69 protein-coding genes (2 of these 69 cut by a window edge) are annotated in these 57,143 nt (G+C 31.0%); 44 read left to right on the forward strand and 25 right to left on the reverse strand.

Annotated features, from left to right (window positions below):
• The 3 genes from ABD715_RS02985 to ABD715_RS02995 all read right to left on the reverse strand — a co-directional run.
• On the reverse strand, nt 1–868 hold the 5' end (the start) of the coding sequence (locus ABD715_RS02985; RefSeq protein ID WP_344786584.1) for a TonB-dependent siderophore receptor. It extends 1,631 nt beyond the left edge of the window; the window shows 868 of its 2,499 coding nt (coding positions 1–868); it begins with the start codon at nt 866–868; its stop codon lies off the left edge, out of view.
• Nucleotide 869: 1 nt separating this feature from the next.
• On the reverse strand, nt 870–1,559 hold the full coding sequence (locus ABD715_RS02990; RefSeq protein WP_344786585.1) for an ABC transporter ATP-binding protein: 690 nt from the start codon (nt 1,557–1,559) through the stop codon (nt 870–872).
• A gap of 230 nt (nt 1,560–1,789) precedes the next feature.
• Nucleotides 1,790–2,092 carry a hypothetical protein gene (locus ABD715_RS02995; RefSeq protein ID WP_344786586.1) on the reverse strand — a complete coding sequence of 101 codons (303 nt, stop codon included), beginning with the start codon at nt 2,090–2,092 and terminating at the stop codon, nt 1,790–1,792.
• 447 nt (nt 2,093–2,539) lie between these two features.
• Between ABD715_RS02995 and ABD715_RS03000 the strand changes: the two genes are divergently transcribed.
• Nucleotides 2,540–3,664 (forward strand): serine hydrolase domain-containing protein, encoded by a 1,125-nt coding sequence (locus tag ABD715_RS03000; RefSeq protein WP_344786587.1) that lies wholly within the window; start codon nt 2,540–2,542, stop codon nt 3,662–3,664.
• Nucleotides 3,665–3,692: 28 nt separating this feature from the next.
• Nucleotides 3,693–4,163 carry a hypothetical protein gene (locus ABD715_RS03005; protein ID WP_344786588.1) on the forward strand — a complete coding sequence of 157 codons (471 nt, stop codon included), beginning with the start codon at nt 3,693–3,695 and terminating at the stop codon, nt 4,161–4,163.
• A gap of 109 nt (nt 4,164–4,272) precedes the next feature.
• Here ABD715_RS03005 and ABD715_RS03010 read toward each other — a convergent pair whose 3' ends face one another.
• Nucleotides 4,273–4,653: a Fur family transcriptional regulator gene (locus ABD715_RS03010; RefSeq protein WP_344786589.1), complete on the reverse strand. Its 381-nt coding sequence runs from the start codon at nt 4,651–4,653 to the stop codon at nt 4,273–4,275.
• A 79-nt stretch (nt 4,654–4,732) separates the two neighbouring features.
• Between ABD715_RS03010 and ABD715_RS03015 the strand changes: the two genes are divergently transcribed.
• From ABD715_RS03015 to ABD715_RS03175, 33 genes are all read left to right on the forward strand, one after another.
• Nucleotides 4,733–5,137 carry a MerC domain-containing protein gene (locus tag ABD715_RS03015; RefSeq protein ID WP_344786590.1) on the forward strand — a complete coding sequence of 135 codons (405 nt, stop codon included), beginning with the start codon at nt 4,733–4,735 and terminating at the stop codon, nt 5,135–5,137.
• Nucleotides 5,127–5,345 (forward strand): hypothetical protein, encoded by a 219-nt coding sequence (locus ABD715_RS03020; protein WP_344786591.1) that lies wholly within the window; start codon nt 5,127–5,129, stop codon nt 5,343–5,345. Before ABD715_RS03015 ends, ABD715_RS03020 begins: the two co-directional genes overlap by 11 nt.
• A gap of 305 nt (nt 5,346–5,650) precedes the next feature.
• Nucleotides 5,651–7,300, forward strand: coding sequence for a PhoX family protein (locus tag ABD715_RS03025; protein WP_344786592.1), 1,650 nt, complete (start codon nt 5,651–5,653; stop codon nt 7,298–7,300).
• 28 nt (nt 7,301–7,328) lie between these two features.
• Complete coding sequence (mog, locus tag ABD715_RS03030; protein ID WP_344786593.1) at nt 7,329–7,862, forward strand: molybdopterin adenylyltransferase; 534 nt, start codon at nt 7,329–7,331, stop codon at nt 7,860–7,862.
• A gap of 31 nt (nt 7,863–7,893) precedes the next feature.
• Nucleotides 7,894–8,793, forward strand: a complete 900-nt coding sequence (locus ABD715_RS03035; RefSeq protein ID WP_344786594.1) for a GTP-binding protein — start codon at nt 7,894–7,896, stop codon at nt 8,791–8,793.
• A 169-nt stretch (nt 8,794–8,962) separates the two neighbouring features.
• Nucleotides 8,963–9,439, forward strand: a complete 477-nt coding sequence (locus tag ABD715_RS03040; protein ID WP_344786595.1) for a hypothetical protein — start codon at nt 8,963–8,965, stop codon at nt 9,437–9,439.
• Nucleotides 9,440–10,231: 792 nt separating this feature from the next.
• Nucleotides 10,232–10,603 (forward strand): transposase, encoded by a 372-nt coding sequence (locus ABD715_RS03045; RefSeq protein ID WP_344786596.1) that lies wholly within the window; start codon nt 10,232–10,234, stop codon nt 10,601–10,603.
• A gap of 176 nt (nt 10,604–10,779) precedes the next feature.
• Nucleotides 10,780–11,223: a DDE-type integrase/transposase/recombinase gene (locus ABD715_RS03050; RefSeq protein WP_344786597.1), complete on the forward strand. Its 444-nt coding sequence runs from the start codon at nt 10,780–10,782 to the stop codon at nt 11,221–11,223.
• A 15-nt stretch (nt 11,224–11,238) separates the two neighbouring features.
• A complete protein-coding gene (locus tag ABD715_RS03055) occupies nt 11,239–11,454 on the forward strand; it encodes an integrase core domain-containing protein (protein WP_344786752.1) in 216 nt (71 codons plus the stop codon).
• A gap of 405 nt (nt 11,455–11,859) precedes the next feature.
• Nucleotides 11,860–12,330 (forward strand): DUF6169 family protein, encoded by a 471-nt coding sequence (locus ABD715_RS03060; protein ID WP_344786598.1) that lies wholly within the window; start codon nt 11,860–11,862, stop codon nt 12,328–12,330.
• Nucleotides 12,331–12,443: 113 nt separating this feature from the next.
• Nucleotides 12,444–13,007, forward strand: a complete 564-nt coding sequence (locus ABD715_RS03065; protein WP_344786599.1) for a Crp/Fnr family transcriptional regulator — start codon at nt 12,444–12,446, stop codon at nt 13,005–13,007.
• A gap of 67 nt (nt 13,008–13,074) precedes the next feature.
• Nucleotides 13,075–13,683 (forward strand): short chain dehydrogenase, encoded by a 609-nt coding sequence (locus ABD715_RS03070; RefSeq protein WP_344786600.1) that lies wholly within the window; start codon nt 13,075–13,077, stop codon nt 13,681–13,683.
• A 173-nt stretch (nt 13,684–13,856) separates the two neighbouring features.
• A complete protein-coding gene (locus tag ABD715_RS03075) occupies nt 13,857–14,915 on the forward strand; it encodes a helix-turn-helix domain-containing protein (RefSeq protein ID WP_109353596.1) in 1,059 nt (352 codons plus the stop codon).
• A 69-nt stretch (nt 14,916–14,984) separates the two neighbouring features.
• Complete coding sequence (locus tag ABD715_RS03080; RefSeq protein WP_164678678.1) at nt 14,985–15,338, forward strand: hypothetical protein; 354 nt, start codon at nt 14,985–14,987, stop codon at nt 15,336–15,338.
• A gap of 32 nt (nt 15,339–15,370) precedes the next feature.
• Entirely contained in the window at nt 15,371–15,844 is a 474-nt protein-coding gene (locus ABD715_RS03085; protein ID WP_164678679.1) for a YHS domain-containing (seleno)protein, read from the forward strand.
• A gap of 11 nt (nt 15,845–15,855) precedes the next feature.
• Nucleotides 15,856–16,209 carry an SPW repeat domain-containing protein gene (locus ABD715_RS03090; RefSeq protein ID WP_344786601.1) on the forward strand — a complete coding sequence of 118 codons (354 nt, stop codon included), beginning with the start codon at nt 15,856–15,858 and terminating at the stop codon, nt 16,207–16,209.
• Nucleotides 16,210–16,407: 198 nt separating this feature from the next.
• Complete coding sequence (locus ABD715_RS03095; RefSeq protein ID WP_344786602.1) at nt 16,408–16,773, forward strand: transposase; 366 nt, start codon at nt 16,408–16,410, stop codon at nt 16,771–16,773.
• Between the two features lie 50 nt (nt 16,774–16,823).
• On the forward strand, nt 16,824–17,630 hold the full coding sequence (locus ABD715_RS03100; protein ID WP_344786753.1) for an IS3 family transposase: 807 nt from the start codon (nt 16,824–16,826) through the stop codon (nt 17,628–17,630).
• Between the two features lie 59 nt (nt 17,631–17,689).
• A complete protein-coding gene (locus tag ABD715_RS03105; protein WP_344786603.1) occupies nt 17,690–18,181 on the forward strand; it encodes a hypothetical protein in 492 nt (163 codons plus the stop codon).
• Between the two features lie 167 nt (nt 18,182–18,348).
• Nucleotides 18,349–18,759: a hypothetical protein gene (locus ABD715_RS03110; RefSeq protein WP_344786604.1), complete on the forward strand. Its 411-nt coding sequence runs from the start codon at nt 18,349–18,351 to the stop codon at nt 18,757–18,759.
• A 160-nt stretch (nt 18,760–18,919) separates the two neighbouring features.
• Nucleotides 18,920–19,591 carry a TIGR00266 family protein gene (locus tag ABD715_RS03115; protein ID WP_344786605.1) on the forward strand — a complete coding sequence of 224 codons (672 nt, stop codon included), beginning with the start codon at nt 18,920–18,922 and terminating at the stop codon, nt 19,589–19,591.
• A 211-nt stretch (nt 19,592–19,802) separates the two neighbouring features.
• Nucleotides 19,803–20,366 carry a TetR/AcrR family transcriptional regulator gene (locus ABD715_RS03120; protein ID WP_344786606.1) on the forward strand — a complete coding sequence of 188 codons (564 nt, stop codon included), beginning with the start codon at nt 19,803–19,805 and terminating at the stop codon, nt 20,364–20,366.
• A gap of 50 nt (nt 20,367–20,416) precedes the next feature.
• Nucleotides 20,417–20,536, forward strand: a complete 120-nt coding sequence (locus ABD715_RS03125; RefSeq protein ID WP_344786607.1) for a DUF1348 family protein — start codon at nt 20,417–20,419, stop codon at nt 20,534–20,536.
• 49 nt (nt 20,537–20,585) lie between these two features.
• The gene (locus ABD715_RS03130; RefSeq protein ID WP_344786608.1) at nt 20,586–21,563 is read left to right on the forward strand and encodes an alpha/beta fold hydrolase; all 978 of its coding nucleotides are present in this window, start codon (nt 20,586–20,588) and stop codon (nt 21,561–21,563) included.
• A 143-nt stretch (nt 21,564–21,706) separates the two neighbouring features.
• On the forward strand, nt 21,707–22,399 hold the full coding sequence (locus ABD715_RS03135) for a GNAT family N-acetyltransferase (protein WP_344786609.1): 693 nt from the start codon (nt 21,707–21,709) through the stop codon (nt 22,397–22,399).
• A gap of 242 nt (nt 22,400–22,641) precedes the next feature.
• Nucleotides 22,642–22,950, forward strand: a complete 309-nt coding sequence (locus ABD715_RS03140; RefSeq protein ID WP_344786610.1) for a hypothetical protein — start codon at nt 22,642–22,644, stop codon at nt 22,948–22,950.
• Between the two features lie 167 nt (nt 22,951–23,117).
• Nucleotides 23,118–25,487, forward strand: a complete 2,370-nt coding sequence (locus ABD715_RS03145) for a TonB-dependent receptor (protein ID WP_344786611.1) — start codon at nt 23,118–23,120, stop codon at nt 25,485–25,487.
• 37 nt (nt 25,488–25,524) lie between these two features.
• Nucleotides 25,525–26,298, forward strand: a complete 774-nt coding sequence (locus ABD715_RS03150) for a DUF4625 domain-containing protein (RefSeq protein WP_344786612.1) — start codon at nt 25,525–25,527, stop codon at nt 26,296–26,298.
• Nucleotides 26,299–26,359: 61 nt separating this feature from the next.
• On the forward strand, nt 26,360–26,839 hold the full coding sequence (locus ABD715_RS03155) for a DUF4625 domain-containing protein (RefSeq protein WP_344786613.1): 480 nt from the start codon (nt 26,360–26,362) through the stop codon (nt 26,837–26,839).
• A complete protein-coding gene (locus tag ABD715_RS03160; protein WP_344786614.1) occupies nt 26,840–28,039 on the forward strand; it encodes a GTP-binding protein in 1,200 nt (399 codons plus the stop codon). It begins immediately after the preceding gene.
• Nucleotides 28,040–28,071: 32 nt separating this feature from the next.
• Nucleotides 28,072–28,701: an ABC transporter ATP-binding protein gene (locus ABD715_RS03165; RefSeq protein ID WP_344786615.1), complete on the forward strand. Its 630-nt coding sequence runs from the start codon at nt 28,072–28,074 to the stop codon at nt 28,699–28,701.
• Complete coding sequence (locus ABD715_RS03170; protein ID WP_344786616.1) at nt 28,698–29,921, forward strand: ABC transporter permease; 1,224 nt, start codon at nt 28,698–28,700, stop codon at nt 29,919–29,921. The genes ABD715_RS03165 and ABD715_RS03170 overlap by 4 nt, the downstream gene beginning before the upstream one ends.
• Entirely contained in the window at nt 29,911–30,348 is a 438-nt protein-coding gene (locus tag ABD715_RS03175) for a hypothetical protein (protein WP_344786617.1), read from the forward strand. The genes ABD715_RS03170 and ABD715_RS03175 overlap by 11 nt, the downstream gene beginning before the upstream one ends.
• Nucleotides 30,349–30,494: 146 nt before the next feature.
• Here the strand turns inward: ABD715_RS03175 and ABD715_RS03180 are convergent, their stop codons facing one another.
• Nucleotides 30,495–31,808: a C2 family cysteine protease gene (locus ABD715_RS03180; RefSeq protein WP_344786618.1), complete on the reverse strand. Its 1,314-nt coding sequence runs from the start codon at nt 31,806–31,808 to the stop codon at nt 30,495–30,497.
• Between the two features lie 216 nt (nt 31,809–32,024).
• Here ABD715_RS03180 and ABD715_RS03185 point away from each other — a divergent pair, with 216 nt between their 5' ends.
• The 7 genes from ABD715_RS03185 (at nt 32,025) to ABD715_RS03215 (ending at nt 37,864) form a co-directional block, all read left to right on the forward strand.
• On the forward strand, nt 32,025–32,624 hold the full coding sequence (locus ABD715_RS03185; RefSeq protein WP_344786619.1) for a DUF6642 family protein: 600 nt from the start codon (nt 32,025–32,027) through the stop codon (nt 32,622–32,624).
• A 473-nt stretch (nt 32,625–33,097) separates the two neighbouring features.
• Nucleotides 33,098–33,715, forward strand: coding sequence for a YqaA family protein (locus ABD715_RS03190; RefSeq protein WP_344786620.1), 618 nt, complete (start codon nt 33,098–33,100; stop codon nt 33,713–33,715).
• Between the two features lie 114 nt (nt 33,716–33,829).
• Nucleotides 33,830–34,117, forward strand: a complete 288-nt coding sequence (locus ABD715_RS03195) for a DUF3817 domain-containing protein (protein ID WP_344786621.1) — start codon at nt 33,830–33,832, stop codon at nt 34,115–34,117.
• Between the two features lie 6 nt (nt 34,118–34,123).
• Nucleotides 34,124–35,389 carry a mechanosensitive ion channel family protein gene (locus ABD715_RS03200; RefSeq protein WP_344786622.1) on the forward strand — a complete coding sequence of 422 codons (1,266 nt, stop codon included), beginning with the start codon at nt 34,124–34,126 and terminating at the stop codon, nt 35,387–35,389.
• Nucleotides 35,390–35,479: 90 nt separating this feature from the next.
• Nucleotides 35,480–36,391, forward strand: a complete 912-nt coding sequence (locus ABD715_RS03205; protein ID WP_344786623.1) for a peptidoglycan DD-metalloendopeptidase family protein — start codon at nt 35,480–35,482, stop codon at nt 36,389–36,391.
• A gap of 364 nt (nt 36,392–36,755) precedes the next feature.
• Nucleotides 36,756–37,001 (forward strand): hypothetical protein, encoded by a 246-nt coding sequence (locus tag ABD715_RS03210; protein ID WP_344786624.1) that lies wholly within the window; start codon nt 36,756–36,758, stop codon nt 36,999–37,001.
• Nucleotides 37,002–37,189: 188 nt separating this feature from the next.
• Nucleotides 37,190–37,864, forward strand: a complete 675-nt coding sequence (locus ABD715_RS03215; protein WP_344786625.1) for a T9SS type A sorting domain-containing protein — start codon at nt 37,190–37,192, stop codon at nt 37,862–37,864.
• A gap of 145 nt (nt 37,865–38,009) precedes the next feature.
• Here ABD715_RS03215 and leuB read toward each other — a convergent pair whose 3' ends face one another.
• From leuB to ABD715_RS03245, 6 genes are all read right to left on the reverse strand, one after another.
• Entirely contained in the window at nt 38,010–39,065 is a 1,056-nt protein-coding gene (gene leuB, locus ABD715_RS03220; protein WP_344786626.1) for a 3-isopropylmalate dehydrogenase, read from the reverse strand.
• A 135-nt stretch (nt 39,066–39,200) separates the two neighbouring features.
• Nucleotides 39,201–40,721 (reverse strand): alpha-isopropylmalate synthase regulatory domain-containing protein, encoded by a 1,521-nt coding sequence (locus tag ABD715_RS03225; protein WP_344786627.1) that lies wholly within the window; start codon nt 40,719–40,721, stop codon nt 39,201–39,203.
• Between the two features lie 3 nt (nt 40,722–40,724).
• Nucleotides 40,725–41,321 (reverse strand): 3-isopropylmalate dehydratase small subunit, encoded by a 597-nt coding sequence (gene leuD / locus ABD715_RS03230; protein ID WP_344786628.1) that lies wholly within the window; start codon nt 41,319–41,321, stop codon nt 40,725–40,727.
• Between the two features lie 88 nt (nt 41,322–41,409).
• Nucleotides 41,410–42,804 (reverse strand): 3-isopropylmalate dehydratase large subunit, encoded by a 1,395-nt coding sequence (gene leuC / locus ABD715_RS03235; RefSeq protein WP_344786629.1) that lies wholly within the window; start codon nt 42,802–42,804, stop codon nt 41,410–41,412.
• Nucleotides 42,805–43,111: 307 nt separating this feature from the next.
• Nucleotides 43,112–43,495 (reverse strand): acyl-CoA thioesterase, encoded by a 384-nt coding sequence (locus ABD715_RS03240; protein WP_344786630.1) that lies wholly within the window; start codon nt 43,493–43,495, stop codon nt 43,112–43,114.
• 119 nt (nt 43,496–43,614) lie between these two features.
• Nucleotides 43,615–44,505 carry a DUF72 domain-containing protein gene (locus ABD715_RS03245; protein ID WP_344786631.1) on the reverse strand — a complete coding sequence of 297 codons (891 nt, stop codon included), beginning with the start codon at nt 44,503–44,505 and terminating at the stop codon, nt 43,615–43,617.
• 115 nt (nt 44,506–44,620) lie between these two features.
• Here ABD715_RS03245 and ABD715_RS03250 point away from each other — a divergent pair, with 115 nt between their 5' ends.
• Nucleotides 44,621–45,037 carry a glyoxalase gene (locus tag ABD715_RS03250; protein WP_344786632.1) on the forward strand — a complete coding sequence of 139 codons (417 nt, stop codon included), beginning with the start codon at nt 44,621–44,623 and terminating at the stop codon, nt 45,035–45,037.
• A gap of 63 nt (nt 45,038–45,100) precedes the next feature.
• Here ABD715_RS03250 and ABD715_RS03255 read toward each other — a convergent pair whose 3' ends face one another.
• The 6 genes from ABD715_RS03255 to ABD715_RS03280 form a co-directional block, all read right to left on the reverse strand.
• Nucleotides 45,101–45,784, reverse strand: a complete 684-nt coding sequence (locus ABD715_RS03255) for a DUF2461 domain-containing protein (RefSeq protein WP_344786633.1) — start codon at nt 45,782–45,784, stop codon at nt 45,101–45,103.
• A gap of 85 nt (nt 45,785–45,869) precedes the next feature.
• Nucleotides 45,870–46,430: a hypothetical protein gene (locus ABD715_RS03260; protein WP_344786634.1), complete on the reverse strand. Its 561-nt coding sequence runs from the start codon at nt 46,428–46,430 to the stop codon at nt 45,870–45,872.
• Nucleotides 46,431–46,479: 49 nt separating this feature from the next.
• Nucleotides 46,480–46,650 (reverse strand): hypothetical protein, encoded by a 171-nt coding sequence (locus ABD715_RS03265; protein WP_344786635.1) that lies wholly within the window; start codon nt 46,648–46,650, stop codon nt 46,480–46,482.
• Between the two features lie 472 nt (nt 46,651–47,122).
• Entirely contained in the window at nt 47,123–47,629 is a 507-nt protein-coding gene (locus ABD715_RS03270) for a Dps family protein (RefSeq protein WP_344786636.1), read from the reverse strand.
• Between the two features lie 158 nt (nt 47,630–47,787).
• The gene (locus tag ABD715_RS03275; protein ID WP_425567946.1) at nt 47,788–48,567 is read right to left on the reverse strand and encodes a tRNA pseudouridine synthase A; all 780 of its coding nucleotides are present in this window, start codon (nt 48,565–48,567) and stop codon (nt 47,788–47,790) included.
• Between the two features lie 9 nt (nt 48,568–48,576).
• Nucleotides 48,577–50,784 carry a T9SS type B sorting domain-containing protein gene (locus ABD715_RS03280; RefSeq protein ID WP_344786637.1) on the reverse strand — a complete coding sequence of 736 codons (2,208 nt, stop codon included), beginning with the start codon at nt 50,782–50,784 and terminating at the stop codon, nt 48,577–48,579.
• Nucleotides 50,785–50,886: 102 nt separating this feature from the next.
• On the opposite strand from ABD715_RS03280, the gene ABD715_RS03285 reads away from it, so the two are divergent.
• Nucleotides 50,887–51,306, forward strand: coding sequence for a hypothetical protein (locus tag ABD715_RS03285; RefSeq protein ID WP_344786638.1), 420 nt, complete (start codon nt 50,887–50,889; stop codon nt 51,304–51,306).
• 23 nt (nt 51,307–51,329) lie between these two features.
• Here ABD715_RS03285 and ABD715_RS03290 read toward each other — a convergent pair whose 3' ends face one another.
• From ABD715_RS03290 to hisD, 8 genes are all read right to left on the reverse strand, one after another.
• Nucleotides 51,330–51,644 (reverse strand): hypothetical protein, encoded by a 315-nt coding sequence (locus ABD715_RS03290; protein ID WP_344786639.1) that lies wholly within the window; start codon nt 51,642–51,644, stop codon nt 51,330–51,332.
• 58 nt (nt 51,645–51,702) lie between these two features.
• Nucleotides 51,703–52,296, reverse strand: coding sequence for a bifunctional phosphoribosyl-AMP cyclohydrolase/phosphoribosyl-ATP diphosphatase HisIE (gene hisIE, locus ABD715_RS03295; RefSeq protein ID WP_344786640.1), 594 nt, complete (start codon nt 52,294–52,296; stop codon nt 51,703–51,705).
• A gap of 104 nt (nt 52,297–52,400) precedes the next feature.
• The gene (gene hisF / locus ABD715_RS03300; RefSeq protein ID WP_344786641.1) at nt 52,401–53,156 is read right to left on the reverse strand and encodes an imidazole glycerol phosphate synthase subunit HisF; all 756 of its coding nucleotides are present in this window, start codon (nt 53,154–53,156) and stop codon (nt 52,401–52,403) included.
• Nucleotides 53,146–53,874 carry a 1-(5-phosphoribosyl)-5-[(5-phosphoribosylamino)methylideneamino]imidazole-4-carboxamide isomerase gene (gene hisA / locus ABD715_RS03305; protein ID WP_344786642.1) on the reverse strand — a complete coding sequence of 243 codons (729 nt, stop codon included), beginning with the start codon at nt 53,872–53,874 and terminating at the stop codon, nt 53,146–53,148. Before hisA ends, hisF begins: the two co-directional genes overlap by 11 nt.
• 184 nt (nt 53,875–54,058) lie before the next feature.
• Nucleotides 54,059–54,640: an imidazole glycerol phosphate synthase subunit HisH gene (gene hisH / locus ABD715_RS03310; RefSeq protein ID WP_344786643.1), complete on the reverse strand. Its 582-nt coding sequence runs from the start codon at nt 54,638–54,640 to the stop codon at nt 54,059–54,061.
• A 52-nt stretch (nt 54,641–54,692) separates the two neighbouring features.
• Nucleotides 54,693–55,829 carry a bifunctional histidinol-phosphatase/imidazoleglycerol-phosphate dehydratase HisB gene (gene hisB / locus ABD715_RS03315; protein WP_344786644.1) on the reverse strand — a complete coding sequence of 379 codons (1,137 nt, stop codon included), beginning with the start codon at nt 55,827–55,829 and terminating at the stop codon, nt 54,693–54,695.
• Entirely contained in the window at nt 55,829–56,854 is a 1,026-nt protein-coding gene (gene hisC / locus ABD715_RS03320) for a histidinol-phosphate transaminase (RefSeq protein ID WP_344786645.1), read from the reverse strand. The genes hisB and hisC overlap by 1 nt, the downstream gene beginning before the upstream one ends.
• Nucleotides 56,847–57,143: the 3' portion of a histidinol dehydrogenase gene (gene hisD / locus ABD715_RS03325; protein ID WP_344786646.1), read on the reverse strand. 993 nt of this gene lie beyond the right edge of the window; the window shows 297 of its 1,290 coding nt (coding positions 994–1,290); its start codon lies beyond the right edge, outside the window; the stop codon is at nt 56,847–56,849. The genes hisC and hisD overlap by 8 nt, the downstream gene beginning before the upstream one ends.

The raw sequence follows: 57,143 nt of genomic DNA on the forward strand, positions 1-57,143 counted from the left end.
TAAAAGAATCTGCTTCTTGAAAGGCTGCGTTAAAACGATATAATAAAGTTTTAGAATCGTTTAAAGGGCCTGTAAAATCTCCTGTAGCTCTTAATGTTCCGTAACTTCCTGTAGATAACGACACTTCGTTACGCTTTTCTAATAATGGTTTTTTGGTTACCATGTTAACCGTTCCTCCAGGATCTGCACTAGAAAATGTTACAGAAGATGGTCCTTTTATTACTTCCACACGCTCTAAATGTGAGGTGATAGGTTGTAAGAAATAATATTGACGTGTACGCATTCCGTTTATTACCTGTCCATCGTCACCTTGAGTAATACCTCGAATATTATAATGGTTATATAAGCCAGTAGCAGCTACATTACTAACTGTTTTTACTGCATCTGGTAATTGAAATGCCAGACGGTCTGCAATAAGTTCTTTTGTAACTGTGGCAACTGCCTGCGGTAACTCTTTGTTTTTAATCGCTATTTTAGTTGCCGAAAATGAGTAATCACTATTGTAATCTTTTCGTGCTCTACCAATAACTTCAACAGATTGTAATTGTTCTGAATTTTCATCTAAAATAAAAGATCCTAAGTTGTAGGTTTTATTTTCGTTGAATGTTTTTTCAAGATTTAAGGTGGTCATTCCTACATAGCTCACTCTAATTTTATAACTTCCTGTAGTGCTTAAATTAAAATTGAAATCGCCATTGTCTTGGGTAATTGTTCCGCTTTTTTGCTGTGAAGTTGTACTGTAATATGAAACTGTTGCTCCAAAAATAGGTTCACCTTGTTTATCGGTAATTTTACCTGTAATTTTAATTTGCGCAAATGATGCTTGATAAGCAAAAACCATTAGCATTAATAGTATATATTTTTTCATTTTAAATGGTTTCTAAATAAAGTTGATTTAATTCGTTAGCGTTAATTTCGCTAGCTTTTAGTTGTTGTGCCAATACACCTTCTTTCATAATACCTATGGTTGTTCCCAATTCTACAGCATTAAAAATATCGTGTGTTGCCATAAAAATGACTTTACCCATTTTAGCTAATTCTTTACATATTTTAGTGAACTCTGCAGTAGCTTTAGGGTCTAAACCAGAAGTAGGTTCGTCCATAAAAATTACTTCGGCATTTTTGGCTAATGCCACAGCAATACCAACTTTTTGACGCATTCCTTTAGAATACGTAGAGAGTCTTTTGTGTTGTGCATCGGCTTGTAATCCTGTTTTAGCTAAAAAACCTTCAAGCTCTGATGTTGAATAACTAAAACCAGCTAAACGACTAAAGAAATTAAGGTTTTCAATGCCTGATAAATTACCATAAAGTTGAACCGTTTCGGGTATATAGGCAGTTAATTGGTTGGTGTTATCTTTACCAATTTCTTTATCGCCAATAAAAGCTTGCCCACCATCTTTTTGAATAAACCCTAAAAAGATGTTTATCGTGGTGGTTTTTCCTGCTCCGTTTTGACCAAGAAGACAAAAAATTTCGCCTTTAGAAACCTCGAGAGAGACGTCTTTTAACGCAACTTTTCCGTTATAAGACTTTGTAATGTTTAATGCTTTAAGCATATGTGTTGTTAATTAAATTAAGTATAATGTTTAGCGCCTAATCACTTTACATTAAAAGCGCTAAGTTTTGTAGAATAATCACTCAAAATAGGAGAGAAGAAGTCCAAATTATACATGCTGATTAAGGCCTAATTTGATTTTTTTTCAAAATAGAACCGCTTATTTACTCAAAAAAATCAAGCAAATAAAAATACTATCCCTGTAGAGGATAATGATGCATAAATTATGGACTATTGCAATTGCGGAGGAGGTCTAGCAAAGAGATAACTATCTAAGTATCTATTGCTAAATCCAGTTTTAACAGCAGGCTTTGTAAATGCTTTTTCGCAAAAAAAGAATTGTACTTTAGGAACATTTAAAGCTTCTGTTTCTAAATGAGGTGTAAAATTAACAGCGGTAACAATATCACAAACCTCACAGTGTTGCGCTTCATGTTCGTCTGCATGATGCGAAAGCGCATGTAAGCCTGCTACTTTGAATAAAAGAATCAAAGTAATAAAAAAAGTGGCTGTTATTTGCTTTACGTTTTTCATTTAAAAGCGCGAAATTAATCAATTTTATTTATAAATAATGCGTTTTTATAATGGAATTAACTATTAACAATATTGTTTTATAACTTGATTTAAAAAAAATAAACAACATCAGTTCTGTTAACTTATCTTGTAAAATATCACCTTTAAAATCTTCTGTTAGCCTTTATTAGCATTTAAGTTATAAGTTTTGTTTATAAAACTATTTTTTTAATGTTTTAAAGTTTGTTTGGTCTCGCAATTTCAAACCATTTTAAAACCAGTTTGTGAGAAGTAACATCAAGTAAAAAATAATCTAAAGCATTGTAAGACCTAAAGAAGGACTTCACTTTAAAACGAACTAAAAAAAAGTAAGGTGATTCCGGACGTTCTACATTATAATATCGGACGATTAGCTTTTTATAAACCTGCAAATTTGCACTATAAAAATATCAATAAAAATAAATAATTATGAGCGTTTTAAAACAACAATTTAGAAGCATTAAAATAAATAAAAGGTATGTAAAATTTAACAATGTCATGTTGCTTTTACTAGCAGTAGTATTATTTGCGTCTTGCTCAAATGATGATGATACTAATTTACCAACCAACGATTCTGTTACAATAAAAGATCTATTAACAGATGTTGGTTTTAATGGTTTTGCCATTGTAACTAAAAATGGAGAAGATTTGGTTAGGCAAGGGTTTGGATTGGCAAATGTAAATACAGAAATGCCTCAAGATTATAATCTTGCTTACCGAATAGCATCGGTAAGTAAAACACTAACAGCTGCAGCTATTGTGCAATTAAAACGCGATGGTTTAATAACCAATTTTAACCAAACTTTGAGTGAGTTTGATGATGATTTTCCGAAAGGAAATCAAATTACCATTGCTCATTTATTATCGCATCAATCTGGTATTCCCGATTATTTTTTCTTGGCAAAGGAAGCTAACGAGCAAGGAGAGACTTTAAATTTAGAAGCTATTTACGATTTAATCACAGATTTAATTTCTGAAAACAACCTCGATTTTACTCCAGGAGCATCAAAAGCCTATAGCAATTCCAACTATTTTTTAGCAGGTTTGTTAATACAGGAATTATCTGGAATGAGTTATCATAATTACATTAAACAGAAAATTTTAAATCCGTTAGAAATGAATAATACCTTTAGAGGTTTAGATAATATAGATACAGATACACACGCACAAGGGTATAAAAATGAGATGCCAAATAGTAATTACTCAATGGTTAACGCTTTTGGAGCTGGCGATTATAGTAGTTCGCCAGAAAACATGGAAATTTGGGTTAATGCTGTAAAAAATAATTGGTTTACAGAAGCAGAAAAATCAAAAATATTTGCACAAGATGTGCCAAGCGGTTATGTTGATTTTGGCTTAGGTTGGTTTACATCTCAAGAAGGCAATAGCACTATGTTTTGGCATGGGGGAGATATAAATGGTTATTGGTCTATAATTGGTTTTATTCCCGAAAATAATACAACTGTGGTGTTGTTAAGTAACCAAGAGTCTGATAACGAAGCTACGCAGCGCAGTGCTGTTATTCAGTATTTATTAACGAATTCACAGTATTAAAATTCAATTATTTAAAGACTAATACATCATGAAAAATTTAACATTATCAATTTTAGTATTTACAGTATTAACAACAAATGTTTATGCTCAAGAAGCAACAACGCAAGACTACCAAATTAAAGTTATAACAAGTGTAGAGTCTATTATTTCTAGTGGCTTAGGTAGATCGCGTTTAATTTCATCAAACAACGAAAGAAATTATAAAACATTTACATCGAGCCAAACAGAAAATGATAATAGCAGAAACAAAGCTAAAAGAAAAGACATTAGAGTTAAGGAGTTTGAAGAAACTAAATTATTAAACTTTTTTAATTTAGGCGGAATACGTTTTCAAAATATAGCTGCAAACGATACTGTTATTTCTTCAAAATTAACAGCAATGCTAGCAGAAGGTTGGGATTTGCTGTTTGTAACAAGCGCTGTAGAAAGCGATGCGGGAAAAAGTGATGGTAATGGTATTTTTATTACTCGTTATATTTTTAAAAGAAAATTAAATTAAAACAAATTTAAGAGTATTAATGTCTTTTACTTTATAAATCTAGTAAACATTAATTAAAAAATGTTTTACAGATAGGAGAGGAGTGAGTATTAAGTTATACTATTAGGGTTTAAGCGAGACATGCTTCGCAACGCCCTTGTATTAATAACTGAGATATTTCGATAGTTCTGTTTGGTATTTTAGGTAACGTAACACTAACGGTTAGACAGTCTACTTTACCACAGCTTAGGCATTGAAAGTGAGGGTGCAAATCTTTGTGTTCTGTTGCCGAGCAACCAGTGCACTTAGCATACCATTTTAAACCATCTTTACCTAGAAAAGAGTGTAAAACGCCATCGTCTTCTAATTTGTCTAAAACACGATATATGGTCGTTTTGTTAAACATAGTGCCTAACTGCTCAATTAGTTTTTTTGCAGAAATAGCTTCGTCACTACTATTAAAGGTATTAATTAAAACTTCTACAGCTTTTGTTTTTCTAATAACTCCCATAATACAAATGTAACACAACCTAGTTGCATTAACAAATATTATTTCTACATTTGCAACTCAGTTGTATTAAAAATTAGTAATGATATTAACAAATCAAAAATCAGACAATTTAGGAGCTATTGCAAGTAGTTTGTGTCTTTTACATTGTATTGCCACTCCCTTTATTTTTATAGTACAAAGTTGCTCTTTAACATGCTGCAGTAATACACCAACTTGGTGGGTATTTATAGATTATTTTTTCTTAACAATTTCTTTTTTTGCTATTTACCGCTCTACACAAACAACTACTAGTAAATGGATAAAACCTGCTCTTTGGATAAGTTGGATATTACTGTTTTTTATAATAGTAAACGAAAAAATGGCATGGTTATCTTTACATGAAAATTTAGTATACTTTCCAGCGTTAACTTTAATTGCGTTACATTTATACAATAAAAAATATTGCCAGTGTAATACAAATACATGTTGTGCAAATGAAGGGTAAAGAAAAAATAGAAGGAATACGCAACAATCATTTTTTGACAAATATTAATATGACTTTATGTGCAGATTTTTTTGTAAAAACTAATGATGAAAAAATAGAAAACATCCAGCATCATTTTGCTAAAATGTATGTAAGAGAATTGTTTTATGAATTGAATCTAACTCATAAAACAAAACTTTCGGTTTTTTTGAAAACAAATAATTTTTAAAGAGAAATTAAAAAAAGAAAAGAGCATTTTACAAAACATTTAAAAGCCCAAATGTACTATTACAATATGTTCTTATTTGTTTTAATAAAAATATAAAAGAGCTAAAATTACTACTAACAAATTTACCAAACCAAGCTATTAAAAACAACTAGTAAAATTTATAATAGAGGTTATAAAACGTTTACAAATATATATTCAGATTTAATATGTTAAAAATATCATTTAAATTAAAAACTCTAAATATTTAAAAGTTAGTAATTCTATAAATTATCATGGATTATAATAGAAGAAAATTTATCTCCTTTATGGGGAAAGCGAGTGTAGGAAGTGTTATTATGCCTCAATTTTTAATAAGTTGTGGTAATACAACAACGCCTACAAAAGATATTAATAATATATCTACAAAAAGATTAAACGAGCTAAAAGCCTTTGTTTTAAAAGGTTTAATGTCTTCGGATAAAGATGATTTATTACTAGCAAATGGCTTAAATTATCATACCGTTGTAAAATGGGGCGATAAAATTAGCGAAACAGATACTTTTGGTTTTAATAACGATTTTACTTGTTTTATTCCTTTTGATGAAAACAACCCTAAAGACGGTTTGTTATGGGTAAATCACGAATATGTAAACCAACTCTTTGTTTCTGGTTTTGATAAAAGCAAATACGAAAACCCGTTAGAGCACAGAACTATCGAGCAGGTAGATAAAGAAATGTACCATGTTGGAGGTAGTATTGTTAGAATTAAAGAAAAAAATGGTGTGTGGTCTGTGGTTAAAAACGATTCGCATAACAGGCGTATTACAGCAAAAACACCAATTAAGTTAAATTGGGATAGCCCTATTAAAGGTAAAACCACGGTAATAGGAACAAATAGTAATTGTTCTGGAGGTATTACTCCATGGAAAACCTTTATTACTTGCGAAGAAAACTATAACGACTGCTTTGGAGAAACGGTTTACGATGCCAATAACAAGGCAAGCCATAAACCAAGTCGTTACGGTTGGGAGCACTTTTACAATTATCCGCCAGAACATTTTGGTTGGGTTGTAGAGGTAAATCCAAAAGATGGAACAGCACAAAAACATATTGCTTTGGGTAGATTTGCACACGAATGTTGCACTTTATACGAGCTAGAAGATAAGCGCGTTGTTGCTTACTCTGGAGACGATAAAAATAACGAGCATTTATATAAGTTTGTATCTTCTAAACCAGGTTCTTTAAAAGAAGGTACGCTTTACGTTGCAGATACCATTAATGGTAAATGGTTAGCTTTAGATTGGGAAAATCAGTCTGTTTTAAAAAATAAGTTTAAAGACCAAACCGAGGTGTTAGTTAGAGCTCGAGAAGCAGCAAAACTACTAGGAGCAACTGCTTTAAATAGACCCGAGGATATAGAAATAGATCCTATTACAGGACATATATTTATTACACTAACAAATAATAAGCCTAAAGGCGATGTTCACGGTTCTATTTTAAAAATTGAAGAAACACATGGCAATTTTGATGCCTTAACCTTTAAAGCATCAACATACATGGCTGGAGGCGAAGAAAATGGTTTTTCTTGTCCAGACAATCTAGCTTTCGATATGTCTGGAAACCTTTGGATTACTACAGATATGTCTGGAAATGCCATGAATAGAACCGATAAACCATATCTGCCTTTTAAAAACAACAGCTTATTTGTAATTCCAAGATTAGGTAAAGATGCTGGTAAAGTTATTCGGGTAGCATCGGCGCCACGAGATGCAGAACTTACTGGCCCGTGGTTTTCTCCAGATGGTAAAACTTTGTTTTTAAGCGTACAACATCCTGGCGAGCAAACTAAAAATTTAAATAACCCAACGAGCACATGGCCTTTTGATAAGGATAATATTCCTAAACCAGCAGTGGTTGCTATTCAAGGCGATTTAATCGAAAAAATGAATAAACTTAATCAAATAGAATCTGTTTAAAATAAATTTAAAAGGGTAGAAGGTAAATATGTTAAAAATAAAAATAGGAATTATAACTGTAAGCGATAGAGCAAGCGCTGGGATTTATGAAGACCTTAGCGGAAAAGCGATAATAGATACCTTAAATTCATATTTAATTTCTACTTGGCAAAAAGTATATAAAGTTATCCCAGACGAACAGACGCTTATTGAAGATACTATTATAGATTTTGTAGATAATCAAAATTGCTGTTTAGTTATTACAACAGGAGGTACAGGCCCTGCTAAAAGAGATGTAACACCCGATGCTACAGAAGCTGTATGCGACAAACTAATGCCAGGCTTTGGTGAGCTTATGAGAGCAGAATCGTTAAAATTTGTGCCAACAGCAATTCTTTCGAGACAAACTGCGGGACTTAGAAAAAAGAGTTTAATTTTAAATTTACCCGGAAAACCAAAATCTATAAAAGAATGTTTAGACGCTGTTTTTCCAGCTATTCCTTATTGCATAGACCTAATAGAAGGACCTTATTTAGAGTGTAACAAAGCTGTAATAAAACCGTTTAGGCCTAAAATTAAATAATAGAAAATAAAGTTAAGAATTTATATAAATTATGGAGCCTATTATTACAGTTGTGGGGTTTTTAGGCGCAGGTAAAACAACATTACTGCGTTATTTAATAGAAAAATTTACCAACTATGGTTGGCAACCTTTTGTAATTCTTAACGACTACGAAAATGCCAATATGGATGCCCAACAGTTTAGACAACAAGTAAAATTAAATAGTATTAAAGCACTTAGTGGTAGCTGTATATGTTGTAGTGGTATAGTAGAGCTTAGACATACTGTAAATAGAATTCAAGAAAGAAAAAAAGGTGTTACATTAATTGAAGCTAACGGAACTTCTGACGCTTGTACATTAATGGAGTTTCTTGGCGTAGGTTTAAATAATAGGTTTTTACCACCCATTCAAATATCTGTTGTAGATGTTAAAAATTGGCAAAAAAGAGGAGAGCATAACGAATTGGAACGTAATCAAATTCAAGTTTCTTCGCTTATTGTTTTAACACATTTAGAACACATTGCAGCAAAAAGAAAAGAAATAGTTATTGCAGATATTAAAGCGAGCAATACGTTGGCAAAAATTATAACCATGGATAATTTGGATGTATCGCTTCTTCCAGAATTATTACCGTTAAAAAACAAGGCGCAAAAAATAGATCATCAAAAGGCACATTGGGCGTCTTGTTCTTCAAATTTACCAGAGTTACCAGATGTAAGCTGTATTTATAGTATTTGCAAGGCTTTGCCTAAAAGTATTTTAAGAGTAAAAGGTTGTACTAAAATTGATGGAGAAAACAATTACACTTACTTTGAAAGAAACCCAGACGGAGAAGTGTTTATAAGACCATTTAATGGTATTCCTGTTACAGGCACTAAGCTTTTAACCATTGGCTTAGGTAGCGAGCCTCATGTTTTAAAAAAAGCTATAGATTCGGCTCTAAATCAATAATTACATCAATTAATTTTTATATTTGAATATAATAAAATGAAAAGACTAATTGCTAACATTATGTAAATGTTCGTTTTATGCTGTGGGATAAATTGAGGTTATATGGATGTTGTGGTTAATATCAAATAACGAAAAACTTTATCCTCATCTTTCTGAAAGTTATTACTTTATGAATTTCGGAGAATTAAATTTAGGAGGAGGAGCATCTTTCTTAGTCCATAATATAAAATCATTTATAGGCTCAGGTATAAAAAATAAAATCATTGCTCTTTTTGATAATGATACTGCTGGGTTGAAAGAAATGAAACAATTAGACAATTTAAAAATTCCTGACAACATAAAAATTTCACGTTATCCAGATATTAAACTGGCTAAAAGCTATCCAACTATAACATCCGATGGTAAAAAAAATATTAATGGTATAGCATGTAGTATTGAAATGTATTTAGGAATAGATGTTTTAAAAAATCAGCCAATAAAACTAAAAGGGTATGAAAATAGTATTGGTAAATTTCAAGGAGAAATTTTAGAAAAAAAACTAATTCAAAAAAGGTTTGAAAAAAAAGTAAAAAATAAAGAAATAATTTCAAGTGAATGGATAGAAATGAAAGAACTACTTGATTTAATTATTCGAGCGTGGCAATAATACTAACCACAACAATGGCTAAAATTAATACGGGTTTTGGTGCTTAATCCAAAGTTTAGTGTATTTTTATGAAGTCCGCCAAATCTTTTGATTTGGCTTTAGAATAGAAAAGATAAAACAAAATAAAAAGTTTTGGATAATCGCTTAATCCGAAATTAAATGCTAATTTAATCCCGTACTAACCTTAGCCGAGACCGTTGTGCACAATATTACCCCGTCCTGAATAAAGGCTACATAATTTTAAACATTATGTACAAAAATGACAATTATTATATTATTTGTAACATTTTCGTTTATTCTCTTACTAATATGTGTAACCTTAAATTATATGTCTATTATGAAAATAATGCCTATTATAGTCTGTTTAATTGTTTTGTTTATAGTTATCCTACCTTATTACTATAAGAACAAGAAGAAAAATCAGTGATATATTATAAAAATTTTCTCAATCAAAAATTTGACAGAATCACAAACTAATTATTAAATGGTTTTTTAGCTCGTTTACATAATTAAAAAAGTTTGCAGACTAAAATCGCTGACCGAATTCACTCAAACGCTGGAAAAACAGAAAACTTAATTAAGCCGAGTAATTAGAAATCTAAAAAAACAACAAAATGCAACACCTTGTATGTTTAATTACTTGATTATTTACTACTTACGAAAATCCTCGCAGATTTTCTATTCTGTTTTTATTTGCTAAATTAGGTGTTAAACCACGCAACAAACCAAATACAAACACGTTGTAAGTAATTTTACATCGTCCTGAATAAAGGCTACATAATTTTAAACATTATGTACAAAAATGACAAAGTAATTAGACGTTACAGTGAACCTTTCAAATTAAAAATTTTAGACGAACTTAGCATTGGAAAACATACAAAGAGTGAACTTTGTAAACTCTACTCTATTGCACCAACAACTGTCAATGAGTGGATTAAAAAGTATAATCGTAAAGACTTAATGAACACAAGAGTAAAAGTGGAAACTAAAGACGAAATATCTAGAATTAAAGCTCTTCAAAAAGAAATTGAACAGCTAAAAAAACTACTACTTAAAAAGGATCTAGATGCTATGGTATTAGATTCCTATCTAAAAGTAGCTGCTGAAGATCTTGGCTATAAATCTGTCGCTGAACTAAAAAAAAAGTTAAGTATAAAGCCTTAATAAAAGCTAAAGAAAAATCTAAGAGATTTGCGTCTTTAAAGACTATAACCCATTGTTTTGGGCTTAAACGTGATGCGTATTACAAATACAAATCAAGAGCTGATAAGCGTTTAAAACTTGAACAACAGATTATAAATATTGTTAGAAAAAGACGCAAATCTCTTCCTAGAGAAGGTGTGCGTAAGCTTACTAAATCTTTAAATGTAGATTTTAATAAAGTAAATATTAAAGTTGGTAGAGATACTTTATTTAATGTCCTTAGAAAACACCAAATGCTAACACTTAGAAGGAAAACTAGCGCCAGAACAACAAACTCATACCATCGATTTTATAAGTGTAATAATATTATAAAAGATTTAGAAATTACAAAACCTAACCAAGTTTGGGTAAGTGATATAACTTACATCAGAACAATTAAAGGCTTTTGTTACTTGGCTTTAATAACAGATATGTACTCTCGAAAAATTGTTGGTTACGACCTGAGTGATAGCCTGGAGTTAAAAGGATGTGTGAGAGCGTTAAATAAGGCGATTTATAAAGCGAAAAACATTAATGGGCTTATTCATCATTCAGACAGAGGAATACAATATTGTAGCAATGTATATACTCAAATATTATAAAGAAAGAAAATAGACATCAGTATGACTGAAGAAAATCATTGTTACGAAAACGCAATGGCTGAGCGTGTAAATGGCATATTAAAAGATGAATTCTATCTCGACCAGACCTTTGATAACGTGGCGCACGCGAAAAGAGCTACAAAAAATGCAATTAATTTATACAACGAAATAAGATTACATTTATCTTTAGACTATAAAACACCGAATATGGTATATAAATTATCAGCGTAAATTCAATTTTAACCTGTAGCCATATTTCAGGACAAGACATATAAACGCAATCTTACGCATTTAAAAGACTTACTGAATTATCTCTTAGTTATTAGCTTCTTTTATAATTTAGTTAATGATATTTAAAAGTTAAAAACAATTAAAAATTAATTTATCATAGTTAAAAACTATAGTTAGTAAACACATTATAAATACAAAGTATACTCAGTATATGCTTAATTTGGAATAGTTATTGTAATTTTGTATGTAATTAATATACCAGTATAACGCAATGATACGCTCAACAACAATAAAAGCTAATCACAATACAATTAAAGTATTGGAAAGGATGGCTCTTGATAAAAAAGAGCATAGAAATAAAATCATAGCTAAAATAAAAGAAAAAGCTAAGGATAACAACTAGTTATGTATAAATATAATAAAGAACAAGGGGCTGATGGCCCCTATTTTTATTTTTACACAGAACTCAATCTTACATATTACGTTGCGTTTAGGAATATGTCTCAAGAAACCTTCCCTTTAAATAACGTATACTCTCTAGACTTTGGGGAAATTAATGAAAAAAAAGGCAGAAAGGATACTAAAATATCTTCAACAATATTAAATATTATAATTGAATTTTTAGAAACAGACCAATCTTTAGTAATTCACTTTTTATGTGATAGTACAGATTCTAGACAATTAAATAGAAAAAGGTTATTTAGTCGTTGGTTTTCAATTTGCGGGATGGAACAATGGGTAAAATATGATTATGACTTTGATTCAGCAGATTATAATATTTCATTTTTGTATTGTTCAGATATCTATGATACAGCACTTATGGAAACTGAAATACTTTTGACTTTAGACGTTTATGAAAGAGCTAAAAATGGATGATTTCAGAATATCTATGATTGCTCTATTCAATAACTTAACGCAACAAATCTATAATTTTAGATTTGTTATAATGGAAGTAAAAAAGCATAGGCGACTTACCCTAAAAGAAAGAAATGAACGAATATTTAAAATCATTTAATTTATTTACCGACATAGAAATTAATGATTTCTTGAAGTTATCTCAAACTACTTTATTAAAAAAAGGCGATTTATACATTAATAATAATAAAATTTGCGACTCTATAGCTTTTGTTAAAAGTGGAATTTTTCGTTCCTATTATTTTTCAAATAATGACGATGAAATTACATATTGTTTCACTTTTCCTAATAAACTATTAATGGCTTATTCGTCATTTATTTCGCAAAAAAAATCTGAAGAAAATATTCAAGCTCTAACAGATGCTGAAATAATTTCAATACCAAAAGCTGCGTTAGAAGATTTAGCAAAATCAAATAGTAATTGGTTGCGTTTTTTGAAAGTTATAGCCGAAAAAGAATATGTAGAATTAGAAAAATGGATATTTAATCATCAAAAACATAAAGCTCAACAACGCTATTTAGATTTAATTACAACACAACCCGAATATATCAAAGAGATTCCTCTGCATTATATAGCTTCCTACCTAGGCGTTACGCAACGTCACCTTAGTCGAATAAGAGCTAATATTACGTATTAGACAAATGTCCTCTTCTTAAACCTTTAGTGCTTCATAAATTTGCATATAATTTAAAAACAAATATTATATGAAAACAATAATTTTAATTGGAGCAAACGGAAAAATGGGACAAGCTGCTCTTACAGGTCTAGGAAAACACAAAGTTATAACTGCTGGACGTTCTGCTGATAGCTGTGACTATCAAGTTGACATTACTAGCGAAGAATCCTTAAGAAAACTTTTCAAGGACGTAGGACATTTTGATGCTGTAGTAAATACTGTTGGTGTATGTGAATATGCCAATTTCACAGAAATGACAGAAAAACAATGGATGAGTACCATTTTAAGTAAAATGATGGGACAAATTAATATTGTTCGTATAGGACAAGAATACATTGCAGATAACGGTTCTTTCACATTAATTACGGGAATTCTAAATGTTAAACCAATTCCATTTGCTATTGCAGACTCAACTACAAGTGGAGCAATTGATACATTTGTTAAATGTGTTGCATTTGAAATGCCAAGAGGAATTCGAGTAAACTCAATAAACCCAACTGTTTTAGAAGAGGCTTGGGATGTTTATGGTGAAATGATGCCAGGTTTTCAGCCCGTTCCTGGAAAGTTAGTAGGTAAAGCTTTTGAACGTTCGGTTGATGGATTTATAACGGGTCAAGTAATTTTTGTAGATGCATAAATAAAAACTACCACTAACAAAGTACTGTGGTAAAAAACAAGTAAAAACTAATTAATTTTTATATTTGGATATAATAAAATTAAAAGACTAATTGCTAACATTATGTAAATGTTCGTTTTATCCTGTGGGATAAACTGAGGTTATATGGATGTTAGCAAACATTACCCAACTGAATGCAAAAAGTTGAAAAATTTTCACCAGAAATTAATAAAGTTTACTTTATAGAAAGTCATACTCTTATTCATATTCTTTCCGGAAAAGGAAGCATTCAAGTTGATTTCAAGAACTATTTTGATTGGCAAGAAAAAGCAATTTTTCTAGAAAAAGGACAATACATTAAATTTTTATCAGATGACTTTACAGTTAGACGAATAGAATTCTCAAATGAAAGTAAATTTTATGATAATGATGTAAGAGTATTATTCAAACACCTAATATCTTTAGGTTATATTGACTTATTAGAATGTGAGGAATGTAAATCATTCCTATCTGAAACAGCCTTAACTAATAATTCTGCTGATATAATTGATGTGTCTTCTAAACAATGGTTTTGGCAAAATCCCTTCAAAGCTAATAAAGAAGAGTACCAAGTAATTTTTGATGCTAAAGACATTATTGACAAAGAATATTCAAATAAATTAACAAGTATTGATTTAGTCAATTTAATTAACGACAGAGGATATAATGCTCAAGCACTAATTAAAAATAAAATAGGTTTATCTGTCAAAAACTTAATGACATCAAAAAGGCTGCAAGAAAGCCTTAAAGAAGTAGCATTCACTAATAAAAACATTCAAGAAATCTCTTATGATTTAGGATATAAAGATGACGCCTATTTCAATAGAGTTTTTAAAAAATCAATTGGACAAACGCCAAAACAGTTTAGACAAAATTTCGATTTTGAAAATAGAGATTTATTCTCACAAGATATTTTAGAACTTCTAAAAAAATATCACACACAAGAAAGGTCTCTTGAGTTTTACGCTAATGAAATGAACCTTTCTATAAAGGCATTATCTAATAAAGTTCGAGCTAAAATGAACACTTCTTTAGGTCAATTAATACGATTAGAATTAATCAACTCTGCTAAATTAATGATACTCGAAGGACAATCTGTTGTCTCTATTTCTAGACAACTAGGATTTGAAGAACCAAATCATTTTTCGAGATTCTTTAAACATTATTCTAAAGTTACACCTTCCGAATTCAAATTAAAAAAGTACAATTCTTAGTCTTTTTTTTGTAGCAAGTATACTTTAATCTCATCTCATCTTTGCAGTGTAATTTTAAAACACAAAAGGATGAATATTAAAGAACAAGTACAAAAAATGGATGCGATAGTTTCACAAGGAGCAATCGTTGATGCCGTAAAAGAATTCTTTGCAGACAATGCTAATACTTCAGATTACGGAAATGGAGGAACCAAAGGTAAAACAGAAATGATAGCAAAAATGGAAGGCTTTGCTGGTGCAATTGCAAAAGTAAATGGTATTACACATCATCATTCTATTGTAGATGGAAATGTATCAGCATCAGAATTCACATTCGATTTCGATATGAAAGATAGTAGTAAGATTTACTGGCATGAAATCATTCGCAGAATCTGGAATGATGAAGGAAAAGTAATTCAAGAAGAATACTTCAACGCAGAATAATTAGAATAAATAACAATTCAAAATATAAGAAAATGAAAAATTTAATTAAAACAACAATTTTAGGGTTAGCTCTAATAATGAGTTCAGTAGTATTAGCTCAAGATAAAATGGCGAATAACATTGACAATAGTAATATAGCATTACAAGGTTACAGTCCTGTTTCATACTTAGATTTGGGATTAGCTCAAAAAGGAAACAAAACATATAAATCTGAACATAACAAAGTAGTATACTATTTCACATCAGCAGAACAAAAAACTACGTTTGACAAAAACCCTGGAAAATACCTTCCTCAATATGGCGGATTTTGTGCGTTTGGTTGTTATGCAGGAGCAAAATTTAGAGTTGACCCAAATAAATTTATTGTAGAAGATGGAAAATACTATCTGTATTTAAACAATGTGGAACTTGATGCAAAACAATTATGGTTGGCAGAAAATAATCATAGCAAATTAAAAGGTGTTGCAGATAAGAATTGGAAAAACTTAAGTAAAACTCATAATTAAAAAATAGAGTTATGAAATTTGTAACCAAGAGAATTCACGCATTTTTAGATTATCCAGTTGCTATTGCATTGATAGTACTTCCCTTTCTTCTCGGATTAGGAGATTCTAACCCTTTAGCTTTACAGCTTTCAGTTGCAACAGGAATAGCCGCCTTTATTTTAACATTGCTTACTGACCATCATCTAGGAGCTTTTAAGGTAATTTCCTATAAAATGCATTTAGCAGTAGACTTTATAGTCGCAATCGTATTTATCATTGCACCTTTTGCTTTTTCGTTCGAAGGAATAGATACCTATTATTACTGGATTAATGGAATTGCAGTTCTAACCGTAGTTAGTTTACACAAATCTGAGGTAGCAGTTTAAAAATCATTGAAAATAACGTTTGCTAACAACAAGTATAAGTAATAGCGATTTGAGTTTTAATTCAAGTCGCTATTATTTTTTATTTTGTAAATTACTTTCCGAAAAAGTAGTCATTATTTATTCTCTACTACTCATACACAAGACCGTTGACAATAATTTTGACCCGTCCTGAATAAAGGCTACATAATTTTAAACATTATGTACAAAAATGACAAAGTAATTAGACGGTATTCAGAACCTTTTAAACTGAAAATTTTAGACGAATTTACAACCGGAAAACTAAACAAATATCAACTAGGTAAAGCATACGGTATTGCACCTACAACCATTAACGAATGGATTAGAAAGTACAACCGTAAAGACCTGATGAACACTAGAATTAAAGTGGAAACTAAAGATGAAATAACACGTATTAAAGCGCTTCAAAAAGAAATCAAACAACTAAAACAACTCTTACTCAAAAAGGATTTAGATGCTTTGGTACTGGACTCTTATCTGGAAGTAGCAGCAGAACAGTTAGGTCATAAATCTGTAACCGAACTAAAAAAAAAGCTAAATATTTAGCATTAGATAAAGCTAAAGAAAAGTCTAAGGGATTTGCTTCTTTAATCACTATAACTCATTGTTTTGGTTTAAAACGTGATGCGTATTACAAATACAAATCTAGAGCTGATAAACGTTTAAAAACAGAACAGCAGATTATTCAAATAGTACAAAAAAGACGCAGATCCCTTCCCAGAGAAGGCGTACGTAAACTTATAAAATCATTAGATGATGAGTTTGTTAAAGTCAATCTTAAAGTCGGTAGAGACACCCTATTTAACGTCCTTAGAAAACACAATATGCTTACACTTAGAAAGAAATATAGTTCTAGAACAACCAATTCATTGCACAGGTTCTACAAGTACAAAAACATCATTAAAGATGTAGAAGTCACAAAACCTAACCAAGTTTGGGTAAGCGATATAACATACATCAGAACCATTAAAGGCTTCTGCTATCTTGCGCTCATTACAGATATGTATTCTAGAAAGATTGTTGGTTATGACCTCAGTGATAGCCTGGAACTAAAAGGATGCGTGAGAGCTTTAAACAAGGCTCTGTACCAAGCAAAGAATGTTAAAAGTCTTATCCATCATTCAGACAGAGGAATACAGTATTGCAGTAATGTGTATACACAAATACTTAAAAGAAATAAGATAGATATTAGTATGACAGAAGAAAATCATTGTTACGAAAATGCTATGGCTGAGCGCGTAAACGGCATCTTAAAAGACGAGTTCTATCTCGACCAGACCTTTACTGATGTGGCTCACGCCAAAAGAGCAACAAAAAATGCAATTAATCTATACAACGAAATAAGATTACATTTATCTTTAGACTTCAAAACACCGAATATGCTATATAAATTATCAGCGTAAATCAATTTTTAACCTGTAGCCATATTTCAGGACTAGACATTTAAACCAAATATTACGGAATGAAAAAACTGAATTTTATTTTATGCTTATCATTAGTTTTAATTCTATCTGGATGTAACTCTGATGATAACAGTGGAAATGAAAATAATCAAAGAAACGGAACACTTATTTTTGGATGGTTTGCTGATTCAAGCTGTTCAGGAGATTGTTCTACGATTTATAAAATAGATACTGAAAATGTACATAAAGACATTGATTATAATTATCCTGAAAACACATTTTTTGAAGGTAATTTTCAACTTATGAATAATGCAAATTATCAGGATTTTGAATCATTGATAACTGAATTACCTGATGAAATATTTAATGAACCAAATGGATATTTAGATTGTACTGACTGTACAAATGAAAATGGAGGATTTTATTTAGAATATCAAGATGACGATGGATTTCATAAATCTTGGCGTTTTAGAAATGCAATATATCCAGATTACATGGAAAGTTATAGAAGTCTATTGCTCGACAAATTAGCTGAATTAAATAGTCTTTAGAAACTATAAACCGAATAAAAAAACTATTGCCAACAATGTATAAAAATAATTGCGGTTTAGTGCTTAACCATAGGTCGATGCATGTTTGCTACGTTTGATTTTCCTACGGAAAATCCTCGTACACAAACCCGTACTTTAGTTACACGCAATGTTGGCAAACATTTAAAATGAAAATACCGTACAAAAAGAAAAGAGATTTTATTAGTTTAATTTCAGCGATTCTGTGGGGAATCTACGCTGGATATGGATTTACGAAAGAATCACCTAACACTTTTGACTATTTAACATTGATTTGTTCAGTAGGATACTTTTTATATTTCTTATTTGATAAAAAAGTATATTATCTAACTATTCGCGATGGAATTATAAAAACTCGAAAAATATTCGGAAAGTCAATCCCTTTATCCAAAATAAAAAGAATCATTCTAAATGACAATAAATATATGCTGATAACGGACAAATCAGAAATACAAATTGACACTAAAATAATCGACTCTGAAACTCTAAATAAATTCAACGCTGAATTGGAAAAATTGAATGTTGAATGGAATAAAAAAACGTTTACCAACAATGTATAACCGCAATTACGACGGATTCGAGTACGTCCGAATCCACTTGGAATTGCTAAGGCTAGTGTTTAATCCGAAAATCCTCACGGATTTTCTATTCTGTTTTTATTTGCTAAATTAGGTGTTAAACCACGCAACAAACCAAATACAAACACGTTGTAAGTAATTTATGAAAACGACCATATCAGAGTACCCAAATTCATATTTAAAAGTTGAATTAAATGAATCGGAGAAGATTATTGTAGAAAGAGGAGCAATGATTTTATCTGATGGTGACTATGAATTGAAAACAAAATTTGAGGCAAAAACTTTTAACAATTGGATTGGGAAATTATTTGGAGGAAAAAGTATAGCTTATAATATTTATAAAGCTAAAGAAAAAATTGAAATGATTTTTTCACCCGATAAAAACGGAGAAATATTTGAAATTGGAATTAGTAAAAAAAAAGAAGTAATTATCGAACCAAATTCTCACTTTGCTAGAACCAATGACATTGACTTGAAAATAATTAAGAAAGATTGGAAAACTACACTTAATGATGGCTTAAAAATGAAAGCTAGTGGAAATGGAAAATTGTTTTTAATCGGTTATGGTAAAATAATTAATCAAAAGCTAAATCCAGAAAAAGAATACTTGGTTGACGAAGATTATTTAGTTGCATTTGATAGTAATTTAGAAGTAAAAACAATTTCACGTGGATTTAAAGAACTGTTGCGAAGTGGAGAAGGTTATTTATATTCAATTAAAGGAAATGGTGAAATTTGGACTCAAACAAGAGAGGAACACGAAATGTCATCTGGCGGTGGAATAATTAGTAATATAATAGGAATATTTAGATAAAAACTACTTACAACACCTTATATAATTTATTGCTAGTTTTAGCCTACTTACGAAAATCCTCGCAGATTTTCTATTCGGTTTTTATTTGCTAATTTTTATGCTTAAAACACGAAACAAACCATATACAGTGACGTTAGCAACAAGCAGAAGAATAACTACAAGTTATTTACCAATCGTTTGGTAATTAATTGTTTTTATCTATATTTGCACTATGAGACCACAAAAAGTATTAGACATTGAAATATTAAAAGGTTTAACTAAGGTTTTTCGTTCCAAAGGATATGAAGGGGCAAGCTTAAAAGAATTATCAGAAGCGACAGGTTTAAAAAAAGCTAGCCTATATCATAGATTTCCAAATGGGAAGCAGGAAATGGCTGACGCAGTATTAAATCATTTAGGTGGATGGGTTAATGATAATATTTTTCAATCTCTATTAAATACCGATTTAGAGCCAAAAATTAGGTTGCAAAATGCATTAAATGAGATAAGTGCTTTATATGATGGAGGAAATGAAACCTGTATTTTTCGAGCGCTTTCAATGCAAGGAGGTATTGAATTATTCGAGGAACAAATAAATAAAGGAATGAATGAATGGCTTTCTGCTTTTAAAGAAATTGGAATCGCATTAAAACTAAGTCCCAAAGAAGCAGAACAAAAAGCCTTACAAGTACTAATTGATATACAAGGTAGTTTGATTGTTACTAAGGGATTAGGAGATATTTCAATTTTCAAAAACACGTTACAAAACATAGAGTACAACTATTTAAAAGAATAAAAATTTACTTATAAATTTTACCGAATGTTCGGTAATTAAAAGTTTTGATTATGAAAAAATACCCACTACCGCCTTTTAATGAAGATACGGCAAAACAAAAAGTTCAAATGGCAGAAGATGCATGGAATAGTAAAGACCCTATAACTGCATCTATGGAGTGCCCGTATTAATGATTTAGAAATAAAAAAATCTGAACGAAAACTATAAACACATCATACAATGAAAAAATTAAAACTTATTTATCTGTTGGCATTAACACTAATAGTTTCATGTCAAGAAAAACCAAGTACCTCAAAAAACAAAGAAATATTAACAGTAAAAAATGAAAAAAAAATGAATCCAATCCAATACAAAACATTAAAGGTTAATGGTGTAAACATTGCTTATAGAGAGTCAGGAGATCCTAAAAATCCAACACTAGTTCTTCTACATGGCTTTCCATCTTCTTCTCATCAATATAGAAAAGTATTAAATCAACTTTCTGATGAATATCACCTAATCGCACCAGATTATCCAGCTTTTGGAAATAGTGATTTTCCATTAGCAAAAGATTATGAATACACTTTTGACAATATTGCTAAAACCATAAATTCGTTTTTAGAATTAAAAGAAATCAATCGCTATGCATTAATGATTCAAGATTATGGTGCACCCATTGGTTTTAGAATAGCTACAGCACATCCAGAAAGGGTAACTGCTATAATTAATCAAAATGGCAATGCCTACGAAGAAGGACTAGGAGAAGCTTGGAAAAGTACAAGAGCATTTTGGGCCAATAGAAATGAGGAAACAGAACATGCATTACTACCAGTTTTCTCTCTAGAAGGTTTAAAGTGGCAATACACACATGGAACTAGAAACCCTGAAAAAGTAAACCCAGATACATGGCATTTAGATTATTTAAGATTATCTAGACCCAATGCCCATAAAGTAAATATTGATTTGTTTTATGATTATCAAAATAATTTAAAGTTATACCCAAAATGGCAACAGTATTTAAGAGATAACCAACCACCTTTATTGATTGTTTGGGGGAAAAATGATGAGTTCTTTCCTGAAAGTGGAGCTGAGGCATTTAAACAAGATGTGAAAGAAATTGATTATAATATTTATGACACAGGACATTTTGCGTTGGAAGAAGATGGAGATAAAATTATTACCAAAATGAGAGAATTTATGAAGAAAACATTGAAATAGCCAATTGATTACAATGTATAAAAGTAATAGCGGTTTGGGTGCATGCTCAAACCGCTATTATTATTTAATTAAGTATATTGTTACCCGAAAAGTAAGTACTTATTAATCCGCTATTACTCTTACACTAACCGTTTACATTCATTATGAAAAAAAACGAAATAAAAAGGAAATTAGATAATCCCGTTTGGAATTCTTTATGTGAAACACATAACACATTTTCAATAGAATATGACGGAATTAAATTTTATGCACCAGAATACTGTCCTTTTGGAGGTTTTATAAAACTTGAAAAAACCTCTGAGGGTATAGATAATTACTCTGCAACACATAACAACTTTTATGTAGTTGGAGAAAAACCACTATTTAGTAGTGCACTAACTTTAAATAAAAATTTAGTTTGCAATCAAATGATTCTTGAAAAGCCTATCGATATTAGTATAAACGAACAGGTTGTTGAATTAAAAACTCAGCATCAAAAAAAAGAATTGTTTGATTTAGTTAATATGATTCAACCAGGTTATTTTAACAATAAAACATCTAATCTAGGTAAGTATTTTGGCATATATAAAGATGATAAACTAATTGCTGTGACAGGAGAAAGAATGAAAATGAATGAATTTACAGAAATAAGTGCTGTTGTTACTCATCCAAAACACACAGGGAAAGGTTATGCAAAACAATTAATAAAACAAACTGCAAATCAAATATTTAATGAAAATAAAATTCCATATTTACATGTTGCAGAATCAAATAGTGGAGCAATTAAACTTTATGAAAAACTAGGGTTTACAACAAGACGAAAAATAAGTTTTTGGCATTTAAAACAATATAAATAACTCAACACTAACACGTTATATAAGATGTAGCCATTAACTTAGTTGTAAAACCACATAACAAAATGTTATGCAAAAAACTTTAGCACAGTAATTTAATAGCTTTTTAGCTTTTATTTTGATTAAAATGAATTAACAAAAATGTTATTGCAACTCAGTTGTATTTTTATCGAAAAGATAATATATTTGCAAAATATTTGTATCAATCAATAGTTACTAATTCTGGTAAAGAGTTATTCATTTTAATGAAGCTTAGTTTAATAAAACAAAATATTACTTATTTGTTCCTTGTTCTTTTTCTAATGATGAAAATAACAGGGCTTCATGAGTTATCGCATTGTGATGATGATAACGACCACGATACTTGTGCTATTTGCGATCATGCGGTTGTAAACCAACTAACACCAACTATTTCGCCCGAAGTAGCCGATTTTAAAATAGAAAATATATCGTTTCCTCTTAAAAAAGAAATAGCATATAATTACAACTACACGCTACCTAATACTATAATTGCAGGTGCATTGTGTTCTAGGCCTCCGCCTTTTGCACTATAAACTTTCTATATATTTTGCTTCATCATGTTTATAATCAACTAGTAAAACAGTTTTACATCTCGTTTTTAATGTTGCTTACCTGTATATATTCTAAGAAAATATAAATGTATAGATCTTGTCTGGGTTCTTTTTAAAGAACAAAAGTTCAATTTTTTTAGTTTATAAATATGTCTCATAAAATACTGAGTATATGGCTATTTTTTAGTCTGTGCTCTATCGCATTTGCGCAAGATTCTTTTCAGATTAAAGGATATGTTATACATGCGAGAAATATAGAACCTGCAGAGGGTGCAACTATTATTGGAGAAAAACTTTTCTCGGTATCATCATCAACGGGTGCTTTTACCATTAATAATGTGGCTAAGGGCGTGCATACTTTTACTGTATCGCATATTGGTTGCGAAATTAAAACGATTAGTGTCGATGTAAAATCTAATATAGAGGGACTTAAAATAGTTTTAAAAGAGCATAATACGCTTCTAGGAGAAATAGAGGTTAGCGGAAAAACTAAAGAAAGAGAAATATTAGAAACACCAGTGATTACACAATCGGTTTCTAAAGCTTTTTTAGACAGAAATAGAGAAAATAGCCTAATGCAGACTTTAAGTAAAATACCTGGAGTAAGCACAATAAATATTGGTTCGGGGCAATCTAAACCCGTAATTCGTGGTTTGGGTTTTAATCGGGTAGCAGTGGTGCAAAATGGTATTAAGCACGAAGCACAACAATGGGGAAACGACCATGGTTTAGAAATAGATCAACAAGGTATAGATAACATTAAAATTATAAAAGGCCCAGCATCTTTAATGTATGGCTCTGATGCTATTGCAGGTGTTGTAGATATACAACCTAATAAAATGCCATTACAAAATTCTTTTGATGGAGAGGTTAATATTTTAGGAGAAACTAATAACGATTTATTAGGTGTTTCTGCTGGTATAACATCTAGAAAAGATGAATGGTTTTACCGTAGTAGGTTAACATATAGAGACTATGGCGATTATAAAGTGCCTGTAGATCAAATTAATTATGAAAATTACATATTTAATTTGCACGACAATAATTTAAGAAATACCGCTGGTAGAGAAGCAAATGCTAGCCTAGGTATTGGGTATGCTGCCGAAGGTGTAAAGTCTGAAACAGTATTTAGTAATGTTAATGCAAAAAACGGATTTTTTGCTAATGCTCATGGTTTAGAGGTAAGAAGTTCTAGTATAGATTATGATGCTTCAAACCGAGATATAGACCTTCCGTATCATAAAGTAAATCATTTTAAAATTACTAATAATACATCTTTAGAAGCAGGAAAACATACTTTACACTTCGATTTTGGTTATCAAAATAACAACAGAGAAGAGCACTCAGAGCCCGTGCCACACGGTTATATGCCAACACCGCCAGATACTAAAGAACGGGTGTTTATTAAAAATACCTACTCATTAAATATGCGAGATGCTTTTAAGCCTAATAACCTAAACGATATGGTTTTTGGTGTAAACATGGAATATCAAAATAATAATATTGGTGGTTGGGGTTTTTTAATTCCAGAATACAATCGTTTTATTGTGGGGGTTTTTGCTTATAATCAGCTTGAAATTACCTCAAATTTACATCTTTTATCTGGCTTGCGTTACGATTTTGGAGTGGTAAATACCAAAGCATATAACGATTGGTATCCATCTAGGGTTAATAATGCCGAAGGTTCTACATCGTACATACATTTACAACGTTCTAAAAATAAAATTATAGATTTTGGTAGTGTTAGTGCTTCTTTAGGAGTTAGTTACATAAAAAACAAGACGAGTTATAAGGTTAATGTAGGCAGAAGTTTTAGAATGCCTTTATCTAACGAGTTGGCATCAGATGGTGTAAACTATCATATGTATCGTTACGAAAAAGGAAATTTAAATTTAGATCCAGAAATATCGTATCAATTAGACCTTGCCATCAATCACAATGTAAAATCTTTTAGTATAGGTGTTAGTCCGTTTGTAAATGTATTTCAAAATTATATTTATTTAAATCCAACATCAAGTTATTACGAAACAATTCAAATTTACGAGTATACACAAGCTAAGGTTTTTAGAGTTGGAGGCGAGTTTACAGCAAGCACAACTGTATTTAATAATTTACAACTAGATGCATCGGTAGAGTATGTGTATTCTAAGCAAAACAGTGGTGCTAAAAAAGGGTTTACATTACCCTTTTCTCCACCATTATCTGGGATGTTATCTGCTAATTATCAATTTAAAGATGTGTCTTTTTTAAAAAAAACACAAGTAATCGCAGATTTTAGAATGACAGCAGAACAAGAAGATATTGTGCCTCCAGAAGAAAAAACCAATGGCTATCAATTACTAAATATGTCTTTTTTAACAGAGCTCGATGTTTTTAAAAGCAATTTACCTCTAGAAATAAGGGTAAAATTAAATAATGTATTCGATACCAAATATTTTAATCATACAAGTTTTTACAGATTAATAGATGTACCAGAAGCTGGTAGAAACATGTCGTTATCTGTAACCATACCATTTTAAATAATTAACAATCAATAATCAATTTAAGCAAACAATTATGAAAACAAATTTTAAATTTTTAGCCATTATCGCTTTTATAGGTGTATTTTTTAACTCTTGTAGTAGCGACGACGACGGTGTTTCGTTAAAGGCACCAGTTATTTCTAATTTTGAATACGGAGAAGGAAGTGCGCACTCTACAGAACAGACTGCATACAAAGGTTCAGACATTCATTTAGAGGCAGAAATTACAGCAGAAGCAACAGTAAGGAGTATTACACTTTCTATTCATGCTCACGATTTAGATGTGGCAGATGGTGAAGTAGAGTGGGAGTTTGAACAAGAGTTTACCGATGCTAAATACTTAGCCATTAACCCAACATTTCATGAGCATATAGATGTGCCTACAGACATTCCTTCTGGAGAATACCATGTAGAATTATTAGTAACAGATGCAGATGGAAATAGTACAGAAGTAGAAGGGCATATTATGATTATGGATGCTATTGCTTTAAGCCATATTACTATTGATAGTTCTGTAGAAAGAGGAAAAGATTTTCATGTAGAATTTATGGTAAACGCTGTTAATGGTATACATAATATAACTGTTGATATTCATGCTCACGGACTTACGCCTGCAGACGGAGAGGTAGAGTGGGATTATGAAGCTGAATTTTTAGATGGATACCATGAAAAAACAGAAGTAGAATTCCATGAGCATATAGATGTACCAGAAACTGCTCCAGTAGGCGAGTATCACATGATTTTTACTGTTGAAGATGAAGACGGAATAACTAAAGAATATGAAACACATATTGATGTTACTGCATAGTTAAACCACTAAAATACCGCATAGTATTTAGTTTACTGTGCGGTTTTAATTTTTATAAAAAATGAAATTCACACTAAAATACTTTTATTTATTATCTATTTTTCTAGTTACAGCAGCATGTTCTAGCGATGATGGTGTAGATAAAGACGAAGAAAAACCAACCATAAGCGTTAATTATGCTCAAGGATTTCCACAAGGTTGTGCTGTACTCGAAAGAGGCGAAACTTATAATTTTAGAGCACAGGTTACAGATAATAAAGCTTTAGCAGCTTACAGTTTAGATATTCATCATAATTTTGATCACCATACACACGACGATCAAGTTACAGAATGCAATTTAGACCCTATACAATCTGCTTTAAAACCGTTAATTTATATAGAAAATTTTACTATAGCAGGAGGGTTAACAAGTTACGAAATTAATATTGCGGTTACCATTCCAAACGACATTGATACTGGCGATTACCACTGTGCATACTCTGTTACAGACGAGACCGGTTGGCAAAGCAGAACATCAATAGATTTAAAAATAGTAGAATAAATGAAAAAATTACCAGTAACCGTTTTAAGTGGGTTTTTAGGAGCAGGAAAAACCACTTTATTAAACCATGTATTGCATAACAAAAAAGGGCTAAAAGTAGCAGTTATTGTAAACGATATGAGCGAAGTAAATATTGATGCTCAGTTTATAGAAAACGAAAATACTCTGTCTAGAACCGAAGAAAAACTAGTAGAAATGTCTAACGGTTGTATTTGTTGCACACTTCGAGAAGATTTAATGATAGAGGTAGAAAAACTTGCTTTGCAAAACAAATTCGATTATTTATTAATTGAAAGCACAGGTATTAGCGAGCCCATTCCGGTGGCTCAAACCTTTACTTTTGAGAGCGAAGATGGTAAAATTGATTTAAGTCGTTTTAGCTATATAGATAATATGTTAACGGTTGTTGATGCTTATAATTTTTTAAAAGATTTTTCGAGTGCCGATTATTTAACCACAAGAGCATTAACCAATATTGAAGGCGACGATAGAACGATTGTTAATTTATTAACCGATCAAATAGAATTTGCTAACGTTATTATTATTAATAAAATAGATTTAGTAACCAAAAATCAAGTAGAAGAGCTTCGTGCTATTATTAAAAAATTAAATCCAGAAGCACGTATTATTGAAAGTAAAGAATCTAAAGTCGAGTTGAACCATGTGCTTAATACAAACTTATTCGATTACGAAAAAGCTGAAGCCTCTGCTGGTTGGTTAAAAGAGTTAGAAAACGAGCATGTTCCAGAAACCGAAGAGTATGGTATTAACTCTTTTGTTTTTAGAAGTAAAAAACCATTTCATCCAGAGCGTTTTTTAAGGTATTTAAATCAAAGTTTTCCTCAGAATATTATTCGAAGTAAAGGCCTATTTTGGTTAGCATCGCGATCTAATCAAGCATTACTTTGGAGTTCTGCAGGAGGTTCTTGTAAAGCAGATAGTGCAGGTGTTTGGTGGAGTTCTATGCCTTTAGCAGAACGTGTAAATTATGCGTCTTTTGCAGAAAACCAAAAAGAGATTGAAGCCAATTGGGATGCACAGTTTGGAGACCGTAAGGTAGAGTTGGTCTTTATTGGTCAGCATTTAAATAAAGAAAAAATGATAGACGAATTAAACGATTGTATTCTAACCGATTTAGAAGTACAAATCTGGAAAAAACAAATGTTCCCTACACAAGATCAATGGCCAATTGGCGTCTAAATAAGTGTAGCATAGAGGCTAATAGAATTTATATGTTACAAACAGAAAATCTAACATTTCAATACAAAAAAAACGAAACCATTTTTAGTTTTCCTAATATCACTTTAGAAAAACAAGAAGATTTACTCATTTTAGGAAAATCTGGAATTGGCAAAACAACACTATTGCACCTTTTAGCAGGAATATTAAAACCTACAAGTGGAAAAATAACGATAAATAATGTTGATATAAATAAATTAAAAGACCATGCTTTAGATGCTTTTAGAGGAAAGAACATAGGGCTTGTATTTCAAAAAAAACATGCCATTCCATCTCTAAATGTATTCGATAATTTACAAGCACGACTATATTTTAGTAAAATGTCTATAAATAATAACAAAATAGATTTGCTTTTACAGGAGTTAGGGTTATCGCATGTAAAAAACAGTAAGATTAACAGCCTTAGCGAAGGGCAATTACAACGCTTAAACATTGCGCTGTCTGTAATACATAATCCGCAAATTATTTTAGCAGACGAGCCTACATCTAGCCTAGACGATCAAAACTGTAAAATAGTTATAGCCTTATTAAAAAAGCAAGCACAAGAAACCCAAGCGAATTTAATAGTTATTACACACGATCATAGAGTTAAATCAAGTTTTCAAAATTCAATTACTTTATGAATATTTGGAAAATTAGCATACAAAATATAAAGTCTAAGCCACTTTACACGTTTTTAAGCATCTTTGTTTTAACCATAAGTATTGCGCTTTTGTTGGGCATTAAGCAATTAAAAAATGCGTTTAAAAATCAAATAGATCATAATTTAGGAAAAATAGATGTGGTTATTGGTGCTAAGGGGAGTCCGCTGCAATTGGTCTTAGCATCTGTTTTGCATTTAGATAATCCTACAGGAAATATATCTTACAGCAAAGCTAAAAAAATAGCTAAAAACCCCATGGTAAAAATGGCTGTGCCTATTTCGTATGGCGATAATTATAAAGGGTATAGAATTGTGGGTACAACGCATAATTTTATATCGCTTTACAAAGCCGAATTAGCTACAGGGCGTTATGTTAAAAAATCTATGGAGGTTGTTTTGGGTTATACTGCTGCACAACAATTACAACTTTATTTAGGCGATACATTTTTAAGTACGCATGGTTTGGTAGAAAATAGTGTAGAGGAGCATGAAGACGAGTTTACCGTTGTTGGTGTTTTAAAACCAACACAAAAAGTAATAGATCGTTTAATAATTACTAATTTAGAAAGTATTTGGGATGCGCATAATGGTGATGAAATACATGACGAGCATGAAGAACACGACCATTATAACGTGCATCATGATAATGAGGACAAAGAAATTACCTCTTTATTAATCAATTTTAAAACACCTAGAGCACTTTTTACCTTTCCTAGAAGAATTAATAAAAGCACAAATATGCAAGCTGTATTGCCTAAATATCAGCTAGAAAAACTTTACGAATACACGAGTATTGGTTTTAAAACAATGTCCTGGATAGCTTATTTAATACTTTTAATGTCTTGCTTTATTATTTTTATAAGCCTTTATAAAATGGTTAAAGAGCGCGCTTTCTATTTGGCCATTTTAAGAACATATGGCGCCAGTAATTTTCAGTTAATAAAAATGGTAATGTACGAGACATTAAGCATTGCTTTTTCTTCATTTGTATTGGGGCTTTTATTAACTAAAATAGGATTGCCCCACATGTTATATTTTATGCAGCCTATCTATAAACAAAGCTTATTAATAGGCTTACCTGTTTTAGAAATTTTACAAATAGCATTGCTTATTTTTGCAACTGTAATTTTATCTGTTTTATTGGCAATAAGGCCTATAATAACCATGAATATTTCTACTATTTTAAGCCATGAAAAATAAAATTACAGCACTTTTTATCCTACTTGGTTGTGCTTTAAGCTATAGCCAGCAAAACATAACATGGCAAGATTTATCTCAAGTAAAGTACACCGATAAATATGTTGAAGAATACGACGAGTATTTTATGTATCCAGAATTTTTACCTCCAGTGAAAGTCTTAGAAGGAAAGCGCATAACTATTATAGGTTATTTTTTAAATATTAGTCCAGAAGAGAAATTATACATTTTATCTAAAGGGCCTATGTCTGCTTGTTTTTTTTGCGGGCAAGGAGGTCCAGAAACCGCTGTAGAGCTTCAGTTTAGCAACAAACCAAATTTTAAAACAGATCAAATTGTAGCCATTACAGGTACACTTAAATTAAACAAGGACGATGTAGAGCATTTTAATTATATTCTTACAGGTTGTTCTGGTAGATTGGTTGAGTAGTTTTACTATAAATACAGCTATGTAGGTAACACTAATATTTTTTAGTAAACAGCTATGCACTTCTAAAACATAAAAACAGCTCGTTTTTAAGTGGTATGTTTTATGCTTTAGAAGTTTAAGATATAAGGTTCTTGTTTAAAAGCCTTTTATTTAGCTACACCTAAGCCTGCAAAAAGCGATTTAAACGAGTTAGCCTCTAGAGCAAAAACGCCATCGTTACCAATAGTGTTTATGGGACGCCAAAAACTACCATCAAAAAACGAAATTAACCCCTGATAAGTGTTTAAACCAGCAGGTTCAGTTCTTCCCCAAGGGTTACGTAAAACAATATATTTTTTTCCTCTATTAAAAGACCATCCCAGAATGGTGTAGCAATGGCTTGCAACTACATTGGTGCCTGTATAGGTTTTATCAGAAGATCCGTAGGTCCATGCAGTCATGGGATGAATCGTTTTTCTTCCTCTAGCGTTTGCTCTAACAATAGAGTACATTTCGCTACCTGTTCTATTTTTAGTGTTATAGTAGTAAGGTTTTTTGTTATTAAGTTGAGCGGTCGCTTTAACACAATTTCCCCATGCAGTTTTAGTAATATCTGGCTTGTCAGAGTTGGTTTTTGTAATCCATTTAGCAAAAGCCTTTTCGTAAAGAGCCGGGTAAATTTCGTTATTATCGTTAGATCTGCAATAAATCCAATTATTATTAGAGGCATTAACCACTGTTTTATCCGACACCTCAATTAATTTTGTTGGTGCATTTTTATTATTACCTCCTTTAGAGTAGAATTGAATCGCACTAACTCTTCGTGTTTCTCCTGTGGCAGTAGCTCTATTTCTATGCACAATTTTATATGGATCTGCCCAAGCCACAGCATTTAAAGCAGCTATAAAATAGCAATTAGCAACAGCACCTTGAATAGGGTCAGAGTATTCTACCACATCGTTAAAAAAGTCGCCTTTGTCTACCCAAACACCATTTTGTGGTGTCCATTCTTTACTAGACGAACCCGATTTATTAAGCACAATAGAAGCTAAAGATTCGCTTAAAACAGACTTAGATAAGGTTTGACTTAAATTAGGAATATCCAATTTAAGTTCTAACGAATCTTTATTAATTAAGCTCGATTTCACCTTAATGTCACTAAGGTTTTTAATGCCCAATGCTTTTAATTCGCTTAACTTTTTTAGCCTAGACATGTCTGGTGTTTCAGAGTCTTCAAGTTTTCTAATTTTAATTTCAGATTCCTTTAGCGGTTCAGGCATATTGTCTTTGTTTAATTTTAAACCCGCAAAAATTGGCGAATTAAATTTCATGTCGAACAGCTCACTGTAATCTGTTTCTAAGGTATCTTCCATAATTTTGATCGAACTTTTTTTACTCCAATCAATTTTTCTTCCTAGAAGTGTTTCTGTTAATGCATAAGGGTTAATAGCGCCTATGCTAAGTTTTGGTTCTTTGTCCATAATTAAATTTAGTTAAGGTTTTTAATTTGAACCAAAATTAGAAACTAACTACAACCAAATAAAGAGGAAAAAGCATGTTTATGGTAGGGGAATATACCCCTAAATGGGTTAGGGTAGAAGAGGTTTTACTAATTATAGATACATAAAAAAACATCAAAAAAAATAATAGATATGTGTTATTTTTGTACTTTATATACCAAGTATAAATACTAAGATTTGTTAGAAAAAAGACAACAATTACCCCAAAAAGAATTACTAGATACAGATTATTTTATTTACTGTTTAGAAGCTGTAGAAGATATTGAAATAGATAACTTTACCGAAACACAAAATAAATTACAACAATTAACCATGCAGTATGGTGTAGCTAGTATTTACAAAACTTGCGATACTATTGAAGGATTAGAGTCTAGCTTAAATGCATTGGTTTTAGGAGATCATAATTTTAAAGACTACGAAATAATTTACTTGGTTATTACAGGCGAAGCAAATAATATTTGCTTAAACGATTACTATTATAGTCTTAAAGAGGTTGCTGAGATTTTTGAAGGACGATTACAAGACAAAATTTTACATTTCTCAAATGCTAAAATATTAGATTTAGATGACGAAGAAGCACAGTATTTTTTAGATGTAACTGGAGCCAAAGCTATTTCTGGCTATGGTAATGCATATAGCAGAATTACTAGTTCTAATCTTGATATCGCATTTTTTAACTTATTTAATGAAGATGATAATATGCTTGATGTTGTAGAAGAATTACACCAGAGGTATTACAAAATGTGTAAATTACTTGATTTTAGATTGTATTATTAATTTTTTGTTTTTCTATTTTACATAATATTTTTAAAACAAAAAACTTAAATTGAAGATGTAAAGGAACAAGTGTTTAGATTTTTTTGCTCAATCCATACTTCTTGAGAATCGTGTATTTAAAAAATGATTGAAGATTGTTCAGAATATTAAAATTATATATAAAGCATAACGATAATATTTTAACCCTAATTATTTATTAAAACTAAAATTTCTCGATTATATCATAATTATTAAAGTCTGAAAGAATATAGATGTATTATTTTTTATGCAAAATATCAGTCAAAATAGCAAAATACTTAATAATGAGAGTTTTGTATTTGAAATTGTCACTTATTGTACTATAATTAATATTATGTAAAATAGAATTATTAAAACCCCTAGTCTATGTTAATTTTTTATCAATATTAAGGGGAATTTTATATTGTTTAAAATATACACTTATCTTTGTAGGCCTTAAATTGCTTAATGAAAAAATGAAACCGAAAGAGAAACCAAAAGCTGAGAAATCTAAATTACAGCTGTTACATCAATATTATTCTTATACAGGATTTTATAAATTTGTTTGGGAAGCTATTAAAAAAGCATTTCCATACATAATTGGTGTTGTTGTTTTAATTTATATGGTAAATCATTTTTTTAATATAAATGATGCGTTAACACGTCTTACCGAAATATTACCTGCTTATGGTGTTTTAAGTTTCTTTTTTGTATCAGAAACCCTTTTAGGTCTTGTACCACCAGAAATTTTTATTGCCTGGGCTGGTAAAATGTATAACCCTTGGTTTTATTTAGGGCTTTTAGCAGTGTTATCTTATAGCGGTGGTTTACTGTCTTACTGGATGGGACGCACCATTACCAAAATACCATCTGTACATAAGTACCTTGAGGTTAAAATGGAAAAGCAATTAAAAAACTCTAAAAAATGGGGTGGATTTTTAATTATGGTTGGTGCAGTGTTGCCTCTACCCTTTTCTATAGCTTGTATTGCTGCTGGTATTATTGAGTTTCCGTTTAAAAATGTAATTGTATATGGTTCGTTACGTTTTATTCGTTTTCTTATTTATGGACTCATAATTTTTAGCGCAGTTTAATTACGCTTATCTGTTTTTTTACTTCCATTTTAGTATTTATAAATACTGTTAAATTAGGGTTATAATACATGGTTATATGCTTTTTCTAGCTTATTTTTGCTTGAAAACTTATATATGTTCTCATTCCTTAATATTTTTAGAATTACAGCGCTTTTAGAGGGGTTATCGTATCTTTTATTACTATTCGTAGCAACGCCTATAAAGTATATTATGCACGACCCACAATATGTAAAAATGTTGGGTATGCCACATGGTATACTTTTTATTTTATATATCATTTTAGCTTTTTTAATTAAAGGTGACATGAAATGGAGTTCTAAAACTTTTGGTATTGTGCTTTTGGCCTCTATTATTCCATTTGGCACCTTTTATGTAGAAAAGAAATATTTAAAAAAGGCTTAAGGTAACATGATGAGTTTAATCCAGAATACGATAGATTATTCACATGTGGTATATAAGTATTTGTTAGATGCAGGTTTATCTGATAATTTAGCAAAATATCTTAACATGTTTGCACTATTAATATCCTTATTAGTAGTTGTATTTCTTGCAGATTATATTCTAAGAAAAATATTGGTTAAAACATTTAATCAGTTTGCATCTGTATCAAAATCAAATTTTGACGATCTTTTAGTAGCAAACAAAGTGCCCAGAAACATTGCACATATTATTCCTTTTTTAATTGCATTAGAGTTTATTCCGTCGGTTTTAATCGATTTCGATCACTTCGAAACCTTTGTAGAAAAAAGCTTGCAAGTATTTGCTATTGTGTTAACGCTTTGGATTATTAGAAGCCTATTAAACACATTAAAATCGTATTTTAAAACCTTATCAAATCTTAAAGATAAACCTGTAGATAGTTATATTCAAGTCTTTATGATTTTTGCTTGGTTTGGAGGTTTTATGTCTGCCATTGCTATTATAACGGGCATTCCGTTTATAAAATTTGTTACTGGTTTAGGTGCCATTTCTGCTGTAATTATACTTGTTTTTAAAGATACTATTATGGGCTTTGTAGCCAGTATACAAGTATCTATTAACGATATGGTTCGTATTGGCGATTGGATTACTTTCGAAAAATATGGAGCCGATGGCGATGTTATAGAAATAAATCTAGCTACCGTAAAAGTTCAGAATTTTGATAAAACAATAACCACAATACCTACTTACGCCTTAATTTCCGATTCGTTTAAAAACTGGCGAGGCATGGTAACATCGGAAGGAAGGCGTATAAAACGAGCTTTAAATATTAAATTAGATAGTGTTGCTTATTTGTCTAAAGAACAGGTTGATAGTTTAAAGAAGATAGAGATAATATCAGACTATTTAACTACTCGTGAGCAAGATATTAACACCTATAATACAAACAAAAACGTAGATAAGTCTTTGCTATTAAATGGTAGAAACTTAACCAATATTGGTGTGTTTAGAAAATATGTGCAAACCTATATAGAAAACCATTCGGCTATAAATAAAGACATGACTATTATGGTGCGTCAATTAGCACCAACAACACAAGGCATGCCTATAGAGATTTATGCTTTTAGTAACGACAAGCGTTGGGCAAATTACGAGTATATCATGTCAGATATTTTTGATCATATTATAGCTGCTACACCCTATTTCAATTTAGAAATTTTTGAGTTACCAAGCAATTCTGGTTTTAAAGCCTAATGATATAACAATTTAATTTTTGAAGCGTTAAAAACATGTTGTATCAATAAAAACCCGCGTATACAACATTACAATTGTCAATACTATTATATGAAAAACATTATTACTTTTATTTGTCTACTTGTTATTTGTCAAACTATTAACAGTCAAAACATTATCGAAATTAGACAGAAATTAGATTCTATTACCAATAGTTACCTTATTAAATCTATTAAAAAATCTGAAAAGTTAGCATATAGTGATATTGATATTACAGCAGAAAAATGGGATAATATAAACTTTGATCCCTACCGCTACGAGTTTAAAAAGCAGCCTTTTCAAATTAAATTTTTAGATACAACCTACGCCTCACCTGTTTATGGTAAAAAAGTAGTAACATCGCATTATGGTTGGCGTCGTGGTAGAGCGCATAAAGGTATAGATATCGATTTAGTAACTGGCGATAGTGTACGCAGTATGTTTTCTGGTATAGTGCGTTTTGCACGTTATAGCAGAGGGCACGGTCGTACAGTTATTGTGCGACATTTTAATGGACTAGAAACTGCTTATGCTCATTTATCTAAATATACTGTCAAGGCAAACGATACGGTTAAAAAGGGACAAGTAATTGGTACTGGCGGTACATCTGGCAATGCTAGAGGTAGCCACTTACATCTTACTGTAAGTTACAAAGGTAATTTTATAAACCCAGAATATGTATTCGATTTTTCTGAAAACAACAAAGTGAGAGCTAAAGATCTTTGGGTAACAAGAAAATGGGTAAGTTCTCAATACCATACGTCAAAAATACAAAGTCATTTAGATCTTTTAACCACAAAAGATATGGCTATAGCAAGCCATAAAAAAGACAACCAACGAAAAATACATGTGGTTAGTCGTGGCGATACGCTTTCTGGTATTTCCAGTAAATACAGAGTATCTTTATCTAAACTTTGTAAAAATAATGCTATTAGAAAAACAAGTGTGCTTAAAATTGGTCAAAAATTAATTGTTAATCTTTAAGAGTAAATCATTCTTATTATACTTTAACTTCTAGTCTTTTACTGCAAGTACTACTCTATCTTTATAGTTGTCTTCATGCTAATATTTCTACCTATGTTTTTTATTAACAGCTAAGGCTAAAATGCAATAGCGTTAATTCTCTACAACAACAACAACAACAACAACAACAACAAATTCTTAGATAAACACACGTCTTTCTTTATTAATTACATATAGTTATATATTTATTAAAAACTGACTAAAAACCATTAAAGTCGATAAAACACAAATTTAACGTAAGAAAAATATGTTTTTATTTTACTTATTAAGAAATTAGGATTACGTTTGTTATAGTTAAAACCTAACCTTAAAAACCAAATTTATTATGAGGAAAATTACTCAAGCTATTTTATTTTATTTATTTTTTTTAACTTTTATTCCAATTGGGTTTTCTCAAAATCTTGATGGAGCTACAGTTGAATTTGTAGAATTAGGAGAAACAAAAACAGTTGATGATTTTGATGACTCTTTAGATGCAGCGACTCCTCAAGCGTCCTATAATGTAGAATTTAAAATTGGTTCTACAGAGAATTTAAAATTGGTTCTACAGAAAATTTATATTTTGATGTAGATGGTAATAGGATAATAATTGGAGCAAGAAATAGTACGTCTATAACTGTTAATGAAGTAACTTTTAATTTTACAGCAGGAACATTTGAAAGTATTGTAGGTGCTTCTTTTAATTCAGGAGCTTCAACAGGTACAAATACAGAAGGTATATCTGCCTCGTATACCGCAAATAGTGTTACTTTAATAGGTTTGTCTAATAAAAATTTCTCAGAAAATTATGCATTAGGAGAAATAGGAACAGTAGTTTTTGATATTAAAACGACTCCAAAAGTAAACAACGTTAACGTACCCGCTAATGGAACTTATACAACAGGGCAAAATTTAGATTTTACTGCAAACTTTAACGAGAATATAATAGTAAATACTACAAGCGGAACTCCGCAAATAGCTGTTACCATAGGTAGTGTAGTGCGTCAAGCAACATATATTAGTGGTTCTGGTACAAGCACTTTATTATTTAGATATACGGTAACAACGGGTGATTTAGATACAGATGGTATTGCAGTTGGAGCTTTATCTGCCAATGGAAGCACATTACAAGATGCTTCTGGTAATAATGCTAACCTTACTTTAAATAGTGTTGGTAGCACATTAAATGTTCTTGTAGATAGTACTTTAAGTATCGATGCTTTTAAAAACGAAGCTCAATTCTCAATGTATCCAAATCCAAGTCGTAATAACGTAAATATTAAAACGTCTTTAGGAGGCGAATTTCAAATTATTAATCAACTAGGACAAAATGTAAAAACGTTTCGTTTACAATCTGCCATAGAAAATAATATCTATGTTGGTAATTTAAGTAACGGTTTATATTTTGTAAAAGGATCTAACGGAGTATCCAAAAAACTAGTGATTAAAAACTAATTAAAACAGATAGATATTTTAAAAGCGTGAATTCTTAAATTAGAATTCACGCTTTTTTGAGTAATACACAATTTGTTTATAAACAAAAAGTCTGCTAAGTAAATACTTAACAGACTTTTAATATATATAATGGTTGTTTAGTTATCTAAATATTAGCAGCTAAATAATCTCCAACTTCTTTAGTACCGTATGCTTTACCGCCATCTGCTAAATCTTCTGTAACAATACCTTTAGCTAAAGCATCATTTACAACCGCTCTAATAGCTTTTCCTTCTTCTTGTAAACCAAAGTTTTCAAACATCATAGCAGCAGATAATACAGTTGCCATAGGGTTTGCAATATTTAATCCAGTGGCTTGTGGGTAACTTCCGTGAATAGGCTCAAACAAAGCAATATCAGTTCCCATAGATGCAGATGGCATTAAGCCCATAGATCCAGAAATAACCGAAGCCTCGTCTGTTAAAATATCACCAAATAAGTTTTCTGTAATTAAAACATCGTAGCTATTAGGCCATTGTACTAAACGCATAGCAACCGCATCAACAAACTCGTAACTTACTTCAACCTCAGGATAATCCTTTTCCATAGCCTGTACAGTTTCTCTCCATAAACGAGACGTTTCTAAAACGTTAGCTTTATCAACACAACATAATTTTTTACTACGTGTCATTGCTAATTCAAAACCTTTTTTAGCCAAACGTTGTACTTCTTCGCGTGTGTAAACACAGTTATCAAAAGCAGTTTCTCCACCGTCTCTTCTACCCTTTTCTCCAAAGTAAATTCCGCCAGTTAGCTCTCTTAAAAACACCAAATCTGTACCTTCTATACGCTCTTGTTTTAAAGGTGATTTATCTAATAAAGATGGAAAAGTAAACGTTGGGCGTACATTAGCAAACAAACCTAAAGCCTTACGCATTTTTAACAAGCCTTGCTCCGGACGTACTTTAGCAGTTGGATCGTTATCAAAACGAGGATGTCCAATAGCGCCAAATAAAACTGCATCCGACGCCACACAAATATCGTGCGTAGCATCTGGGTAAGGTTCTCCAACAGCATCAATAGCAGCTGCACCAGTTAAAGCTGGTTTCCAAGTAATTTCGTGTCCAAATTTTGCAGCTACAGCATCACTAACTTTTACAGCTTGATCTATAACTTCGGGTCCTATACCGTCTCCGGCTAAAAGGGCAATATTAAATTTCATCTTTATTTATTTTAATCTTTAAATTATATTTTATTCTTGGGTGTTACTCAAGAATTAAGTTTTACAACAGTTGCTTTTTTGTGTTATATGTGCAACAACACGATAATAGCTTCAACAAACCTGGTATTAGTATTTTTAATCTACAACAATATTTAGCATTTTTTCTGTTGCTTTAATTGCAGATACCGTTTGGTCACTATCTAGCCCACGTGTTTTAAACTCTTTATCGTCTTTTTTCCAAGTAATAATAGTTTCGCATAATGCATCAGAGTTACTTCCTGGAGGAATTCTAACTGCATAATCGACCAAACTAGGCAATATCATTTTCTTATTTTTAAATACCCTTTTAATGGCATTCATAAAAGCATCAAATTGACCATCGCCTTGCGAGCTTTCTTCAAATGTTTCGTCTTTAATGGTTATAGAAACTGTTGTAGATGGCTTTAAACCTTTAGAGTGTGTTAAAACGTAGGAGTTAACTGTTACATTTTCTTCGTAAGTACGATCTAACACATCCGAAATAATATAAGGTAAATCCTCTTTGGTAACCACCTGTTTCTTATCTCCCAACTCAATAATACGCTGGGTAACCTTTTTTATATCGTCATCGTTAAGTTGTAAACCTAACTCTTGTAAATTTTTTTGAATATTGGCTTTTCCAGAACTTTTGCCTAAAGCATATTTTCTTGTCCTACCAAAACGTTCTGGCATTAACTCACTAAAGTATAAGTTGTTTTTGTTATCACCATCGGCATGTATACCAGCGGTTTGTGTAAATACATTGGCACCAACTACTGGTTTGTTAGATGGTATCATAACTCCCGAAAACGTTTCGACCAATTTGCTAATGGTAAATAAAAACGTTTCGTTTACACCAATTTCTATATGTGGCATAAAATCGTTAATAACCGCAATAGTGCTTGCCATTGGCGCATTTCCTGCACGTTCTCCCATACCATTTACAGTTAAATGCAAACCATCTGCGCCCGCTTTTAAACCTTCCATAACGTTAGATACGCCTAAATCGTAATCGTTATGTGCATGAAAATCAAAATGCAAGTTTGGATACAAATCTTTAATTTCTTTTATAAATTCGTAAGATTCGCTTGGTGTTAAAACTCCCAAGGTATCGGGTAGCATAATACGTTTTATTGGTTGCGTAGATAAAAACGCTAAAAACTCTAAAACATACGCCTTAGAATTTCGCATACCATTACTCCAGTCTTCTAAATAAATATTGGTTTCAATATTGTTTTCTTTAGCAGAAATAATATTTTCTTTTATTTCTGTAAAATGCTGATTTGGTGTCTTTTTTAATTGGTGAGTTAAATGATTTAAAGAACCTTTTGTTAGTAGATTTTGTACCTTGGCTCCTGCTTCAATCATCCAATTAATAGATATGCCTTTGTCTACAAAAGTTAAAACTTCAACAGCTTGCAAATAATTATTTTGAGATGCCCATTTGGTAACATCTTTTACCGCTTGAAGTTCGCCTTCAGACACACGTGCTGATGCTATTTCTATACGGTCTACTTTTAATTCTTCTAATAAAAGCTTAGCAATTGTAAGCTTCTCAGAAGCAGAAAACGACACGCTCGAGGTTTGTTCACCATCGCGCAATGTCGTATCCATTATTTCTATTTTCTTTCTACTCATGTTTTAGAAAGGACGAGATTCTGTAAATGTTTCTATCTCGCTTTTCATGTTTTGTAAATAGTCGATATCATCAAAACCATTTAACATGTTTTCTTTTTTATATCCATTAATATCAAAAGACTCTTGAGTTCCAGAAGATAATAATGTAATAGTTTGAGCTTCTAGGTTTATTTCTAACTCGGTATTTGGGTCATTATAAATAGCTTCAAAAATCTCATCAGAGAATGCTGGGCTAATTTGTACAGGTAATACTCCAATGTTTAAACAGTTATTTTTAAAAATATCTGCGAAAAAACTAGATACTACACAACGAAAACCATAATCGTAAACAGCCCAAGCAGCGTGTTCTCTAGAAGATCCAGAACCAAAGTTTTTTCCTCCAACTAGAATTTTACCTGTGTAAATTGGGTTATTTAAAACAAAATCTTCTTTAGGTGTATTATCACCGTTATATCTCCAGTCTCTAAATAAGTTATCTCCAAAACCTTCGCGTTTTGTTGCTTTTAAAAAACGAGCAGGTATAATTTGATCTGTATCTACATTCTCTATTGGCAATGGAACTGCAGTACTTGTTAATGTTGTAAATTTATCGTAAGCCATTATTTTTTGCTTTAAGCCTTAGGTTGTATGCCTTAGGCGAATAATTATTTTTTTTGAGCTTAAAGTATAAAGCTTTAAGCCTATTGCTTTATAGTAATTCTCTAGGATCTGTAACTACACCAGTTACCGCAGCTGCAGCTGCAACTAATGGACTAGCTAATAATGTTCTTGATCCTGGTCCTTGACGTCCTTCAAAGTTTCTGTTTGATGTACTTACCGCATATTTTCCTGCTGGTACTTTATCATCATTCATTGCTAAACAAGCAGAACAACCTGGTTCTCTTAATACAAAACCTGCTGTTTCAAAAATGTCTAATAAACCTTCTTCTTTTATTTTAGCTTCAACAATATGAGATCCAGGTACTAGCCAAGCAGTTACATTGTCAGCCTTTTTTCTACCTTTAACAATAGATGCAAATGCTCTAAAATCTTCAATACGTCCATTAGTACAACTACCAATAAATACGAAATCGATTTTTTTACCAATCATTTGTTCATTTTCGGCATACCCCATGTAAGCTAAAGACTTGTCGTAAGTTTCTTTTCCGCCTTCTACAGAATCTGCAGATGGAATGTTTTTAGAAATTCCCATTCCCATACCAGGATTTGTACCATATGTAATCATTGGTTCAATATCGCTAGCATTAAAATTAAATTCTTTATCAAAAACAGCATCATCATCAGTTTTTAACGTTTTCCAGTATGTCATGGCTTTGTCCCAATCTGCACCTTTTGGTGTCATAGCACGACCTTTAATATACTCGAATGTTTTCTCGTCTGGAGCAATCATACCACCACGAGCTCCCATCTCTATAGATAGGTTACAAACGGTCATACGTCCTTCCATAGTCATGTTTTCAAAAACATCACCTGCATACTCAACAAAATATCCAGTAGCACCAGAAGTTGTTAATTGAGAAATAATATATAAACCTACATCTTTAGGTGTAACGCCTTTGCTTAATGGCCCGTTAATGCTAATTCGCATTTTCTTTGGTTTAGGCTGCATAATACATTGTGTGGTTAAAACCATTTCTACCTCAGATGTACCAATACCAAAAGCAATGGCTCCAAAAGCTCCATGAGTAGATGTATGAGAATCTCCACATACAATAGTTGCTCCAGGAAGCGTAATTCCGTTTTCCGGACCTACAACGTGTACAATACCATTGTTTTTATGACCTAATCCCCAGTGGCTAATGCCATACTCGTTCGCATTATCTTCTAATGTTTTTAATTGATTAGCAGATAATGGATCTTGAACTGGTAAATGTTGATTTATTGTTGGTGTGTTATGATCGGCTACAGCAAATGTCTTTTTTGGATATAAAACACTTAAACCTCTACTTTTTAAACCTACAAAAGCTACAGGACTTGTAACTTCGTGAATTAAGTGACGGTCTATATAAAATACATCTGGTCCATCTTCAATGTTTCGCACAACATGCGAATCCCATACTTTGTCAAACAATGATTTGCTCATAAAAAAAATAAATTTTGTATTAATAGTAGTTAAAAAAACTACAAGGGCAACAAATTTAAATTTTATTAAAGTATTATGAAACTTTAAATGACTTAGTTAGTATATTTTTATAAAATATACAATGGAAGTGTTATTAATTGAATTTAATGCAATAAATTATATAAATTGATTATAATTTTTAAAAGCTATTTGGCATAAAACAAAAGCTTCCGGTTTTAATATGCTATTAATCACCGAAAGCCCTTGTTAATTCTATAAACTGAAGCGTATTTTTAAATTTAAAATTACACTATAAAATATACAGTTGTTACAATCTATCTTTTACATATTCTACTTCTGTTTTTCCATGTGCTTTTGCTTTGCCATCTTCGCCCATATTTACCATTACAATATTAGAAATAGTAATAATAGTTTCTCTAGTCATCATATTTCTAACCTCGCAACTTAATGTAATAGAGGCTTTTCCAAATTTAACAACTTCTATACCTATTTCTACAATATCGCCTTGTTTTGCAGAGGCTCTAAAGTCTATTTCGCTCATGTATTTTGTTACCACTTTATGATTTTCTAATTGTACTATGGTATATAATGCAGCTTCTTCGTCTATCCATTCTAATAGGCGTCCACCAAACAAAGTACTATTGGCGTTTAAATCTTCTGGTTTTATCCATTTTCTTGTATGAAATCTCATAACTATACGTTTTTATTTAAATTTTTCTCTTTTGTGGTATAAAGATATCTAATAGAATTAACTCTATCTATAAATTTAAATTATTCTTATTTATTCTATGATGTGTTTTTACTATACTATTAAAACAAGGATTGTTGCTGGTTGTTTTTATTAGGAATTTTTAAAGCGTAACCTAATTCTCCATTTAACTTTTTTATAAAGTAAGCAGAAAGTAAGGTTGATTCTTTTTCTATGTTTTGATGTATAAAAAAATCGATTTCTTTAACACCTTGTGCAATCCATAATTTTAGACGCTCTACCCAATCGTCTAATCTTGTATAGTCTGATGGATGGTTTGCACCAACATAGCGCACAAAGGCTGAAGCGTTAGTTAATCGCATGTGCATTAAATCGCGTCTACCTGCGGTATCGACTATAATATTAGAAATATTGTTAGCTTCTAAAAGCTGGTAAAGTTGCTGCGCCACAGATGCATCGTTATACCAACTGGTATGTCTAAACTCTATAGCTAACGGAATTTTTTTTGGCCAACTTTCTGCGAAATCGATAACGCTATCAAAATCTTTTGGTGTAAAATTACTGTGCATTTGTAAAAATATAGTGCCTAGTTTTTCTTTTAGATTTGATGCGTTATACAAATAATGGTCTACTATATCTTTGGTGTCGTTTAAACGTTTCCAATGACTAATTTCTTGATTTAATTTCGGAAAAAACTTGAATCCGCTTGGCGTTTTATCATACCATGCAGAAAACTGTTTTGGCGGAAAAATTCTATAAAATGTTGCGTTTAATTCGATGGAGTTAAATTGAGTAGAATAATAACCAAGCTCGTCCTTGGTGCCTCTAGGGTAAAAACCTTTTAAGTCTGCCCTATTCCACTTGGCACAACCCACATAAATTTCTGGAATGTTGTCGTCTTTGGTTTTATTTAAAATGCGCTTGGTGTCTATATGATCTTTGGGTAAAGTAAAATCTATATTTTGAGGGTTATCAACGCTTCCAAACTTCATTATTATTTTTTTTATAAAAATAGAAAACTTTAATGTTAATAAACTCGTTAATAATTATAAATGATATTGCCTTTATCAATTTTATTAATATTTATTTTTATTAAAACTCTTAATTATGAACTCAAGACAATTTAATCTTAAAAGTATTCGACCAGAAATTCTTAATGCTACAATTAACGATGATATGAGTAGTGACGAGAGGTTTCAGAATTTAGTATTACGACCAGTTATTAAGTTTCAGAATGATTTGCTTATTGAAGTTTTTAGAAATTATATTAAAAAACATAAGTCCGTTTTTTACGATTTACAATTAGATAAACGTATGGATTATATTGAAAATGCCATACAAAAAGACATGAAACTACGTAATTCTATGAAAGGAATGGTTATTGGCCAATTTACTGTTAAAGAATATCTTATTTATATAGAAAACTCATCGGCTTTAAATAAACGTATGATGAATATTGTAAAAGAGCGCTTACTAAGTAATATCCAGTTGTTTGAAAAACCAGAATTATTAACTGCGGTTTAGTTAAACAACCTTTGCAATACATATTAAAACAGCAATAAGTAGAAATACCTATTGCTGTTTTTTTTAGTTTATTAACGACTCTCCATTTAAATCTGTAGTAAGCACATCGCTCATATAATCAAAAAAAGGCCGAATAGCTTTAAAAGAATTATCAATATCCGATAAAAAGCCAGGGCTTAAAACCTCTTTATCTGTATATTTTTTTGTAAAAAAATATTGCTTCTTTTTAATTAAATCGATAGCCTTATGTGTTTTATCAAAACCCTTTGGAGCTGTTTTAAGTTCGTCTCCTTCAAAGCTACTACCCCAAATAGAATTAAAATCTTTATTAGCTAGAATGTCTCGTATTTCTTCGTCATCCATTTCAAATTCTTTTCTAATTCTTAATAAATCTTCTTTTTCTGGTTGCCAAAAACCTGTAGCTATAAAACTTTCGTTATTTGGCTGTAAGTGTAAGTAATAACCGCCTCTTAATTTGGGTTTTACTCTATGTAACGAGCCTCCAAAATGTGTTTTATAAGGTAGTTTGTTTTTAGAAAAACGCACGTCTCTATATATTCTAAATATTTTAAGCTTATCTATATCGTCGTGTACTTTTACAGTATCTAGAAGTGTGTTGTAAAACGATTTGGCTTCTTGTTCTATAGTTTTAAATTCGGGTTTATTTTCGTTAAACCAATCGCGATTATTGTTTTTTTCTAATTTTTTTAAAAAGGAAAATATGTCTTTTGATACTAGAGCACTCATATATCATTAAAATTTAAAATAGGAATCTAAAATACAAAAAGTCCCGATTCATTCGGGACTTTTATTAATATCTTCTATTTGTAAATTACATATTTGTTTTTAAAGCTTGGTATTTAATCTTTTTTAGACTTTGAGATTCTGCATCATAATATTCTACTACAAAATGACCTTGTTTATTAAAATACCCAATACCATTATAGGTTTCACCTTTTACAATATAAGATCCTTTGTTTTGAGAACTCCAGGCTTTACTTGTTTCTATAAATTTGTTGTTGTTATTGTCAAAAGCAATATTAAAACCTTTAGAATTTGGTATAAACTTATAGTTTTTATCATCTTTAATATAACGTGTTTCTTTTGATAATAAATCGTAAGATGCATTGGCATCATCGTCAACCATTACCATAGTTTCTACTTTTTTAGCAGATGCCACACGCTTTTGGTTAATTTCATTTTTATCAGTAGAGTCTAACTTGACTTTAGATGTTTGCCTTGTTATTACTTTTATTTTACGCTCTTTAATGCTTTCTCCATTATTGTATGTAATGGTTTTTTCTTTTGTTTCCTGTTTAATGTCTTTAGATTTTTCTTGCGCTAACATGGTTCCAGAAATTAGCATAGCAAGTGTATATATTAAAATTTTCATTTGTTTTATTTTTAAATTAATTAAATTTTGATGCGTTATAATTTTGTTTTTAACTAGCATCATTTATTTCGTCTTTTACTTCATCTGTAGCATCTTCTACCTCGTCACCTACTTCTTCAATAGCTTCTTCTACTTTGTCTTTTGGTTTCTTTTCTCTACAACTTGTTATTGTTGTAGATATGGTAAATAATAATGCTAATGTTAATATGATTTTTTTCATGTTTTTTGATTTGTACGATTTATACTTTTTGTAAAAGCTCTTCTATAAGAGAAAAAAAGTATTAATAAATATGAAAGGTTAATTTTTTATTATAGAAAAGATTTCTAAAATAAATACTATTACTATTTGAGTTATAGTAAAATTAAGGTTCTTATTTATTTGTGATTTAATAATTTACCTGCAAGATAAATCTACTCTAAGTATTAGAGAATTTGTTCTTAGGCTAGGTTTTGTTTGTGCCTAAGACTGAGTGTTGTTGCGCAGAAATATGTATAAATCTAGAAGTAAATATTAATTTCTATTAATTCTAAAATTTTCTAGTACATACACGTGTCAATAATTAATTGGCTTAAATAATTTGCCAGAATAATCTTGGAATTCAGATTAATTAAACCCAACATTACATGCTATTTGCATATAATGTTAAGTTTTAAGATTACTTATATTTTTTTACAACAAAAGTAATGTCGTTTTAAATAACTTCAACAACATCTTCTTTTAAAGTATCGGTTGTTTTTTTAGTCCAAGCATCTAGCATCCAACTCGTTTTTTCTAACTCTCGAATGTAGGCGCCTATTAAATCTATTGTACCTTCGTCTTCTGCTTTATTGGCTTTTCTAATTACATTTTTCATTTGTTTAAGTAGTAATTTATGATCGTTTAAGGTTTCTAAAACCATATCTTGATCTTCTTTTACTGGCGTTTTTTCTGCAATAGATGATGTTTTTATATAGTCATCTAATCTACTCATTGGATGATAGCGTAGCGTTAAAATACGTTCTGCAATTTCATCAATTTTTACACGAGCATCGTTGTACATGCTTTCGAATTTAATGTGTAAATCGAAAAAGTTTTTCCCGATAACATTCCAATGGTTGCTTCGTAATTTTTGATAGTAAATGTGGTAGTCTGCTAATAAAATATTCAATTCCACCACCACAGGCAATAAGTCTTCATCATTCATATTTAAATAGCTCATAATTAAATTGTTTTTTATTGTGTTCCCTTACAATATAGGAGCTATATCAATTTTGTCAAGCCATTTAACAGGGTTTAACCTTGTTAAGATTTATTTAACTTAAATTATGTTAATAAAAATTGAAAATGTTAATTTAATTATGATAAAAAGACTATTAATTAATCGATAAAATCGATGTTTTTAAGAATTAAACCAGATGCAGGAGCTATATAGTTCATTTTTATATTGTTTTCTGGCTCTAGGCTATTTTTTATGTCTTGAAGGGTTAATTTACCTTTGCCTAAATCTATTAAAGTCCCCATCATTAATCTAATTTGATTTCGCATAAATCCCTTTCCTTTTACTTTTAGCATGTATGTTTTTTTAGGAAAATAATTGGCTTGATAAATTGTATTTTCAACGATTTCGCAGCTTAGTATGGTTCTGTTATAAATACCATTATCAGTTGGTCTGAAGCAGTATGATTTTAAATAATGTTCGCCTTCAAAAAGTTTAGCACCTTGTTGCATTATTTCAATATCTAAATCATCTAGAATAGTTGTCATTATTGGAGCGCAAAACGGATGACACTTTTCTCCATAGGCAAAAAGGTAATTGTATTCTTTTATTTTTGAATGTTGAATGATGTTAAACTGAGCATCAACTTCTTTAATGTTTAAAGCACGAATATCTTGAGGTAAATTGGTATTAAAAAGCTCTAAAAAGGCTGTAAGATCTTCAATAGGCTCAAATAAAAATAACTCGATAGCTGCACATTCTGCAGATACCATAGCATCGGTTCTGCCAGAACTTAAACTTTTAAAACGTTTACCTTTAAGAATATAATTAAAGGTTCTATCTACCATTAAATGTAGTGTTTTAACATCGGGTTGTTTTTGCCAACCATGAAACCTATAGCCTAAATATTGAATTGTAATGAGGTAAAAATATTTTTTCAATGTAATGTATTATCTTTTTAATGTAAAATGTGTTTTAATGGTTTCTCCATTATGCAATTCGAGCAAGCACCAATAATCGTCTGCTAATAGTTTTTTTCCAGATAAACTGCCATTCCAGCCTATGGTGTTAGATGCTAGTGTTTTTAATAGTTTACCATATCTATTAAATATATAAATAATTTTTATTTCGTTTTTTGGATCTTTTACCTCCCAATAATCATGATTGCCATCTCCATTAGGAGTAAAAAACTTAGGAATTTCTATAATTCTATTTTCTGTTGTAAATCGATTCTCTTCACAATTCGTAGCATTTCCTAAAGCATTATATGGTGTTATAGTTACATAGATATTTGATTCGTCTGGTAAATCTACTGGAGGATTGTAAGCTGATACATTACCTGCGTCTACAGCGTTTGCAATATCTGTACCGCCAGATGTTGTACCTATAGTAACCAAGTACCCGGTAGTATTAGGAATTAAATTCCAAGAAATATTACTATTTACAGCCACATTTTCGCTGTTATTTAAAGGGGCAGTTATAGATGTGCAATTAGGTGGTGTTTTTTCGGTTGTAAAGTATTTTTCACTACAGTTTGGTGCATTTCCTTCTAAGTTGTAAGGTGTAATAGTCGTGTAAATGGTGGTTTCGCTTGGCAAAGGAGAAGTTGGTGTGTATGTTGTAACATTACCTAAATCTCTTCCGTTTTCTATATCGGTACCACCAGAAGTTGTTCCTAAGCTAATAAAGTAACCTGTGGCATTTGTTACTGCACTCCACCTTATGCTAGTATTTACGCTAATATTTGTAGTTCTATTTAAAGGAGATAAAAATGATATACATGGAGGAAGTAAATTTTCGGTAGTAAAATTCTCTTCGTTGCAACCTAAAGATTTACCTGAAGCATTATATGGTGTTATGGTAACATATATGGTTGTTTGCCCATCAAATTTGGATGAAGGCGTATATGTTGTTGTATTACCAACATCTATATTATTCGCAATATCTGTACCTCCAGAAGTAGTGCCCACATTAATAAAATAGCCTGTTGCATTTACGTCTGCATCCCAAGAAATACTTGATGTTACAGAAATATTATTTTCTCCGTTTCTAGGGTTACTCATTGTTGTACACGAGGTTTTTAAAAATGCGGTTTTAAAGGTTTCTTCGTCGCAGTTTTGAATAGCTTCGCCTAAATCGTTATATGGAATTACTAAAACGTGTATGGTTTGGTTTTCTGGAAAATTTGTGCTTGGTGTAAATGTGGTAGTATTACCAACGTCCAACTTATTTGCAAATTCTGTACCTGCAGGAAAAGTGCCAACAGTAATGTAATATCCTTTAGCATTGCTTACTGGTCTCCATGATATACTGCTAGAAATATTAACGTCTGTTTCGCCATTTGAAGGCGAAACTAAATCTGTACAAAGAGGTAAAATGGTTTCTGTAGTAAACTTTTTTTCGATACAACCCATTGCGCTTCCTATAGTATTATAAGGTGTAATGGTTACATAAATGTCAGATTCACTTGGGTAATTCACTGTAGGAACATAGGTTGTGGTGTTGCCAAGATCTAAATTGTTTGCTATATCTGTACCTCCAGAGGTTGTACCAATATTTATAAAATAACCAGAAGCATTAACGACATTATTCCAAGATAAATTACTATTAACAGCTACATTACTAGAGTTGTTTATGGGAGAAAAAAATGATGTACATGAAGGAGGTGATAGTTTTTGAGTTCTAAAGCGTTCTTGCCCACAAGATGTAGCACTTCCTAGTGCATTATAAGGTATTATAGAGACATAAATATAAGAGTCTTCTGGAAAGTCTGTTGTTGGATTATAAATTGTGTTATTGCCAACATCTAGATTATTTGCAATTTCTGTACCTCCATAGGTAGTTCCTACATTTATAATATAACCTACAGCATCGGTTACCGCACGCCAAGATAAGTTATTAGAAACAGAAATATTACTAGAATTATTTAAAGGCGAATTTAATCTTGTACAATTAGGAACATATGCAGTTGACTTATATGTTGTTAATGGAGATGTTTTTTTCTCTATTACTTTGTTTTTATTGTTTATGTTGCTGTAATAGAGTTTTTTATGCCTTGTTTTTGTTTCGGTTTTAGAGTTAGAAAGGGTAATTGCTTGAACATTAAAAATATTAATGAAAACAAATGAGAAACTAAGAACCAATAGATAACTTTTCACGGTAAATCTTTTTTGTTTTAAAATGTTGAAATTAAACTTTTTATTAATTGTGACAAAAATATTATAACTTGTAATACACATTACTAACTAAAACCACTAATTATGTACAAATCAACAACAAGTAAACCTCCCTTTTGGTACTGGATAGTAAGCGCAATAGCTTTAATTTGGAACGCATTAGGAGTTGACGGGTATTTTAGTCAAGTCTATAATACCGAACGTTACCAAAATTCGTTTTCTGCCGAAGACCTAGAACTAGCTAGTAGTATGCCCTCGTGGACCACAGGAGCTTTTGCTATAGCGGTTTTTACAGGCGTTATTGCAGCCTTTGGGTTATTGCTAAGAAAAAAGTGGGCCACTCTTTTTTGGATTATTTCACTTATTGCTGTTATACTTCAAATGGGTTATGCTTTAATTAATGGTTATGTAAGCCATATGGTAATGACGATTATGATTATTGTTTTTGCCTTTTTGTTTTTATGGTTTTCTAAGCATGCTCAATTAAAAAACTGGTTAGCCTAGTTTTTTTATTAAAACAAACGAGATTACTTTTTTCTCGTTTGTTTTAATTTATCCAACACCCATTCCAGGTTATGTTTTGTTGCTTTAACAGGCTCATTTTTATTATTAGGAATATCCCATCTATCCAATTCTATGACATATTTTAATGATGAAATTTCATTATACGGTATGTTTTTAATAGGTTCTATAACACCTATAAAAGGATTTGGATTATTTTGATCTGTTTCGCTTAGCGCTGAATTTTTAAAAGATTCGGAATCATCTGAATCATTAAAACAAGAAAGTAAAAGACATGATAGGCAAAGAACCCATGCGCCTTTTGTAAAGGAGGAAGTCATTAATTTGGAGTTTAAGGTTAATGACTTATATACGATAAACCAAACTAAAAAGATGACACTATTTGTGTCTTCCTTTTAGTTCGTTTTCAATATCTTTTAAAGTAAAACCTTTAGCTTGCAATAACATTAGGTAGTGAAACATTAAATCTGCAGATTCGTATAAGAATAATTCATCATTATTATCCATAGCTTCAATAACTGTTTCTACAGCCTCCTCTCCTACTTTTTGAGCTACTTTATTTATCCCTTTAGAAAATAAACTTGCCACGTAAGACTTTTTAGTATCTTTATTAGCAACACGTTCTGCTATAACATCTTCAAGAGTAGAAAAGAACCCGTAAGACGGTGTGTTTTCTTCTTTCCAACAAGTATCTGTACCAGTATGACACGTTGGTCCTTCTGGATTTACTTGAATTAAAAGCGAATCGTTGTCGCAATCGTTTTTAATATCAACTAAGTTTAAAACATTACCACTCTCTTCTCCTTTTGTCCATAAACGTTGTTTACTTCTACTAAAAAAAGTAACTTGTTTTGTCTCTAATGTTTTTTTATAAGACTCCTCGTTCATGTACCCCAACATTAAAACTTTTTTTGTTGTGGCATCTTGTATTATAGCTGGAACTAATCCGTTTGCGTCGTATTTTATTGTCATAATATTTGTTTGTCATTACAAATCATTTTTAATGATATTGCAATCTGTTCAAATTTATCGTTTTACTAAAAAAGTTATTTTGTCATTTATTTTTATAAAGACAACTATAACCGTACTACTATATTGTTTTCTTTTAATGCAGATTTTAAATCTGGAATAGGAATTTCTCCAAAATGAAAAACGCTTGCTGCTAAAGCTGCATCAGATTTTCCATTTTCAAAAGTATCAATAAAATGCTGAACATTCCCTGCGCCACCAGATGCTATTATTGGAATATTTAAACTATCCGATAATTTAGCCAAAGCTTCATTTGCAAATCCATTTTTAGTACCATCATGATCCATAGAGGTAAAAAGAATTTCACCTGCACCACGCAGCTCAACCTCTTTTGCCCATTCAAATAAATCTATATCTGTAGGTATGGTTCCGCCAGCTAAATGCACTTTCCAATTTCCATCAATCTGTTTAGCATCAATAGCAACAACAACACATTGACTTCCAAATTTATCAGAAAGTTCGTTAATCAATTCTGGTCTTTTTACTGCAGAAGAGTTTATAGAAACCTTATCTGCTCCGCATTGTAACAAAGCATCTACATGCTCTACAGAAGAGATGCCTCCTCCTACTGTAAATGGAATATTAACCTGTTCTGCTACACGCATCACCATATCTAAAGTAGTACCTCTACCTTCTAAAGTTGCTGCTATATCTAAAAAAACAAGTTCGTCTGCACCAACATCAGCATACTGTTTTGCCAATTCAACAGGATCACCAGCATCTCTTAAATCTACAAAATTAACACCTTTTACAGTTCTTCCGTTTTTTATATCTAGACAGGGTATAATTCGCTTAGTTAGCATTGATTATGTAATTTTCTAATTGTTTTAAACTAATCTTGTTTTCGTAAATAGCCTTTCCTATTATTGTCCCTTCACAGCCTAAATCTGCTAACTTAGGTAGCTCGTTAAAAGTTGAAATACCACCACTAGCAATTAATTTTACATGTGGTAATTGTTCAAGCATTTTTTTATACAGATCGAAAGATGGCCCTTGTAACATACCATCTTTAGCAATGTCTGTACATATAACATAAGAAACGCCCTGTGCCATATATCCTTTTACAAAAGGTATCAATTCCTCGTCTGATTCTTCTAACCAACCACTAATTGCTATTTTTTCGTTATTAGCATCTGCACCTAAAATAATTTTATCTGCTCCAAATTTAGACAACCAACTTTTAAAAACCTCTGGTTGCTTTACAGCAATACTTCCGCCTGTAATTTGTCCTGCTCCAGAATTAAAAGCAATTTTTAAATCCTCGTCGGTTTTTAAACCTCCACCAAAATCAATTTTTAAATTTGTTTTGGTTGCAATGTCTTCTAACACTTTATGATTTACAATGTGGCTTGCCTTTGCGCCATCTAAATCTACTAGATGTAAATATTCTATGCCATGAGCTTCGTATGCTTTAGCAATTTCTAAAGGTTGCTCGTTATATATTTTTTTTGTGTTATAATCTCCTTTAGAAAGTCTTACACACTTTCCGTCAATAACATCTATTGCTGGTATTATTCTCATTTATAATTATATATTTGTTTGATGAACATAATAAAGAGTTTTTTTATTAGAATTATTATTTCTCTAGCAATCGCACAAGGTATTGCAAAAGAATTTCCTAAATATGAAGACATTTTATTAATATCATTAACTATATTATTGTTAGCTTTTTTATCTTATTTAGCTAATAAATTTTAGCCTCTTGCTATAACTCTAAAAAATTCTCTAATATTTTTGCTCCTGCAGTACTACTTTTTTCTGGATGAAATTGTACGCCATAAAAATTATTATGTTGCAAAGCAGAAGCGTAATTAATACCATAATCTGTTTTAGCTATTGTTTCTTCGCAATGTTCTGCATAATAACTATGTACCAAATACATGTATTCGTTTTCTTTAATGCCTTTAAACAAATTAGATTTTAAATCTTTTATAACATTCCATCCCATTTGTGGCACTTTCACATTATTATCAAAACGTTTTACATCGGTTTGAAAAATGCCAATTCCTTTTGTATTTCCTTCCTCTGTAGATTTACAAAGTAATTGCATACCTAAACAAATGCCTAAAACAGGTTGTTTAAGTGTTGGTATTAATTTATCTAAACCACTTTCGCGTAACATTTTCATGGCACTACTGGCTTCTCCAACACCTGGAAATATAATTTTATCTGCAGCAATAATTTCATCTGGATTATTTGATAAAACAGCATCAACTCCCAAACGTTTAAAAGCAAATTGTATGCTTTTAATATTTCCTGCTCCGTAATTTATTATAACTAATTTCATTTTATTTTTTAAGCTTTTAGCTTCTTACTATTAGCCAATAGTAAATAGTTGTTTAAAGCATTCCTTTTGTACTTGGTAAAAACATTTTATTTGAATCTCTTTTTACAGCCATTTTCATGGCTTTCGCAAATGCTTTAAAAATACCTTCTATTTTATGATGCTCGTTAACACCTTCTGCTTTTACATTTAAGTTACATTTGGCACCATCTGTAAACGATTTAAATAAGTGAAAAAACATTTCTGTTGGCATATCGCCTATTTTTTCTCGCTTAAATTCGGCATCCCATTCTAACCAGTTTCTTCCACCAAAATCGACAGCAACTTGTGCTAAACAATCATCCATTGGTAAACAAAACCCATATCGCTCTATACCTAACTTATTTCCTAAAGCTTTATTAAATAATTCACCTAAAGCAATCATGGTATCTTCTATGGTATGGTGCTCGTCTACATTTAAATCACCATCAACCTTAACGGTTAAATCCATGGCACCATGGCGACCAATTTGATCTAGCATATGGTCGAAAAACGATAAACCCGTATTTATATCATTCTTCCCTGTTCCGTCTAAGTTTAATTTAATATAAATTTTAGTTTCGTTGGTGTTACGTGTAATCTCTACTACACGATCTTCTAATTTTAAAAACTCATAAATTTTAGACCAATCTGTACTTGTTAAAGCAATACAATCTAAAATCTCTTGTTTAGAGCTTTCTATTTCGTTAGCACCTAATTCTGGATCTTCTGATAAAAAAATACCTTTTGCTCCTAAATTTTTGGCAAGCTCCATATCGGTAATTCTATCGCCTAAAACGAAAGAGTTTTTTAAATCGTAATTTTCTGAGAAATACTTAGTTAGTAAACCTGTTCTAGGCTTTCGTGTTTCGGCATTTTCGTGAGGAAACGTTTTATCTATGTGTACTTCTGTAAAAACTACTCCTTCTTTAGCAAAAGCATCTATTATTTTATTTTGAGCTGGCCAAAAGGTATTTTCAGGAAAAGCATCTGTTCCTAATCCGTCTTGATTGGTTACCATAACCAATTCGTAATCCAACTCACTAGCTATTTTAGCCATGTATTGAAACACTTTTGGGTAATATTCTAATTTTTCTAAACTATCTAATTGATAATCTACAGGTGGCTCTAATACCAAAGTCCCGTCTCTGTCTATAAAAAGTACTTTTTTCATTATATAGATTTTAAAGTATCTATTAATATTTTATTCTCTTCTGGTGTACCAACTGTAATACGAATACAATTATCCACTTGTGTATTTCTGTTTCTAACAATAACCTTTTTATCAATTAAATATTGATAAGTTTTATTAGCATTGTCTACCTCTATCAATAAAAAATTGGCATCGGTAGGATATATTTTTTTAACAATAGAAAGCTTATTTAAAGCTTCTTTAAGTTTTGTTCTCTCTAATAGAATAGTATCAATATTAGCCTTAACCAATTCTAAATTATTTAATCGATTTAAAACAGCTTCTTGATTTAAAGTACTTACGTTATATGGCGGTTTTACACGATTATATAAGTTAATAATAGCTTCACTTGCGTAAGCAACACCAACCCTAACTCCTGCTAAACCCCAAGCTTTACTAAACGTTTGACTAACTATTAAATTATTATATGTATTAATATTTTTTATAAACGATGCTTGCGAACTAAAATCGATATATGCCTCATCTACAATTACAATACCATTAAAATTCTCTAAAATATATTTTAAATCATCCGGATTTAAATTGTTTGCTGTTGGGTTATTAGGCGAACAAATAAAAATGATTTTTACATCTTCAAAATCTAAATATGGCTGTAATTGGTTTAGGTTTATTTGAAAATCATTAATTAAAGGTTGCTTAATTAGCTCTATATTATTGATGTTTGCAGACACATCGTACATACCGTATGTTGGAGAAAAGGTTAACACCTTATCTTTTCCTGGTTCACAAAAAATTCGAAATGCCAAATCGATAACTTCATCACTTCCGTTACCAACAAAAATCTGGTTTGTTTCTACGTTTTTAATAGCAGACAGTTTGTCTTTAATTGCCTTTTGTTGAGGGTCTGGATATCTATTTAAGGTTCCAAACGGATTTTCATTGGCATCCAAAAAAACATCGGCAGTGCCTTTAAATTCATCTCTTGCAGATGAATAGGCCTTTAAATTCCATATGTTATTTCTAACAATATTTTTCAAATTAATCATTTTTCAACGCTTTTAATCTAATGGATACTGCATTTTTATGTGCCTGTAAACCTTCTGCTTCTGCCATTAATTCTATAGTCTCTCCAATATTTAAAATACCTTCTTTAGATATTTTTTGAAATGTCATATTCTTTAAAAAGCTATCTAAATTCACACCAGAATAAGCTTTTGTAAAACCGTTGGTTGGTAACGTATGGTTGGTTCCAGATGCATAATCGCCTGCACTTTCTGGGGTATAATTACCAATAAAAACAGAACCAGCATTAAGTATACCATCTATATAAAAATC

It is taken from the genome of Postechiella marina (assembly GCF_039538365.1).
GTDB lineage: Bacteria > Bacteroidota > Bacteroidia > Flavobacteriales > Flavobacteriaceae > Postechiella > Postechiella marina.

Excerpts from the sequence above, each read along its gene's own strand:
- ABD715_RS03075 (WP_109353596.1), top strand. The coding sequence starts at position 13,857 with ATGCAAAAAGTTGAAAAATTTTCACCAGAAATTAATAAAGTTTACTTT.
- ABD715_RS02995 (WP_344786586.1), bottom strand. The coding sequence starts at position 2,092 with ATGAAAAACGTAAAGCAAATAACAGCCACTTTTTTTATTACTTTGATT.
- ABD715_RS03060 (WP_344786598.1), top strand. The coding sequence starts at position 11,860 with ATGTATAAATATAATAAAGAACAAGGGGCTGATGGCCCCTATTTTTAT.
- ABD715_RS03250 (WP_344786632.1), top strand. The coding sequence starts at position 44,621 with ATGAACTCAAGACAATTTAATCTTAAAAGTATTCGACCAGAAATTCTT.
- hisA (WP_344786642.1), bottom strand. The coding sequence starts at position 53,874 with ATGAGAATAATACCAGCAATAGATGTTATTGACGGAAAGTGTGTAAGA.
- leuB (WP_344786626.1), bottom strand. The coding sequence starts at position 39,065 with ATGAAATTTAATATTGCCCTTTTAGCCGGAGACGGTATAGGACCCGAA.
- ABD715_RS03260 (WP_344786634.1), bottom strand. The coding sequence starts at position 46,430 with ATGAAAATTTTAATATATACACTTGCTATGCTAATTTCTGGAACCATG.
- mog (WP_344786593.1), top strand. The coding sequence starts at position 7,329 with ATGTTAAAAATAAAAATAGGAATTATAACTGTAAGCGATAGAGCAAGC.
- ABD715_RS03210 (WP_344786624.1), top strand. The coding sequence starts at position 36,756 with ATGAGGAAAATTACTCAAGCTATTTTATTTTATTTATTTTTTTTAACT.
- leuC (WP_344786629.1), bottom strand. The coding sequence starts at position 42,804 with ATGAGCAAATCATTGTTTGACAAAGTATGGGATTCGCATGTTGTGCGA.
- ABD715_RS03200 (WP_344786622.1), top strand. The coding sequence starts at position 34,124 with ATGATGAGTTTAATCCAGAATACGATAGATTATTCACATGTGGTATAT.
- hisF (WP_344786641.1), bottom strand. The coding sequence starts at position 53,156 with ATGCTAACTAAGCGAATTATACCCTGTCTAGATATAAAAAACGGAAGA.
- ABD715_RS03025 (WP_344786592.1), top strand. The coding sequence starts at position 5,651 with ATGGGGAAAGCGAGTGTAGGAAGTGTTATTATGCCTCAATTTTTAATA.
- ABD715_RS03140 (WP_344786610.1), top strand. The coding sequence starts at position 22,642 with ATGAAGCTTAGTTTAATAAAACAAAATATTACTTATTTGTTCCTTGTT.
- ABD715_RS03290 (WP_344786639.1), bottom strand. The coding sequence starts at position 51,644 with ATGACTTCCTCCTTTACAAAAGGCGCATGGGTTCTTTGCCTATCATGT.
- hisC (WP_344786645.1), bottom strand. The coding sequence starts at position 56,854 with ATGATTAATTTGAAAAATATTGTTAGAAATAACATATGGAATTTAAAG.
- ABD715_RS03090 (WP_344786601.1), top strand. The coding sequence starts at position 15,856 with ATGAAATTTGTAACCAAGAGAATTCACGCATTTTTAGATTATCCAGTT.
- ABD715_RS03070 (WP_344786600.1), top strand. The coding sequence starts at position 13,075 with ATGAAAACAATAATTTTAATTGGAGCAAACGGAAAAATGGGACAAGCT.
- ABD715_RS02990 (WP_344786585.1), bottom strand. The coding sequence starts at position 1,559 with ATGCTTAAAGCATTAAACATTACAAAGTCTTATAACGGAAAAGTTGCG.
- ABD715_RS03095 (WP_344786602.1), top strand. The coding sequence starts at position 16,408 with ATGTACAAAAATGACAAAGTAATTAGACGGTATTCAGAACCTTTTAAA.
- ABD715_RS03105 (WP_344786603.1), top strand. The coding sequence starts at position 17,690 with ATGAAAAAACTGAATTTTATTTTATGCTTATCATTAGTTTTAATTCTA.
- ABD715_RS03125 (WP_344786607.1), top strand. The coding sequence starts at position 20,417 with ATGAAAAAATACCCACTACCGCCTTTTAATGAAGATACGGCAAAACAA.
- ABD715_RS03115 (WP_344786605.1), top strand. The coding sequence starts at position 18,920 with ATGAAAACGACCATATCAGAGTACCCAAATTCATATTTAAAAGTTGAA.
- ABD715_RS03165 (WP_344786615.1), top strand. The coding sequence starts at position 28,072 with ATGTTACAAACAGAAAATCTAACATTTCAATACAAAAAAAACGAAACC.
- ABD715_RS03015 (WP_344786590.1), top strand. The coding sequence starts at position 4,733 with ATGATATTAACAAATCAAAAATCAGACAATTTAGGAGCTATTGCAAGT.
- ABD715_RS03065 (WP_344786599.1), top strand. The coding sequence starts at position 12,444 with ATGAACGAATATTTAAAATCATTTAATTTATTTACCGACATAGAAATT.
- ABD715_RS03040 (WP_344786595.1), top strand. The coding sequence starts at position 8,963 with ATGAATTTCGGAGAATTAAATTTAGGAGGAGGAGCATCTTTCTTAGTC.
- ABD715_RS03205 (WP_344786623.1), top strand. The coding sequence starts at position 35,480 with ATGAAAAACATTATTACTTTTATTTGTCTACTTGTTATTTGTCAAACT.
- ABD715_RS03145 (WP_344786611.1), top strand. The coding sequence starts at position 23,118 with ATGTCTCATAAAATACTGAGTATATGGCTATTTTTTAGTCTGTGCTCT.
- ABD715_RS03225 (WP_344786627.1), bottom strand. The coding sequence starts at position 40,721 with ATGAGTAGAAAGAAAATAGAAATAATGGATACGACATTGCGCGATGGT.
- ABD715_RS03190 (WP_344786620.1), top strand. The coding sequence starts at position 33,098 with ATGAAACCGAAAGAGAAACCAAAAGCTGAGAAATCTAAATTACAGCTG.
- ABD715_RS03005 (WP_344786588.1), top strand. The coding sequence starts at position 3,693 with ATGAAAAATTTAACATTATCAATTTTAGTATTTACAGTATTAACAACA.
- ABD715_RS03130 (WP_344786608.1), top strand. The coding sequence starts at position 20,586 with ATGAAAAAATTAAAACTTATTTATCTGTTGGCATTAACACTAATAGTT.
- ABD715_RS03255 (WP_344786633.1), bottom strand. The coding sequence starts at position 45,784 with ATGAGTGCTCTAGTATCAAAAGACATATTTTCCTTTTTAAAAAAATTA.
- ABD715_RS03045 (WP_344786596.1), top strand. The coding sequence starts at position 10,232 with ATGTACAAAAATGACAAAGTAATTAGACGTTACAGTGAACCTTTCAAA.
- ABD715_RS03000 (WP_344786587.1), top strand. The coding sequence starts at position 2,540 with ATGAGCGTTTTAAAACAACAATTTAGAAGCATTAAAATAAATAAAAGG.
- ABD715_RS03110 (WP_344786604.1), top strand. The coding sequence starts at position 18,349 with ATGAAAATACCGTACAAAAAGAAAAGAGATTTTATTAGTTTAATTTCA.
- ABD715_RS03150 (WP_344786612.1), top strand. The coding sequence starts at position 25,525 with ATGAAAACAAATTTTAAATTTTTAGCCATTATCGCTTTTATAGGTGTA.
- ABD715_RS03265 (WP_344786635.1), bottom strand. The coding sequence starts at position 46,650 with ATGAAAAAAATCATATTAACATTAGCATTATTATTTACCATATCTACA.
- ABD715_RS03160 (WP_344786614.1), top strand. The coding sequence starts at position 26,840 with ATGAAAAAATTACCAGTAACCGTTTTAAGTGGGTTTTTAGGAGCAGGA.
- ABD715_RS03035 (WP_344786594.1), top strand. The coding sequence starts at position 7,894 with ATGGAGCCTATTATTACAGTTGTGGGGTTTTTAGGCGCAGGTAAAACA.
- ABD715_RS03010 (WP_344786589.1), bottom strand. The coding sequence starts at position 4,653 with ATGGGAGTTATTAGAAAAACAAAAGCTGTAGAAGTTTTAATTAATACC.
- ABD715_RS03245 (WP_344786631.1), bottom strand. The coding sequence starts at position 44,505 with ATGAAGTTTGGAAGCGTTGATAACCCTCAAAATATAGATTTTACTTTA.
- ABD715_RS03120 (WP_344786606.1), top strand. The coding sequence starts at position 19,803 with ATGAGACCACAAAAAGTATTAGACATTGAAATATTAAAAGGTTTAACT.
- ABD715_RS03155 (WP_344786613.1), top strand. The coding sequence starts at position 26,360 with ATGAAATTCACACTAAAATACTTTTATTTATTATCTATTTTTCTAGTT.
- ABD715_RS03240 (WP_344786630.1), bottom strand. The coding sequence starts at position 43,495 with ATGAGATTTCATACAAGAAAATGGATAAAACCAGAAGATTTAAACGCC.
- ABD715_RS03020 (WP_344786591.1), top strand. The coding sequence starts at position 5,127 with ATGAAGGGTAAAGAAAAAATAGAAGGAATACGCAACAATCATTTTTTG.
- ABD715_RS03085 (WP_164678679.1), top strand. The coding sequence starts at position 15,371 with ATGAAAAATTTAATTAAAACAACAATTTTAGGGTTAGCTCTAATAATG.
- ABD715_RS03135 (WP_344786609.1), top strand. The coding sequence starts at position 21,707 with ATGAAAAAAAACGAAATAAAAAGGAAATTAGATAATCCCGTTTGGAAT.
- ABD715_RS03285 (WP_344786638.1), top strand. The coding sequence starts at position 50,887 with ATGTACAAATCAACAACAAGTAAACCTCCCTTTTGGTACTGGATAGTA.
- hisB (WP_344786644.1), bottom strand. The coding sequence starts at position 55,829 with ATGAAAAAAGTACTTTTTATAGACAGAGACGGGACTTTGGTATTAGAG.
- hisIE (WP_344786640.1), bottom strand. The coding sequence starts at position 52,296 with ATGACAATAAAATACGACGCAAACGGATTAGTTCCAGCTATAATACAA.
- ABD715_RS03080 (WP_164678678.1), top strand. The coding sequence starts at position 14,985 with ATGAATATTAAAGAACAAGTACAAAAAATGGATGCGATAGTTTCACAA.
- hisH (WP_344786643.1), bottom strand. The coding sequence starts at position 54,640 with ATGAAATTAGTTATAATAAATTACGGAGCAGGAAATATTAAAAGCATA.
- ABD715_RS03195 (WP_344786621.1), top strand. The coding sequence starts at position 33,830 with ATGTTCTCATTCCTTAATATTTTTAGAATTACAGCGCTTTTAGAGGGG.
- ABD715_RS03180 (WP_344786618.1), bottom strand. The coding sequence starts at position 31,808 with ATGGACAAAGAACCAAAACTTAGCATAGGCGCTATTAACCCTTATGCA.
- leuD (WP_344786628.1), bottom strand. The coding sequence starts at position 41,321 with ATGGCTTACGATAAATTTACAACATTAACAAGTACTGCAGTTCCATTG.
- ABD715_RS03170 (WP_344786616.1), top strand. The coding sequence starts at position 28,698 with ATGAATATTTGGAAAATTAGCATACAAAATATAAAGTCTAAGCCACTT.
- ABD715_RS03270 (WP_344786636.1), bottom strand. The coding sequence starts at position 47,629 with ATGAGCTATTTAAATATGAATGATGAAGACTTATTGCCTGTGGTGGTG.
- ABD715_RS03175 (WP_344786617.1), top strand. The coding sequence starts at position 29,911 with ATGAAAAATAAAATTACAGCACTTTTTATCCTACTTGGTTGTGCTTTA.